This window comes from Pseudomonas sp. Irchel 3E19 (assembly GCF_900187585.1).
GTDB lineage: Bacteria > Pseudomonadota > Gammaproteobacteria > Pseudomonadales > Pseudomonadaceae > Aquipseudomonas > Aquipseudomonas baetica.
Genome location: NZ_FYDT01000005.1, coordinates 1 through 55,612 on the forward strand (window position 1 = coordinate 1; position 55,612 = coordinate 55,612).

A 55,612-nucleotide genomic window follows, 5' to 3' on the forward strand; every position below is an offset into this window, starting at 1 on the left:
TTGCTCGGCAGATCGGCTTGCAGCCGGTGACCACACCAGTGCGTAGCCCGCAGAGTAATGGCATGGCCGAGAGCTTCGTGAAGACGATCAAGCGTGACTACGTGGCGCACATGCCCAAGCCGGATCGAGAAACGGCGTTGCGTAACCTGGCAATTGCCTTCGAACATTACAACGAGCAGCATCCGCACAGCGCCTTGAACTACCGTTCACCGAGGGAGTTCAGGCGCTTGGCAGCTGCATCAATTTAACGGAGAGTTGGTGTCCGGTTTTGTAGGGGCAAGTCCAGATTGTAAACACGTCGAATTGTCGCTCTTGGCCGAAAGCGGTCTATTGAGAGGTTCTATACTGGCAATCGCTAGGCTTGCCGGTCACTACACGAAACCTTTTGTTTGACCCTATCTAGCTCTGCTGGACGGGGACGATTCATCTAATTGCGGCCCGCAAATGACGGCAGAGAGCGGCCCCGACCTCTGTAGCATCAAGATAACAGGGCCAGGTACTCGGTCACATGTTGCGTATCGCATCGTTCTCATCGAGCACAAACTCTAGTCCAATACCCACTTCCTTTAGCACCTCCGCAGCGCGGTCAATGAAAAACTCGCCTTGCTCTGGCAGCTCATACAAGCCGTTGATGCGAATGATGGGGTGCTTCCCAAGTGCATTGGGGATCTCGGTGTAGATCTCGCCGCTCTCGATGAATGCAACGTAGGTATTGAGCTTGTCTTGAAGCAGCTGCAGGTGTTCGCCTTGCTCAGCTTTGTCGCCCCATTCAAGGTGGTCAGAGATATACAGCACCACATTGTCAGGTTCCCATGTCGGGATTGCCCAGATATCAATTACCTGTGGATTTGTGATGGACATGTCTGCTCCCTCAGGGTTTTGGTTGAACAATTTCGACTTTGGTTGGTGGGATTACGGTGCCCCCGGGAAAGCCGGGTTTCCCTTTACCTACAACGATTGCACCGCTTTCTTCGATCTCTGGATACGCAAGTTTTTGGTTGCGAGTGAGTGGTGCTATTTCCGACGATTTGCATTCGATGCAGGAAATGTTGCCTTCAGCATCCCGCCCTAGCATATCGAACCTAGTGCGTACTCCGCTTTTGGTCTTGGCGGTCACTTCTCGGCCCACTTCGGGTGTGTTTTCCCGTAGCTCGCGTTCCTTTTGGTCCTCGAAGGCCTTTCCCTTTTCCTTGTTCTTCTCCAACTGCGTACTGAGCACAATGTAGATTGGCTCGATCCCAGAGTCAGGGAACCAGATGATTGCATCTTCGAACTCGGGAGGATGTGCAGGGTTCGCCAGCACCGTGTCAGATTGTGCAGTCGGCGGATACACCCAGACGGGTGGCAACTGTGGGGCGCCTTCCAGTGCAGGAATACCCAGTACACCGTTAACATCTGCCGCTGGCGTCCAAGTGAGGCCAATCCCGTTGCCGATGTCAGCAACAAATTTCTCGCCGACTTTCTCGCCCTTGATGACGGGGACATTTTCCCATTCCGCTTTACTGCCGGTGTAGAAGCCGTAAGCGTTGACGGAGCCGTCTGGCAATGTCTTCACGTTGACACGGACACGGGTGCGGCCAGTCTCAAGCGTTGCGTACTGGTCCTTCGTGTAGAAAGCGCTGTCGGGGGAAAATACTGGTGTTCGGTATCAGCATCCCAACGATACCCGTTACAAAGCCAGCAGCCACAACACCAGATCCTTCGAGTAGACCCAGTGACAGCGATCCGCCGAGACGTTGAGCAATTGCACTGCCAGTAGCAGACCCGCCCACCAGTTGCAGTGGAGTGCCTTCGGCGGTAATCGCTGCCCCGGTGCCAAGCACTGCCCACAGTCCGTAGTCGGCCAGTTTCTCAACAGGCACAAATCCGGCTGGGTTCTTGTGATTGATTACGCCGTCAGGGAGGTTACAGCTCTTGGCGAACACACAGCCCATTGTGTCGGGCTTGTCTTCTGGCTTCGGTGCAAGGTCTTTGTATTCCGCCCAGTGCTGAGCGTGAGTATCAACAGGTTCTACGCCGCTGTTGCGGTAGCCCTTGGGCGGGTTTGGTACGTATCCGCTCACGTTGAGCTTCCTTTTCGTCCTTGGGGATTCCCGGCCTGAGGCTAGGGCAGAATGACGTTACCGGGAAGTTCACGCGCTGGCTTTAGGACAATCCTGTTAGCCGTGCTGATTTCCCTGTTCCATGTCATCGCAGAAAGCGGATGGTAACCGCACTAGCATGAGGGTTTGAATGGTGGCATTTTGCGCGCCCGCGCCATCGTTACGACAGTTGGCTTTTAGCTAATTGCAATCGTCATTGCGGGCTGGGCAGGGGGAGTGGCAAATGGTGACAGGAACTGGGAACCCTCAGCTTTGGGGAGGGCTGTTCTGATGCGGCTGGCTGATGTTTAGGTTTATTGCTAAGGGGGGCGTTAAAACGCTGGTGTCTATTTCGATTCGTTCGGAGTCTTAGAAAAACAGAAACAGACACCTAGTTGAAGCGGGTAAGGCTGGACGCCTTGAAAATAGTGGAGCGGGTGAAGGGAATCGAACCCTCGTTATCAGCTTGGGAAGCTGGAGTAATGCCATTATACGACACCCGCTCAGAGCGGCTGACTTTGTACCAGACTCGGCCACGGATTTGAAGTTTTCTTTTGCTCGCATAACGTTACAGCGCTGAAATCGGTCAATCGCGGGCAAGCGCTGCGGGCCTTGTAAACAACGTACTCAGCCCGGCAGCCTTGCTCGCGACGACGCTTTTTCAAATGGCCAGTGCATGGTGATCCTGAACAAACGAGTAACGCGTTCGGCTAGCCTGCGGTGCCGGTTTCAGAAAGCCGAGCAGGGCGTTCTGGCTATCGCGGCAGGCAGCCTTGTGCTCCATGTCGAGAAAGTGCCCGGTGGCTTGCACGGTGGTGAAGGTGCTCTGTGCCACGTGGTTGCCGAACAAACGCGCATCTTCGGCGGCGGTGTATTCGTCCCATTCGCCGTTGAGAAACAGCACCGGCACGTTGATTTTCTTCGCGGCGTTTAAGTAGCACTGGCGATCGCTGTGCAGTACGTCGCTGATGTGGAAGTGCATCTGCCCGTATTCGTGCTCGGCCAGGCTGCTGACGTGGCGGTAGTTGAAGCGTTTGAACAACGACGGCAAGTGTTTGCCGATGGTGCTGTTGACCAGTTCGCCGACCCGGTCGCCGTCGCGCTGGCCGAGGTAGTCGACGCCACGCTCCAGGTAGTCGAGCATGTGCGCGTTGATCACCGGTGAGAACGAGCTGATCACCGCTTTTTCGATGCGCCGTGGCTGGTGCGCGAGGGCAACCAGGGTTGCGGCACCGCCCCAGGAGAACGACAACACGTGCTCGGCGGCGAAGTGGTCGATCAGCTCCAGCAGGATCATCCCTTCGACGTCTTTCGTCAGATGTTTCTCATGGCGGTTGTGGGCTTTTGACCGGCCCGCGTAGGGCTGGTCGTAGCAGACCACGTTGAATTGCGGGTGCAGGTTTTTCACGGTTTGTGCAAACGACGCAGTCGTGGCCATCGAGCCGTTGACCAGGATGATGGTCTTTTCTGCGGCGTCTGCGCGATAGAACTCCGTGTAAACCCGATACTGACCCTGTATATCCAGCACAGCGATTTCTGGCCTCATGTCATAAGACTCCTGGCAAGCAAGCGGGTATGCGCGCAAATAGAGATTGCACGAGCTTTGTGACAGGTAGGCATACGCCTGGAATTTGCAGGCCCATGTCGATCCATGACTACGGTCGACGGGTATTGTTATTGGCGGGCAGTTTGCCGGGGCAAGGCGGAACCTGAGGGCTCTCTACCGGCAAAAAGTTTCTTGGATGTATGTTGTGACTAATCGGTCACAATCTGGCCGACGTCCTGATTCAAGCAGGGGTGGGGGGATCGCGCAAGTGCCGTTGGTAAATTGTTCGACAACTTCTGCTGAGCGGTCGGCTGCTTAGAACAAATGAATCTCTTCGGTGCGCAAAGCGCGGTACTCGCCCGGTTTTAGCGCGTTATCGAGCAGCAGCGGGCCCATGGATTCGCGGTGCAGGCGCAGGACTTTGTTGTTGAAGAAACCAAACATGCGCTTCACCTGATGGTAGCGACCCTCGACGATGCTCAGGCGCGCCGACCTTGAGCCGAGCAACTCCAGTTGTGCGGGCTGCGTGGTCAGATCCTCGAAGGCGAAGTAGATCCCCTCGGCAAACTTGAGCGCATATTCCGCACTGATGTCCTGCTCGGTTTCGACGTAATAAACCTTTGGCAGTTTGGTTTGTGGCTGGGTCAGGCGCCGCGACCAGGTGCCGTCGTTGGTGATCAGCATCAGCCCGGTGGTGTTGAAGTCCAGGCGTCCGGCGATGTGCAGGTCGCCCTTGTCCGGCTCATCCATCAGGTCAAGCACGGTCGGGTGTTGCGGATCGCGGGTGGCGCTGACGCAGCCGGGCGTTTTGTGCAGCATGAAGTAGCGCGTGGGTTTGCCGAGTTGCAGTACTTCCTCATCGACTTCAACACGGCTGAATTGCAGCACTTCGCTGTGCGGGTCAATGACGACTTTTCCGTCAACCCGCACGCGCTTTTCCACCAGCAACAGGCGAACCTGCTGACGGTTGTAGCGGGGCAGGTTGCTGAGGAAACGGTCGACGCGCATGTTCAGAATTCGATGGATAAAGGGGCGCGCATCTTACGGGATCGCCGGTTTGGCCGCTTGCAGTTGCGCCTCGACCTGGGCGCAGCGCGGGCACAGGCAGGATTTGTCGCGTAACGCTGGCGGCAAGGCTTCAAGCACTGCCGGGTCGATGCTCACGCCATAGCACCAGCATTCGCGGTCGGCAGTGCGCGGGTCGGCCAGGCTGCAGTCGTTACGAGCGCCGCAGGCCGGGCAGTGGTCGGGTTTAACGTCGGAATCAGGCATAAGTCGAGTGGGGCATTTCCACGCAAGTGCGGTTACGGCCGGTTTGTTTGGCTCGGTACATTGCATGATCGGCCCGCGACAGCAGGCTGTGCAAGGTGTCATCGCGTTGCAGGGTGGTCGCACCGATGCTCACCGTCAGATTCATGCTGTGGCCGTTGTAGGCATATTCGTGTTGCTCGACGTGCTGGCGGATCTTCTCGGCAATTTTCTGACCCGTTTCGCCGTCGGTGTCCTTCAGCAAAACGATGAATTCCTCACCGCCCCAGCGGCAGACGATGTCGGCATGGCGCAGGCAACTTTGCAAATCGCGGGCAAAACCGATCAACACCTGATCGCCGGCCATGTGGCCGTAGGTGTCGTTCAATGCCTTGAAGTGATCGAGATCCAGCAACAACGCGGTCAGTGGTTTGGTTTCCCGTTGCGCTTCGTGCAGGGCTTGTACGGCGAGCAGATCGAAGCCGCGGCGGTTCGGTAGCTTAGTGAGGCTGTCGAGCGTGGCCTGGGCCTGGATCTTCGCCTGAAAACGTTTAATCACTCGATTGAGCAGCGCCAGCACGATCAGTGTGACCAGCAGGCAGATCAACAGATTGAGGTACAGCGATTGACGAATTTCACTCAGCGCGCCGTCCTCGCGTTTATCGACGAACAGGTACCAGTTCAGCTCCGGAATAAACCGCACGTTGAGAAAATGCCCTTGGCCATGGGCGGAATATTCGTAGCTGCCGCTGTGCGGCTTGGGCAACTGGCTGACCAGGCTTTTCATGCTCTCAAGTTCACCGAGGCTTTGCCCGATATGCGCACCTTCTGGGCCGCCCTCGGCGCCAGTCAGCACCCGTCGGCCAAAGGTGTCGACGAAATACACGCTGCGTTGATAACGCTGTTGATACTTGTCGATCAGTTTGATCACCGCATCCACCGTCAGACCGACGCCGGCCGCGCCGATGAAGCGGTTGTGGTAGTCGTAGACCTTGTAGTTGATGAAGAACGTCTGGTTGTCCTTGTTGGCCAGATCCGGGTCGACGTTGATCTCGTATGGGTCTTTCATGTCGCGCACGCGGAAGTACCAGGCATCGCGTGGTTCATCGACTTTGACTTGCTTGAGCACACCCTTGGCGTGGTAGTAGGTGAGGGTGCTGTTGGAGACGAAGAACGCGGTGTAGGCACCGTAATGGGTCATGACCTCGTCGAGGTAGCGGGTCATCTGCTCGGGATTCTGCTCACCGTTCACCACCCAGTCGCGCATGAAAGTCTCGCGGGACATCATCGAGGAAATCAGGATCGGTCTTACAAGGTCTTTCTGGATTTCCGAATAGACCGTGTCGGAAGTCAGCGGCAGTTCGGTGTTGACGATGTTGTCGCGGATCGACGCGCGCGAAGCGTAGTAGCTGAGCAGCGAGGTGGCGAGGAAGCCAGCGCCGAGCAGGGCGATCAGCGTCAGTACCAGCGAACGTTGGGAGTACAGCGGAGAACGAAGCGGCATGGCAGATCCGTTGGCAGTGGCCTGATGGCAGCATTCTAATGGGGCTGCGGGGGAAATAGCTGCTCCATGTGCGGCGCGAATGGTCGGTTCTGTCTTTACCTTTCGCTACGTCGATCCCTGTAGGAGTGAGCCTGCTCGCGATAGCGGTGTGGCATTCACAGATAATATGTCTGACACACCGCTATCGCGAGCAGGCTCACTCCTACAAGAATTTGCTTTGCTAGCGACGCTGCTGATCTGAAGATAAGTCAGGTTTGTGGCTACGGACGGGGTTATCACGGCCGCGGATATCACGGTGGCCACCACTAATCAGCCGCTGAATGACGGCGTTTGGCGGATGAACAAGGTTTCATAAATCACTTGTTTCAACTTGTTGCAGAAACGCACCAGATTCCGAAAACGCTGTCTGATCTTTCGTCAGTCACCGAATAAACGACTGACGCCTGCCAGCGTCGCTGGTGTGGCTACCCGCGGTCCAGGAGGCCGCCATGTATCGCCGAATCCTACTGCTTGCCGTGATGTTTTTTTCCATTGGCGGATGTGTCCCTTATTCATACGGAGACAGCTATTACAGGTCAGAGGTCTACTCATCACCCGCGCCGGCGTACTACAGCGGCGGCACGTACTACACGCAGCCGCGCTACTACCAGCCAGCACCGCGTTACTACCAGCAACCGCGCTATTACCAGGCGGCGCCACGCTACTACCAGCCGGCCCCGCGTTATTACGAAAGCCGTCGCTGGCACGGCAATGATCGCGGACGCTGGGATGGCCACCGCCGCGGCGGTTGGGACAACGACCACCGCGGTCGCGGCAACTACGACCGCCACAGCGGACGCGGCGACCACAATGGACGTGGCAACCGCTGGTAACTCACCGCAAACAAAAAGCGGCGCATTGAGCGCCGCTTTTTTTGTGCCTGTCTTTTTACAAGAAGACTAATACTGCGTCAGATCCGCCAACGGATGCCGCCCCTCCCAAACCTTGTGAAAATGCGCCTCGACCACCGCATCCGGCACACTGCCGACGTCCGGCCAGTGCCAGTGCGGCTTCTGATCCTTGTCGATCAAGCGCGCCCGCACCCCTTCGCTGAACTCCGGATGCCGGCAGCAGTTGAGGCTCAGGGTGTATTCCATCTGAAAGACTTCGGCGAGGGACATGTGCCGCGCGCGGATGATCTGTTCCCAGACCAGATGAGCGGTCAGCGGTGAACCTTCGCTCAGCGTCTTGGCCGCTCGGGCGATGAGCGGATCGCTGCTGTCACGCTGCAGACTGATGGCTTTCCAGGCGCAAGCCACATCGCTGACGTCGAGCAGTTCGTCGATCTGCTGACGACGCGGTAACCACTGCGCTTCGGGCAGTTGCGCCACGGCTTCCTGCTGCAACGCCTTGAGCAGGCTGTTGAGCTGCATCGGCGTCTGTTCCTGCCAGTTCAGTTGCAGCAGGCCTTCGATCAGTTCCGGTTGTTGTTCGTCGAGGAGGAAACGGTCGGCCAGATCCAGATCAATCGCATCGCGCCCGTTGATGTGCGCGCCAGTCAGGCCCAGAAACAAACCGAGCTTGCCGGGCAGCCGCGACAGGAACCAACTGGCGCCAACGTCCGGATACAGGCCAATGGTGATTTCCGGCATCGCCAAACGGCTGCTCGGCGTGACGATCCGCGTGCTCGCGCCTTGCAACAGTCCCATGCCGCCGCCCAGCACGTAACCGTGACCCCAGCAGATCAACGGTTTCGGGTAGGTGTGCAGGCTGTAATCCAGGCGATATTCCGCAGCGAAAAACTGTGCGGCCAGTGGCGGCACTTCGCCGGGATGGGCGCGACAGGCTTCCACCAGGCTGCGCACTTCACCGCCGGCGCAGAAAGCTTTGGCGCCATTGCCGCGCAGTAAGACGCAGACGATTTGGGGATCTTTGGCCCAGGCGTTCAACTTGTCGCTCAGCGCATTGATCATCGGCAAGGACAGCGCGTTGAGCGATTTTTCAGCGTCCAGGCTGGCGATACCGAGGCGGGCGCCGTCGGTGCCGGTGAGTTCTTCGAAGTGCAGATTCATCGTGACCTCGATCGGGAATTTGAACGATCAGTATGATCGCTGTGTGGGAAAGTGCCGGATCTGCGTCAGATCAATTGACAAGCGTGGTCGGCTTTCCTAGGGTTCGCCCCATTGTTTTTGCCGGGTATGACCATGACTGCTGACGACCGTATCAAACTCGAACCGAGCTGGAAGGAGGCACTGCGTGCTGAATTCGACCAGCCCTACATGGCAGAGTTGCGCAATTTTCTGCAGCAGGAGCGGGCGGCCGGCAAGGAGATCTATCCGCCGGGGCGGCTGATTTTCAATGCGCTGAATTCGACACCGCTGGATAAAGTCAAAGTGGTGATCCTCGGCCAGGACCCGTATCACGGCCCGGGCCAGGCCCATGGCTTGTGCTTCTCGGTGCAACCGGGCGTGCCGGCGCCGCCGTCGCTGGTCAACATCTATAAAGAGTTGAAACGCGATCTGAACATCGACATCCCCAATCACGGTTACTTGCAGAGTTGGGCCGATCAGGGCGTCTTGATGCTCAACACCACCATGACGGTGGAACGCGCCAACGCCAATGCGCACAAAGACAAGGGCTGGCAGTTTTTCACTGACCGGATCATCGAACTGGTCAGCGAACAGCAGCCGCATCTGGTGTTTATGCTGTGGGGCGCCCATGCGCAGAGCAAACAGAAGTTGATCGATGCGACCAAGCACCTGGTGCTGACATCGGTGCATCCGTCACCGTTGTCGGCGTATCGCGGCTTTCTCGGTTGCGGGCACTTCAGCCGGACCAACAAGTTTCTTGAGCAGAATGGCGAGACGCCGATCGAGTGGCGGTTGCCGCCGGTTTGATGGCTTGACCGGGTTGGCCCCTTCGCGAGCAAGCCCGCTCCCACAAAGGATGTGTAGTGTTCACATAATGTGTGGCAACCACAGAGCCCATGTGGGAGCGGGCTTGCTCGCGAAGCAGGCAACTCGGTCTGTCAGTTGTTACTCGGGATTACGATTCCAGTACTTGAACAACGGCTCAGCCAGAAACAGCACAAACAACAGCCGCATCACCTGCATCGCCGTCACCAGCGGCACCGACAGTTGTAGCGTCTCCGCCGTCAGGCTCATCTCGGCAATCCCGCCGGGCATCATGCCCAAGGTCAGCGAGCGCAGATCCAGATGGGTCAGCGCACTCAAACCCAACGCCGCCAATGTCGCTATCAACATGGTCAGCGCCGTGCCGATCAGTGTGCGGCCCATGAACGACGGCGCACGCCGGAAGAACTGTCGGTTGAAGTGGCAGCCCAAACCGCTGCCGATCAGCCACTGGCCAATCTGACTGCCGCCATTGGGCAAACCGATGTGCAGATCCCAACCGATGCTCACTGCCGCACTTACCAGCAACGGCCCGAACAGCCACGGATTGGGTTGGCGCAGCCGCTCCCAGATCCACGCGGCCAAGGCGCCCGCCGGGAACAGAATTGCCAGCCAGCGCCAATCGACGCTGCCGGCATGAGAAATCGGCGTGCCGTCGCCAAGCAGATATTTGAACGCCCCCGGCACACACAAAACCACCACCAACACCCGCAGACTCTGCCCCGCCGCAACATGGCTGAGCATCGCGCCATTGCGCGCGCCGAGGTTGACCATCTCTCCGGAACCACCGGGCATGCTGGAGAAAAACGCGGTGGCGCGATCCTCACCCGTGCGGCGCATCAACCACACGCCCACCACCGCCGACAGGCTGGTGACCAGTGCGCCAAAAAAGATCAAACCGAAATGACTCAGCACCTGCTCCATCACCACCGGGGTGAAGTGCAGGCCGATGCCGATCCCGACAATCCACTGGCCGCATTTGCGCCCGCCAGGGATTTCCGTGAGTTGCCACGGGGTCAGGCAGCGCACCAGGATGATCGCCAGCAACGAGCCGACCATCCACGGCAGCGGCCAGCCGATCTGGCTGGCGACAAAGCCGCCAAGCAGACCGACCAGCGGGGTTCCCCACCAGGTTTTGAAGGACCGATCAGACATCGGCAACGGCGCGACGGGCGACCGAGCGTTTGCGCCAGATACGCAGCAGCGGCATGAACAGCATGATCGCCGTCAGCACCCAGACACCGAAGGTGATCGGGCTCGACCAGAGGATCTCCAGCGCACCGTTGGAAATCGACAGCGCACGACGCAGGTTCTGCTCCATCAAACCGCCGAGGATGAAACCCAGCAGCACGGGCGACAACGGGAAGTCGAGCTTGCGCAGGATGTAGCCGAAGATGCCGATGCCGACCATCAGGAACAGGTCGAACGTGGTGGCGTGCACCGCGTAGACGCCAATCCCGGTGATGATCGCGATCACCGGCACCAGTGCCCAGTTCGGCACGGCGAGGATGCGGGTGAAGATGCGGATCATCGGGATGTTGAGGATCACCAGCATGATGTTGGCGATGAACAACGAGGCGATCAGGCCCCAGACGATGTCCGGTTGTTGTTGGAACAGCAGCGGCCCCGGGGTGATGTTGTACAGCGACAAGGCGCCGATCATCACCGCCGTGGTGCCCGAACCCGGAACGCCCAGCGTCAGCATCGGCACCAGTGCGCCACAGGCCGAAGCACCGATGGCGGTTTCCGGAGCAGCAAGACCACGGGCGTCGCCCTCACCGAATTTGCCACTGGCACCGGCGATGCGTTTTTCGGTCATGTAGGCCACGGCGCTGGCCAGCGTCGCGCCGGCACCCGGCAGCACGCCCATGATGAAACCGAGCAGGCCGCAACGGATGTTCACCACGAACACCGACGATGCTTCCTTGAAGTTGAACATCATCCGCCCGGTGGCTTTCACCGCTTCCTGACCGCGATGGGTTTTCTCCAGCAGCAACAGGATTTCGCTGATCGAGAACAGACCCAGCACCAGCACCACGAATTGAATGCCGTCAGTCAGGTGAATGTTGTCGCCAGTGAAGCGGTACACGCCGCTGTTGGCGTCGATGCCGACGCTCGACAGGAACAGACCGATTAGCGCCGCAATAAACGTCTTCAACGGTCGGTCACCGGCCATGCCGCCCAGGCAGACAATCGCAAACACCATCAACACGAAGTATTCCGCCGGGCCGAAGGCAATCGCCCATTTAGCCAGCAGCGGGGCGAACAGCACCATGCCACAAGTGGCGATGAATGCGCCGATGAACGAGCTCCATGCCGACAGCGACAACGCCACACCGGCCAAGCCTTTGCGGGCCATCGGATAGCCGTCGAGGGTGGTCATTACGGTGGACGCTTCGCCCGGAATGTTCAGCAGAATCGAACTGATCCGACCGCCGTATTCGCAACCCAGATACACCGCTGCCAGCAGGATCAGTGCCGACTCCGGTGGCAGACCCAGGGCAAACGCGATCGGGATCAACAGTGCCACGCCGTTGATCGGGCCAAGGCCCGGCAACAGGCCGACGACGGTGCCGATCAGGGTGCCGCACAGCGCGGTCACGAGGTTATAGGGACTCAGCGCGACGCCGAAACCCTGACCCAAATAGCCAAGCGTATCCATATCAGTTCTCCAGAACGTCGAGCAGGCCGAGGGGCAGCGGAACGTCCATCAGACGGTCGAACAGCAGGTACAGACCGATCGCCATCAGCGTGGTGACCACGATGCTTGGCATCCAGCGACCGCCATACAGGCGCGCCATCGGAATACCGATCAGGATGCTGCTGAGGATGAAACCCAACGGTTCGAAGAGACCGGCGAACACCAGCAACAGCGCGACGCAAATGCCGATCTTGGTCAGGGTTTCGCGATCCAGTGGCGGCTCGTCTTCACTGTGTTTGATCGGGGCCGGGCGGAACACCATGTACAGCAGCGCCGCGCCCATCAGGCCGAGCATCAGCAGGGGAAAGGCTCGCGGGCCCACCGGTTCGTAGGAAAAAGCCGCTTGATACGGCCACGCCATCAGGGCCAGGCCGGCACAGGCCAGCAACAGTATCGAGGCGAAAATGCGTTGAATAAGCATGGGAGCTCCTGTGCCGCGTCCCCGTCATAGGGAACGCAGCCGCTAGACAGAGGCGATCACTGGATCAGGCCGAACTCTTTGGCCAGCACTTTGTAGTCAGCGACCTGCTTCTTCACGTAGGTGTCGAGTTCCGCGCCGGTCATGGCGAACGGGAACAGTTCACGCTGATCGCGCAGCTTGGCGAACTCGTCGGAGGCCAGCAGTTTGTCGAACGCGTCTTTCCACCAGGCGTAGTCTTCGTCGCTGACTTTTGGCCCCAGGTAGAAGCCACGCACCACAGGCCAGACGATGTCGTAGCCTTGTTCCTTGGCGGTCGGGATGTCTTTCATTTCCGGCTCGTCGAGACGCTTCTCGGAGAACACCGCGAGCAGACGCATGTCACCGCTCTGGATGTGCGGCATGGAGTCGGAGATGTCGGTGCTACCGACCTGAATGTGCCCGCCGAGCAGCGCGGTGGCAATTTCGCCGCCACCTTCGAGGGCAACGTAACGCAGGTCACGCGGGTTGATCCCGGCAGCCTTGGCGATCAGCGCGGTCTGCATCCAGTCCTGACTGCCGACGGTGCCGCCGGAACCAATCACCACGGAGCCTGGATCTTTCTTCAGCGCCTGCACGAGATCGTCGAGGGTCTTGTAGGGCGAATCGCTTTTCACGGCGATGGCACCGTAGCTGGTGCCGACCGCTGCCAACCAACGCACGTTGGTCTCATCGAAACGACCGAACTTGCCTTGGGCCAGGTTCAGCAGCGAACCGCTGGACCACGCCACCAGCGTGCCGGCGTCGGCCGGCCGTTGCGCAACCACGGCGTTGTACGCCACCGCGCCGACACCGCCGGGCATGTAGGTGACGCGCATCGGTTTGCTCAGCAGTTTTTCGTTGACCAGCGCGCTCTGCGCCAGTTTGCAGGTCAGGTCAAAACCACCGCCGGGGGAGGCCGGGGCGATGCATTCCGGGCGTTTCGGTTCGGCCATGAGTTGGCCGGCAAACAGCATGACGCCAGCGGCTAGAGCAACTTTACGCAGTGACAAATTCATTGGTTTCTCCACGGTCTTGTTGTTGTAAGGGCTTCATGTAGGAGCTGCCGCAGGCTGCGATCTTTTGATCTTTTGATCACAGCGCCCGGCGTTTCAATCAATCACCAAAGGGCAACGCTATAGCTCACCAACAACCGCACTTCATCAGCATCGCGAGCGGAGTAATTGGAGCGATAAGTGGCATTACGCAAACGCACGGCGACATCCTTCAAGGCGCCGCTTTGTACTACATATTTGATCTCGGTGTTGCGCTCCCACTCTTTGCCTTCTTCACCGTTCTTGAGCTTGATGTTGTCACCGCTCAAGTAGCGGCTCATGAAGGACAGGCCGGGAATCCCGAGTTTGGCGAAGTCAAAGTCGTAGCGTGCTTGCCACGAGCGCTCTTCGGCGCCAGCGAAATCGTTGATCTGCACGAAGTTGACCAGATACGGGTCGCTGCCATCGACATACGGGAAGGCGCTGTCGCCGGACATGTGCTGATAACCGGCGCTGAACTTGTGGCCGCTCAGGGCGTAGCTGACCAGACCGTTGAGCGAGCGGTTGTCGATCTTGCCGCCACGGGCCGCGCCCTGATCGTCACTGACCGCGAAGCGCAGGTCGGTGGCGAAGGTGCCGGGGCCCATCGGCCGCGAGGCGACCAGGCCGAAGAAGTGCTGGTTGTAGACTTCGTCGAGTTGCGCGAAGTGGTAGCTGCCGGTGATCTTGTCGGTGAACTTGTAGTCCACGCCGCCAAAATCGAAGTGCTTGCCGGCAGCGGTGCCGGCGAAGCGGCTGTTCTTGTTGTTGAGGGCGATGTCCTCGAAATCGGTGCTGTCGCGATCCTTGGCTTTCTCCAGGCGGCCGCCGGTGAAAGTCAGGTTTTTGATTTCCCTTGAGGTCAGCAGGCCGCCTTCAAAGGTCTGCGGCAGGATGCGTCCGTCGTTGGGTTTGAGGATCGGCAGTTCGGGAATCAGGCTGCCGATTTTCAGTTCCGTGGCGGAGATTTTTACTTTGCCGGTCAGGCCGACTTTCGAATATTCATCCGCTGCGCGCCCGTCGTCGTGGGTTGGCAACAGGCCGGTGCCGGTGCGATCCGGACTCGAATCGAGTTTTACGCCAAGCATGCCCAATGCATCGACACCGAACCCCACGGTGCCATCGGTGTAGCCCGATTGCAGATTGAGCATGAAGCCCTGGGCCCACTCGTCGCGCTTGGATTGCTGGGCACTGGTGCCATCGCGAAAGTCACGGTTGAAATACATGTTGCGGGTTTCGAACGTGGCGCTGCTGTCTTCGATGAAGTCAGCAAAACTCAACGGCGAAAAACCGGCGAGGGCGGCGGCACTGGCGAGAGCGGTATGGCTGAAACGGGAAGGGCGAACAGGCATAAGAGCCCGAGGCTGCATGGACGGCATGCGGGTGTACTCCGTTTATTGTTCTTATTGGTCGAAAACGCTTCGTGGCGTTTTTCGTAACGCTGTGTGGCAGCAGCGACGGCAGTCGAAACTGTCCGTAAACCGACTCTAACGGCCCAACCTTTCGCTAACCTTTCAGCAGGCTTTCACGGTTTTCGGGCTTCACAGCGGCGGTTGCGGCTGTAAACTCCGCGGCAAAGCGTGGCGCCGGCCATCCCTGAACGAGGTAAAAACCCATGCGTGTCCTGCTCGTCGAAGACCATCTGCAACTGGCCGAAAGTGTCGCCCAGGCGCTCAAGAGCACCGGTCTGACCGTGGATGTGTTGCACGATGGCGTGGCCGCCGACCTGGCGCTCGGCAGTGAGGAATACGCCGTGGCGATCCTTGATGTAGGGCTGCCGCGCATGGATGGTTTTGAGGTGCTGGCACGGTTGCGTGCGCGGGGCAAAAATCTGCCGGTGCTGATGCTGACCGCGCGCAGTGACGTGAAAGACCGGGTGCACGGCCTCAATCTTGGCGCTGACGATTACCTCGCCAAACCTTTCGAACTGACTGAACTGGAGGCGCGGGTCAAAGCCCTGTTGCGCCGCAGTGTGCTGGGCGGCGAGCGCCAGCAGCGCTGCGGCGTGCTGGCCTATGATCTCGACACCCGGCGTTTCACCCTCGGCGAAGAATTGCTGACGCTGACGTCCCGCGAGCAAGCCGTGCTCGAAGCGCTGATCGCCCGGCCGGGACGGGTGATGAGCAAGGAGCAACTGGCCGCGCAGGTATTCGGCCTCGACGAAGAAGCCAGCCCCGACGCCATCGAGATCTACGTCCACCGCTTGCGCAAGAAACTCGACGGCCAACCGGTGGCCATCGTGACCTTCCGTGGCCTCGGCTATCTGCTGGAAAGCCGCGATGCATAAGCCCAGCAGCCTGCGCTGGCGGTTGCTGTGGAACCTCGCGCTGTTGTTGGTGGTGCTGATGCTCGCCAGCGGCTTGAGCGCTTACTGGAATGGCCGCGAAGCGGCGGACACCGCGTATGACCGCACCTTGCTGGCCTCGGCGCGCACAATTGCTGCCGGCCTGTCGCAACGTGACGGCACGCTCAGCGCCGACGTGCCTTACGTGGCCCTCGACACGTTCGCCTACGACAGCGCCGGGCGCATTTATTATCAGGTCAACGACATTCACCAGAAGCTGATTTCCGGCTACGAAAACCTGCCCGGTCCACCGCCCGGTACGCCTAGAACAGACGACTATCCGGCGCTGGCGCGTTTCTACAACGCCACTTACAACGGCCAGAATGTGCGGGTGGTGAGCCTGCTCAAAGCCGTGACTGAACCGAACATGAACGGCATGGCGGAAATTCGCGTCGCCGAAACCGACGAGGCCCGGGTCAGCATGGCCCGCAGTCTGGCCGCCGACACCTTGTTGCGTTTGGGCATGCTGGCGATTGGCGCGTTGCTGTTGGTCTGGTTCGCCGTCAGCGCGGCATTGCGACCGCTGGAGCGTTTGCGCACGGCGGTGGAAGAACGCCAGCCCGACGACTTGCGGCCCTTGCCGCTGGTGGAAGTGCAGCATGAGCTTTGGCCGCTGGTGCGCGGGCTCAACCATTTCACCGAGCGCCTGCGCGGCCAGTTCGAGCGGCAGGCGCAGTTCATCGCCGATGCGGCGCATGAGTTGCGTACGCCATTGGCGGCGTTGAAGGCGCGTCTGGAATTGGGCCTGCGCTCCAGCGAGCCGCAAATGTGGCGCACGACCCTGGAATCATCCGCGCAAAGCACGGACCGCCTGACCCATCTGGCCAATCAGTTGCTATCGCTGGCCCGCGTCGAAAACGGCGCCCGGGCGATTGCCGAGGGCGGTGCGCAGTTACTCGATTTGAGTCAGTTGGCTCGGGAACTGGGCATGGCCATGGCGCCGCTGGCGCACAAACGCGGCGTGGCGCTGGCGCTTGAGGCGGACGAGCCGGTGTGGCTGCGCGGGGAGCCGACGCTGCTCAATGAGTTGCTGAGCAATCTGGTGGACAACGCGCTGGCGCACACGCCACCGGGCGGCAATGTGATCTTGCGCGTGACGGCGCCGGCGGTGCTTGAGGTTGAAGACGACGGGCCGGGCATTCCACTGGAAGAGCGCGATCGGGTGTTTGAACGGTTCTACCGGCGTAATCAGCAGGTGGCCGGTTCCGGGTTAGGCCTGGCGATTGTCGGCGAGATCTGCCGGGCGCATCTGGCGCAGATCAGTTTGCATGATGGTGAGCGGGCGGGGTTGAAGGTGCGGGTCAGTTTTATCGCCGGGTGATTCTGCGGTGTTCTTGCCGGCATCTTCGCGAGCAGGGGGAATGCATTCCAATGTGGGAGCGAGCCTGCTCGCGAAGGGCGCGCCGCGGTTCTCGATCAGTAAAACATCGTCCGCGATTCTTCCAGATCCTCGCACATCGCCTTGTTCTCCGGATCGATTCCAAGCTTCCTGAATGCCGGAACGCTGAGCGGATCAATGCGCGCGAATGGATGATCGGTGCCCTTGTGGCAATACAGGCTCGCCACCTGCACCAGATCGACGTAGTCGATCTCTTTCGAGTCGCGTTTGAAGTCCTGATAGCGCCCCGGCAATTCCACCAGTCGCTCCGGAAACTCCCAGACCCGCAACAGTTTGTCGCCGAGCAGCGGATGAATACGGTCGATCACATGGTTGAGACTGACCGGATCCGACAGCAGTTCGTAGTGGTCTTCGGCGTAGGTCAGAATCGGCAGCACGCCGATCTGATGCACCAGTCCACCCAGCGCCGCCTGATCAGGTTTGAGCTGGGTGTAGCGGCGACACAACGCGTAGCTGGCTCCGGCGATTTCCAGGCTCTTGCGCCAGACGTCGCGCATTTTCTGTTCGACCACCTCGGAACTGGCGTGGAAAATCTGCTCCATCACCAGGCCGATCGCCAGGTTGCTACTGTAGTTGATGCCCAGTCGGGTGATGGCGGTGTGCAGGTCGGTGACTTCCTGCGCCGCACGCAGCAGGGGGCTGTTGACCACTTTGATCAGCCGTGCCGAAAGCGCGGTGTCTCGGCCGATCACTTTGCTCAGGTCGCTGACGCTGATTTCCGGATCTTCTGCAGCCTTGCGAATTTGCAGGGCCACCTCCGGCAACGTAGGCAGAACGAGGTCATCGTTATTGATGGCCTCAACCAAATCCTGTTGGACCTTATCCGCCAGTTCGCTCATTTAGACTCTCTAGGGTGTTGCAACAAAGGCTACGATCAGCGCTGGATTTCGCGGTCGCGATCCAGTTCGTAGGGCAAATCGAGCAAATGCAGCGCGGGCCCTTCAAGGGTGCCCAGATGCAGATCGCCCGCTTCGGCAGCTTCGGCCTGCAACACTGCCAGGAGTTCAATGTTTTGCCCGGCGTTGGCCGCCATAACGACTTCGCCGATCGAACTGTTGTGGCTCGGCGCAAACAACTGGGTGCCGGGTTCCGGCAATTGCCCGGTGTCCAGGCTCAAGCGATACAGACGGCGCTTGAGTTTGCCCAGGTATTGCATGCGCGCGACGATTTCCTGGCCGGTGTAGCAGCCTTTCTTGAAACTCACGCCGCCGACGGCTTGCAGGTTGAGCATCTGCGGGATGAACAGCTCGCGGGTGGTCGGCATGACCTGGCCGATACCGGCGCGGATCTGGCCGAGCAGCCACTGATTCAGCTCACCTTCTGGCAGGGTTGCGGCCAACTTGCCTTTGATGGTTTCGGCTTGGTCGGCTGGCACCCAGAGTTCGGCGCGATCCGGTGAGACGCGAATAGCGATCAGGCCTGCGTTGCGCACGATGCTGTCGGTTTCGGCCGGCAAATCGAGGCCGAGGTTGCTAAGCGCTATATCGCCTGACCTCAGGCCAAAGCGCATCCAGGCAGCACTTTCGTCAGTCAGCTTGGATTTGGAGAACACCGCGTACTTTTTCAGGTCCGCCAGTTGCGGTTCGAGCAGTTCGCTGGCCATCGCCAGCAGCACGCCGTCACCTTCCAGCAGAATGCGGAAACTCGACTGCATCCGGCCTTTCTGCGTGCAGCGCGCGCCAAGGCTGGCCTGGGTATCGCTCAGGTAATTGATATTGCAGGTCAGCTGGCCTTGCAGGAATTTTCCGGCATCCGCGCCGCGAACCGCGAGAACGCCTTCATGAGACAGGGTGCAGAAAAAAGCAGAATCGGCCATGGGTCATCGCAGGGTAAATAGACTGGGGCACATCATAAGGGGGTGCTGTTGAAATGGGTAGTTGATAAAGGATCAGTGGTGCCCGACCAAAGCCGACTGTGCGAGCCGCTTCGGGGCTGTATACTTGCCGCCAAATTTGAGGAGGGCTCCATGGTCGAACAAGTTGAACTCAATCGCCTCTTTTGGCACAGCCGTCGCGGCATGCTTGAACTTGACGTGTTGCTGGTGCCGTTCGTGAAAGAGGTTTATGCAGACCTGAATCAGGTGGATCGCGATTTGTACGTGCGCCTGCTGGAGTGCGAGGATCAAGACATGTTCGGCTGGTTCATGGAGCGCAGCGAGTCTGAAGATCCCGAGCTGCAGCGCATGGTTCGCATGATCCTGGATCGTGTCCAGCCCAAGTAATACGTTCGAATGCCGCTGGCATGCCTCACGGCAGTTGCTGGCGGCGTATCTGTTGGCCCAGGCGTTCGCGCTGGGTTCGTTGTTTCTGCTTTCGATTCCTCTCTGGGCGAGCCTGCTCGGTGCTTTCGGCTGCTTGCTGCACGGTTTTTGGGTGTTGCCACGGCAGGTTCTGTTGAGCCATCCCCAGGCTTTTTGCGGCTTGCGTCGCGATGCTGATGGCTGGCAACTGTGGAATCAGGCGGATGGCTGGCAAGCCGTGCAGCTGCGACCAGACAGCCTGGCGCTGCCGCTGATCGTGGTGCTGCGTTTTCGCATGCACGGAGAATGGCGGGTCAGATCGATCTGCGTACCCCACGACTCGCAGGCGGCGGACTTGCACCGACGCCTGCGAGTGCGGCTCAAGTTCAGCCGACGTAGGTGGGCGGCACCAGAATAGTGTCGAGTGCCTCGGGCAGCAGATCCGGATAGTCGAGGGTGTAATGCAGGCCACGACTTTCCTTGCGCTCCATGGCTGAGCAAATCATCAGCTCAGCGACCTGGGCGAGATTGCGCAGCTCGATCAGATCGCGGCTGACTTTGTAGTTGCTGTAGAACTCGTCGATCTCGTCCAGGAGCAGGCGCACGCGATGTTGCGCCCGCTGCAGGCGCTTGTTGGTGCGCACGATGCCGACGTAGTCCCACATGAATCGGCGAAGCTCGTCCCAGTTGTGCGCAATGATCACGTCTTCGTCGGAGTCGGTGACTTGGCTGGCGTCCCAGACGGGCAGGGCGCTTGGCACTGTTACAACATCGAGTTGCGCCAGAATGTCCGCCGCGGCCGAGCGTGCGTAAACGAAACATTCCAGCAGCGAGTTGCTGGCCATGCGGTTGGCACCGTGCAGGCCGGTGAAACTGGTTTCGCCGATGGCATATAAACCCGGCACATCGGTGCGGCCGTTTTGGTCGACCATCACGCCGCCGCAGGTGTAATGCGCCGCCGGTACGACCGGAATTGGCTGTTTGGTGATGTCGATGCCGAAACCGAGGCAGCGCTCATAGACCGTCGGGAAGTGCGTTTTAATGAACGCTTCTGGCTTGTGGCTGATGTCGAGATAGACGCAGTCGACGCCAAGACGCTTCATTTCATGGTCAATCGCCCGGGCGACGATGTCGCGCGGGGCCAGTTCGGCGCGCTTGTCGAAGCGATACATGAAGCGTTCGCCGTTCGGCAGTTTCAAGTGCGCGCCTTCGCCACGCAGGGCTTCGGTGATCAGGAAGCTCTTGGCCTGCGGGTGATACAGGCAAGTGGGGTGGAACTGATTGAATTCGAGATTCGCCACCCGGCAGCCCGAGCGCCAGGCCATGGCGATGCCATCACCGCAGGCGCCGTCGGGGTTGCTGGTATAGAGGTAGACCTTGGCTGCGCCGCCCGAGGCCAGAATTACAAAGCGTGCGCCGTAGGTGTCGACTTCGCCGGTGGCGCGGTTCAGCACATAGGCGCCGAGGCAGCGCTCGCCGTCCAGGCCCAGGCGCCGTTCGGTTATCAGATCGACGGCAACCCGCTGTTCGAGCAGCTCGATGTTCGAACGTTCTTTGGCTTGGGCGAGCAAGGTTTTGAAGATCGCGGCGCCGGTGGCATCGGCCGCATGGATGATGCGCCGATGGCTGTGGCCACCTTCGCGGGTCAGGTGGAATTCGAAACCGCCATCTTCGGTGCCGGATTGTTCGTCGCGGGTGAACGGTACGCCTTGATCGATCAGCCATTGGATCGCTTCGCGGCTGTGCTCGACGGTGAAGCGTACGGCGTCTTCGTGGCACAGACCGCCGCCCGCGTTCAAGGTGTCATCGACGTGGGATTCGACAGTATCGGTGTCGTCCAGAACCGCAGCGACACCACCCTGAGCCCAGAACGTCGAACCGTTGGCGAGATCGCCCTTGCTCAATACGGCAATGCGCAAATGACCCGGCAGGGTCAGCGCAAGACTCAAACCGGCAGCACCGCTGCCAATGACCAGAACATCGTGTTGGAACTGTTGGCTCATTTCAGGATTCCGCTCAAAGCGACCCGGATCGGGGTTGGCGCAAGACAGCTGGTTCGGCGAGTCAAGACAGCCACACAGCCCACTAGTATATAGAGGGGTGGGGCGGCACAATAGCCGGGCCCAGATGGCATTGTGAAACTACCGTGACGGAAAAAACCGGGTGCTTCGTCGGAAGTTTTTTTCCAGGGTTCTGGGAAAAGGCGACTGTATCGGCACTGAAACAGGTTTTTTCACCCCAGGGTTGCCCAATGTCGGGTGGATACGGCTATAAATAATTGGAACTTTTGCCAAAGGCCCAAGATCAATAGTCGGTGCCAGAAACAAGGGACAGTGTCGGCTTCAGTGCGGAATCTGCGGTTGGGTTCCTGTCGGCGAAACCGATGACAAGATTATTCGCGCAGCCGGTTTATCCCGAGCTGCGTTTTTCGTGCGTGTCAAATCAGAGCCCGCAGGAAACTTGCTTGGAGGGGGAGAACTTTTGCGAAAAGCCCGAGTCTATGTTTGCAAGTCTGGTCGTTTAGTTGTGCAAGTCTCCTTCGGGCTTATCGAGGAGTGTTCATGCTAACCCAGGAAGAGGATCAGCAGCTGGTCGAACGCGTTCAGCGTGGCGACAAGCGAGCTTTCGATCTGCTGGTGCTGAAATATCAGCACAAAATTCTCGGGTTGATCGTGCGTTTCGTGCACGACACCCATGAAGCCCAGGACGTGGCTCAAGAAGCCTTTATCAAGGCGTATCGAGCACTTGGAAACTTTCGCGGCGACAGTGCGTTTTATACGTGGCTATACCGTATTGCCATTAACACGGCAAAGAATTACCTCGTTTCCCGTGGCCGTAGGCCGCCGGATAGCGATGTAAGTTCTGAAGATGCAGAGTTCTACGACGGCGATCATGGCCTCAAGGATCTCGAGTCACCAGAACGTGCACTGCTGCGGGATGAGATTGAAGGCACCGTCCATCGAACCATTCAGCAACTGCCAGAGGATTTGCGTACAGCTTTAACTTTACGTGAATTCGATGGTCTGAGTTACGAGGACATTGCGAGCGTCATGCAATGTCCGGTGGGTACCGTGCGCTCCCGGATTTTCCGCGCTCGGGAGGCCATCGATAAAGCCCTGCAGCCGTTGCTGCAGGAAAACTGAGACAGCGGCGACAGCCAAGAGAGGAACGCCATGAGTCGTGAAGCCCTGCAGGAATCGCTGTCCGCAGTGATGGATAACGAAGCGGACGAACTGGAATTACGTCGGGTGATTAATGCACTGGACGACGTAGAAACCCGTGAGACCTGGGCCCGTTACCAGATCGCTCGGGCAGCCATGCACAAGGATCTGCTGCTTCCGCGTCTGGATATCGCTGCGGCAGTGTCTGCTGCTCTCGAAGACGAAACGGCCCCGGCCAAAGTATCCCGTAGCCCATGGCGTAACCTTGGTCGTCTGGCTGTTGCAGCCTCGGTGACGGTTGCCGTTCTGGCGGGTGTTCGCCTTTACAATCAGGACGAAATTGCTGGTGTCGAATTGGCGCAGCAATCCAATCAGCCAACTTTGGCTACACCACAAGTCAAAGGCCCGGCTGTTCTGGCAGGCTACAGTGAGAGCTCGGAAGCCACTGGCCCGATGGCCAACGGCGTATTGCAAGGTCAGCCTGGGTGGCATGATCAGCGTCTGCCAGGTTACCTGCGTCAGCACGCTCAGCAGGCTGCACTCAAAGGTACTGAAAGCGCCCTGCCATATGCGCGTGCAGCAAGCCTGGAAAACCGTTAAGGAGGATCATGCGCGCCATACCTCTACTTTCGCTTCTGCTCAGTGGCTGGTTCATTGTTCCAGCCCACGCCGATGAGGCCCAGGACTGGTTGACCCGTCTGGGCCAGGCCGAGCAGCAGCAAAGCTTTCACGGTACTTTCGTTTACGAACGTAACGGTAGTTTTTCTACTCACAGTATCTGGCATCGTGTCCAGAACGGTCAGGTCCGCGAGCGTTTACTTCAGCTCGACGGTTCGGCGCAGGAAGTCGTGCGCATTGATGGACATACTCAATGCGTCAGCGGCACCCTGATTGCCGGTTTGGGAGATTCTCCCAACACGGCCGCTCGTCCTCTCGATCCTCAAAAGCTTAAGAGCTGGTATGACCTTGCCGTGATTGGCAAGTCGCGCGTGGCTGGACGAGACGCAGTAATCGTCTCGCTGACGCCTCGTGATCAGCATCGTTACGGGTTTGAGTTACATCTGGACAAGAAGACCGGGCTGCCACTGAAGTCGTTGTTGTTGAACGACAAGGGGCAGTTACTTGAGCGGTTCCAGTTCACCAGTCTTGATACTGACAATGTGCCTTCGGATAAAGATTTGCTGGCCGACGCCGACTGCAAGCCGATTACGATCGACAGCGACAAGGCCTCTGCCGTGAAAACGACTCAGGACTGGCACTCCGACTGGCTGCCGCCGGGCTTTGAGCTCACCAGCAGCACCTCGCACAAAGACCCGGAAACCAAGGCTCAGGTCAACAGCCTGATGTACGACGATGGCTTGGCCCGCTTCTCGGTTTTTCTTGAACCTTTGAATGGCGCTACCGTCACCGACACCCGGACTCAACTTGGCCCGACGGTGGCAGTATCCCGGCGCCTGACCACGCCGGAAGGCGAAATGATGGTGACGGTGGTCGGTGAAATTCCGATCGGCACCGCTGAACGAATCGCGCTGTCGATGCGAAAGAAAGATGGCACTGCAACCAGCAAGCAGTGAGCTGATTCCAGTCATACCCACTTCGTCGTCGAGACGTAGAAATGTTTGCTGAGCATTTTCATTTGCAAATCACCTGAAAGTTTTTTATAGGTCAGAGCCTCACGGCTCTGGCCTTGTTTGTCGTTCCTGGAATAAAACGGCTCGCCTGTGGTTTTCGGTGTCCCTTGTTCCATATCGCTTAAACCTGCTCGTCGTAACGGGAGCTGTATGTCGATACCTAGCTTGAAATCTTATCTCTCCATCTTCGCCACTGTGCTGCTGCTTGGGCAGGCTGTACCTGCCGCCCAAGCGGCCGATCTGCCTGATTTCACCCAACTGGTCGAACAAGCTTCGCCTGCCGTGGTGAACATCAGCACCACGCAGAAACTGCCGGATCGTAAAGTGAACCAGCAGATGCCTGACCTCGAAGGCCTGCCGCCAATGCTGCGCGAGTTCTTCGAACGCGGCATGCCGCCTCAGCAGCGTTCGCCGGGTGGTGGTCGCCAGCGTGAAGCGCAATCGCTGGGTTCGGGCTTCATCATCTCTTCGGATGGCTACATCCTGACCAACAACCATGTGATTGCCGATGCTGACGAAATCCTCGTCCGTCTGGCCGATCGCAGTGAAATGAAAGCCAAGCTGATCGGTACTGACCCGCGCTCCGACGTGGCCCTGCTGAAAATCGAAGGCAAGGATCTGCCGGTGCTCAAGCTCGGCAAATCCCAGGATTTGAAGGCCGGCCAATGGGTGGTGGCAATCGGTTCGCCATTCGGCTTTGACCACACTGTGACCCAAGGCATCGTCAGTGCCGTGGGCCGTAGCCTGCCGAACGAGAACTATGTGCCGTTCATCCAGACCGACGTGCCAATCAACCCGGGTAACTCCGGTGGCCCACTGTTCAACCTGAACGGTGAAGTGGTCGGGATCAACTCGCAGATCTACACCCGCTCCGGTGGCTTCATGGGTGTGTCGTTCGCGATTCCTATCGATGTGGCAATGGATGTTTCCAATCAACTGAAGAACGGTGGCAAAGTCAGTCGTGGCTGGTTGGGTGTGGTCATCCAGGAAGTGAACAAGGATCTGGCCGAGTCGTTCGGTCTGGAGAAACCGGCCGGTGCGCTGGTTGCCCAGATTCAGGACGACGGCCCGGCAGCCAAGGGCGGTCTGCAAGTGGGTGACGTGATCCTCAGCATGAATGGCCAGCCGATTGTCATGTCTGCTGACCTGCCACACTTGGTCGGCGCTTTGAAGGCTGGCGCGAAAGCCAATCTGGAAGTGATTCGTGAAGGCAAACGCAAAAACGTCGAGCTGACGGTTGGCGCGATCCCGGACGAAGACAAAGAGCTGGGTGCATTGCCGAAGTCCGGTGCGGAAACCAACAGCAATCGTCTTGGTGTTTCGGTGGGCGAATTGACCGCCGAGCAGAAGAAAACCTACGACCTTAAAGGCGGTGTGGTGATCAAGGAGGTGCAGGACGGTCCTGCGGCCCTGATCGGTCTGCAGCCAGGCGATGTCATCACGCACCTGAACAACCAGGCCATCGGTTCCTCCAAGGAGTTCGCCGAGATCGCCAAGGCACTGCCGAAGAATCGCTCGGTGTCGATGCGGGTTCTGCGCCAAGGTCGCGCGAGTTTCATCACCTTCAAGCTGGCTGAATAACCGCTGGTAAATAAAAAGAAACCGCCTCGAAAGAGGCGGTTTTTTTATGTTTGAGGTTTTGTGTCGTAAAGAAGGCTCAGCCCATCATGTCCTTGACCATCCGCTCCTGCTCCATCAGCTCGCGTTGACGGGCGTCGATCCGTGAGGAAAGCGGGAAGTTGCTGCCCGCCTTGCGCTTGGCAAAGTCGAGCTGCTGGATCGCCTGACGATAATCGCCAACCAGGGCAAAGTATTCGGCGCGCGCCTGGTGCAGGCCGATGATGTTGCCCGACAGGCCGCGGGTTTCGGCAACCTGATACCAGACGTCCGGATCATCCGGACGTGACTTGAGCAGGTTTTCCAGCGCCTTCTCGGCATCGGCGGCACGGTTCTGCTTGAGCAGAAGATCGACCCGAACCTGATTCAGCGGGTAGTTGCCGGGATATTGCGTGAGCATCCGGTCAACCCGCGACTGCGCATCGGGCAGGCGATTATTGGTGATGTCCAGATCAACCTGGGCGAGGTTGTAGATGATCTCGTTCGGCGCGGTGACCAACAGTTGCTTGAGATTTTCCCGTGCTTCATTCAATTGGCCGCCCTTGATCTGGGCGATGGCCAGACCGTAGCGCGCCACATCGTTTTTCGGATTCTCGTCCAGTTGTGCGCGGAACCGCTTGGCGCCCAGCCCGGGAGTTTCTTCGTAGATCAGTTGCACGCGTGCGCGAATCAGTTGATAACGCTTGGTGTCTTCGATGCCGCCCGATTTGGCCTGTTCGGCGCGGTTGCGGGTGTCGGCGATCCGCGATTCGGTGACCGGGTGAGTCAGCAGAAACTCCGGTGGCTTGGCGTCGAAGCGATACTGGCGCATCAGACGCTCGAACATGGTTGGCATCGAGCGCGGGTCGTACCCGGCTTTTTCCAGATTGAGGATGCCGATGCGGTCGGCTTCTTGTTCGTTCTGACGGGAGAAGGTCCGTTGCGACTGAATCGCCGCCGCCTGAGTACCGGCGATCGTCGCAATCCCGGCGTCACCGCCGCCGGCCGCGGCAATCACGATCCCGGCCAGCAGGGCAGCCATCATCGGCACCTGCATCCGCTGTGATGCTTCGACGCCGCGCGCAAAGTGGCGTTGCGACAAGTGAGCCAGTTCGTGCGCCAGTACCGAAGCGTATTCGCCTTCGGTCTGCGCATTGAGGAACAGACCACCGTTGACCCCGACCACGCCGCCAGGCGCCGCGAAGGCGTTGAGTTGCGGGCTGTTGATCAGAATGAATTCGAGGCGCCGGTCAGTGACCTGGCTGGTCTCCACCAGTTTGTAAACGCTGGACTCGACGTAGTCCTTGAGTTGCGGATCGTTGAGTTGTGAAACCTGGCTGCGCAACATGGCCAGCCAGGCGCGACCGAGCTGGTATTCCTGTTGCGGCGAGACAATGGCAGAACTGGCGTCGCCGAGTGACGGCAGATCGTCGGCAAAGCCCGGTGAGGCGAGCAGGCAAGCGAGCGTCAGCAGGGTAGGGCGCAGAAAAGTCATGCACAAAGCCTTCGAAGACAAAGACCTTACTGTAGCCGGACACCAAGCCTGCGACCAGATATTCTAGGCAGCTCAAACCACCCGACCCGGAGTAACGCAATGACTGATGCTGTAGCCCATGACGTGGAACTCGACGCCAGTGGCCTGAACTGTCCGTTGCCGTTGCTCAAGGCAAAAATGGAACTGAACAAGCTCGCCAGCGGTGCTGTACTCAAGGTAATCGCCACCGATGCTGGCTCGCAGCGCGATTTCCGCACCTTTGCCAAATTGGCCGGGCATACGCTGCTGCGCGAAGAAGACGAAGCGGGCGTCTACCGTTACTGGTTGAAAAAAGCCTGAAACCCACCGCGTAAAAAGACCTAGGGATTATTGATGTTCAAAGTGTTACGCGACTGGATTCAGCGCTACTTCTCCGATGAAGAAGCCGTGGTGCTGGCGGTACTGCTGTTTCTTGCCTTCACGGCCGTGCTCACCCTTGGCGGCATGCTGGCGCCCGTATTGGCCGGGATGGTGCTGGCGTATCTGATGCAAGGGCTGGTGGTTACGCTCGAACGTTTGCGCGTGCCGGGAGGGGCCGCGGTGGGGCTGGTGTTTGCGCTGTTCATGGGCGTGCTGATGCTCTTCATCGTCGTGGCGTTGCCACTGCTATGGCATCAGTTGATCACGCTGTTCAATGAGTTGCCGGGCATGCTTGCGAAATGGCAATCGCTGCTGTTGCTCCTGCCAGAGCGCTATCCGCATCTGGTCTCCGACGAGCAGGTGTTGCAGGCAATCGAGGCGGCGCGGGGCGAGATCGGCAAGTTTGGCCAGTGGGCGTTGACCTTCTCGCTGTCGAGTCTGCCGTTGTTGGTGAACATCATGATCTATCTGGTGCTGGTGCCGATCCTGGTGTTCTTCTTCCTCAAGGATCGGGCGATGATCGGCGAGTGGGTGCGCGGCTATCTGCCGCGTGAACGGGCACTGATCACCCGGGTTGCGCAGGAAATGAACCGGCAGATCGCCAACTACATTCGCGGCAAGGTCATCGAGATCGTGATTTGCGGCGGCGTGACCTACATCGCCTTCGTCGCACTTGGCCTCAACTATGCCGCGCTGCTGGCGTTGCTGGTCGGGGTGTCGGTGGTGGTGCCTTATGTCGGCGCGGTAGTGGTGACCGTGCCGGTGCTGCTGATTGCGCTGTTCCAGTGGGGCTGGAGCGATCAGTTCATCTATCTGATGGCGGTCTACGGGATCATCCAGACGCTTGACGGCAATGTGCTGGTGCCGTTGCTGTTTTCCGAGGCAGTGAATTTGCACCCGGTAGCCATTATCTGTGCGGTGTTGTTGTTTGGCGGATTGTGGGGGTTCTGGGGAGTGTTCTTCGCGATTCCCTTGGCGACGCTGTTCAAGGCGGTACTGGATGCATGGCCGCGCAAGGAGCCGGTGGTGGCGCCGCTGCTTTAGTGGCTGATTTAGATTGTTTGGTGGGGGGGGGAGGGCCTCTTCGCGAGCAAGCCCGCTCACACATTGGATTTGTGAACGCCACAGATCCAATGTGGGAGCGGGCTTGCTCGCGAAGGCGTCAGTGAAGACGCCAGAGAAACATCAGGCCTTGTGCAGTTCCTGAGCCGCAGCCAGAACCGCATCCACATGCCCAGGCACTTTCACACCGCGCCATTCGTGACGCAGCACACCGTCCTTATCGATCAGGAAAGTGCTGCGATCAACGCCCAGGTATTCCTTGCCGTACAGCTTCTTCAGCTTGATCACGTCGAACAGCTGGCAGACGGCTTCGTCCTTGTCGCTGATCAGCTCGAACGGAAACTCCTGCTTGCACTTGAAGTTCTCGTGGGACTTCAGGCTGTCGCGCGAGATACCGAAGATCTCCGTGTTGGCAGCCTTGAACGCCGCGTACTGGTCACGAAAGCCCTGGCCTTCGGTGGTGCAGCCCGGGGTGCTGTCCTTCGGATAGAAGTAGATCACCACTTGCTTGCCCTTCAGCGCAGACAGGCTGACGGTTTGCCCGCTGGTGGCAGGGGCTTCGAAATCCGCAACGGGTTGGTCGATGACAACGGCCATGAAAGCTTCCTTACATTGGGTTTTGTGGACGCCAAGGCTCGATCAGTGCATCCAGATTCATCGCGTCAGCGAAGTCCAGGAACTGGTCGCGCAGCCAACTGATCTGGGTGCCGGCCGGCAGCGTCACGGTGAAGGTGGCGTTGAGCATGGTGCCGCCGGTCTGTGGCGCCTGATACGTATCGCACGTCAGGTTTTCCAGCTCGACGTTGTGATCCATGAAGAACTGGCACAGCTCATTGATGATGTCCGGGCGATACGCCGAACTGACGTAAGCCACGTACGGCAGCGCTTGCGGTCGATTTTCCAGCGGCGCGCTGCGCACTACATTGACGGTGAAGGCGTGCTTCTTGGCGAGACCCGACAGGCTGCCTTCCAGACGCGCGAGGGCGTCCCAGCTGCCAGAGATCTCGAGGATCAGCGCGCTGCACTCGCCGTGGCGGGTCAGGCGGGAAGTAACCACGGCGCAGCGATTTTCATGGCTGGCGCGGCACAGGACGTTAGTCAGCTCCATGGGGTTGGCGCCGAGGGCACTGATGACAAGGAATTGTTCGCGAACTGTGGGGGTGGACATGCAGCATTCCTAAAGCGATGAGCGGTCGGTAGGTTTACGGGCATTGGCCGCCGGGCGTGTGCCTGTGCCCATTCAGGCTGTCCGTTCAAATAGCCCCGGCAAGCGCTCGCGGCTCGCTCCACTATAGCGGGAGCGCGTCGATGCGACGCAGGAACGGGGGCTGGGAGGCCGAAAAGGGAGGCTGGAACCCGGCGTACAAGCTGATCAGTACCGATCAAAGTCTGAAGGGTAGCGAAAAGCGACGCCAAGGGGAATGGCGGCGGCGCAGTACTTCGCTTGTGCAAGCATCTTGGCGCCAGTACCATTACCGCTCTCTTTTTCCGGCAGGAGCGGTTTCATGATTGCGGGCAGTATGGTGGCACTGGTCACTCCCATGGATGCACAAGGGCGTCTTGACTGGGACAGCCTCAGCAAACTCGTGGACTTCCATCTCAAGAACGGCACCCATGCCATTGTCGCGGTCGGAACTACCGGCGAGTCGGCAACCCTTGATGTAGAAGAACACATCGCCGTGATCAAAGCCGTGGTCAAACAGGTTGCCGGGCGTATCCCGGTTATCGCTGGCACCGGCGCCAACTCGACCCGCGAAGCCGTCGAACTGACCCGCAATGCCAAAGAAGCCGGCGCCGATGCCTGCCTGCTGGTGGTTCCGTACTACAACAAGCCGACTCAGGAAGGCCTGTACCAGCACTTCAAGCACATCGCTGAATCGGTCGACATCCCGCAGATTCTCTACAACGTTCCTGGCCGCACGTCTTGCGACATGCAGGCCGAGACCGTGATTCGCCTGTCCACCGTGCCGAACATCATCGGTATCAAGGAAGCCACCGGCGACCTCAAGCGTGCCAAAGCGATCATCGACGGCGTGAGCAAGGACTTCATCGTGCTGTCCGGCGATGATCCGACCGCCGTCGAGCTGATCCTGCTGGGTGGCAAAGGCAACATCTCTGTTACCGCCAACGTCGCTCCGCGCGAAATGGCGGATCTGTGCGAGGCCGCGCTCAAGGGCGACGCCGACACCGCACGGGCGATCAACGAAAAACTGATGCCGTTGCACAAGGACCTGTTCATCGAAGCCAACCCGATTCCGGTGAAGTGGGCTTTGGTTGAAATGGGCCTGATGCACGAAGGCATCCGCCTGCCGCTGACCTGGCTGAGCGCACCTTGTCATGAAACGCTTCGCACGGCCCTGCGCCAGTGCAGCGTCCTGGTTTAATTGAGGAAGTACAACGCATGAAGCGAATGGCCGGACTTTCCGCACTTGCCTTGATTATCTCCAGCACCAGTGGCTGCGGATGGGTCTGGGGCCCGGAAGGTTATTTCCGTGACCGTGGTAGCGATTACCTGGAAGCGCAACAGACTGCACCGATGCAACTACCACCGGATGTCAACACCTCCAAGCGTCTGGATCCGCTGTTGCCGATCCCACGCAACGTGGCTGACGACACCGCCAAGGGCGAGTACGTGGTTCCACGTCCTCAACCGCTGTCGGCGATCGCCGATGCCAATGACTACTCGCTGCAGAAGAGTGGCGATTCGCGTTGGGTCATGGCCCAGCATCCACCGGCCGAAGTCTGGCCAGTGGCTGTGCAGTTCTTCCAGGACAACGGTTTCCGTCTGGATGAACAGCGCCCGCAAACCGGCGAGTTCACCACCACCTGGCAGCATTCCGACGAACTGTCCGCCGCCATGGCCAAGCGCCTGAGCGCGGCCGGTATCGCCAGCGACAGCGAAACCCGCGTTCGCGTGCGAATCGAGCCGGGCGTGCAGCGCAACACCAGTGAAATCTACGTAGTCAGCGCCGAGCGTCCTGCCGGCAGCACGGCCGACGTGGCCTTCACCAACCGTTCGGTCAACACTGGCCTGGACGCGGCACTGGTCGACGACATGCTCGCGAGCATGAGCCGTATTGCCGAGAAGGGCGGTTCGGTGTCGATGCTGGCTTCGCGTGATTTCGATACCCCAAGCCGTGTCAGCCTCAGCGAAGACGGCAGTGGTAACCCGGTGTTGAACGTCGGTACCGATCTGGACCGCGCCTGGTCGAGTGTAGGCCGTGCGCTGGAACAGGGCGAATGGCGCGTTGAAGACATCAACCGCAGCCTGGGCCTGTACTACATCAACCTGGCCGAAAAAGCCGAAAAGAAAGACGACAAGCCTGGTTTCTTCAGCAGCCTGTTCGGCAGTGCGCCGAGCAAGGAAGAAGTTGAAGCCCGTGCCGAGCGTTATCAGGTTCGCCTGAGCAAGGTTGGCGAGAACATCCAGGTCACCGTCGAGAAAAACATCAACACCGTCGCGCCGGCTGAAGTGGCGCGCAAAGTGTTGAGCGTGATTCAGGACAACCTGGGCTGATCAACCATGCGTTTTGCCGTTCTCGGCAGCGGTAGCCAAGGGAACGGCACGCTGATCGCCAGTGCTGATACGTATGTGCTGGTGGATTGTGGTTTTTCCCTGCGGGAAACCGAAAAACGCCTGTTGCGCCTGGGTGTAAGCCCGGCGCAACTGAGCGCGATACTCGTGACCCACGAACATGCCGACCACGTGCATGGCGTGGGTTTGCTGTCTCGGCGCTACAATCTACCGGTCTACCTCAGTCGCGGCACACTGCGCGGGATGCGCAAACCGATCGAGCCTGCGGGCTTTCTGGCCGGCGGTGAGCAACTGCAGATCGGTGCACTGAACATCGGGGTCATTGCCGTGGCCCATGATGCGCAGGAACCGACCCAGTATGTCTTCAGTGACAACGAGCAGCGGCGTTTTGGCCTGCTGACCGACCTGGGTTCCTACTGCGAGCGGGTGCTGGACGGTTATCGGGATCTCGATGCGTTGATGATCGAATCCAACCATTGTCGCGACATGCTGGCACGTGGTCATTACCCGTACTTTCTCAAGCAGCGGGTGGGCGGCGAGCTGGGACATTTGAACAACCATCAGGCGGCATTCCTGGTGTCCGAGTTGGGCTGGCAGGGTCTGCAACACCTGGTCCTTGCCCATCTGAGCAGCAAGAACAACATGCCGCAGCTGGCCCGGCAGTGTTTTGTCGACACCCTCGGGTGCGACCCGGACTGGCTGCAACTGGCCGATCAAGATTCAGGGCTCGACTGGCGCCACATCGCCTAGCCCACCTACTTAGCAAGCGGAGCCCATCATGGAAAAACGTGAAGAACTCTACCGCGGCAAAGCCAAATCGGTTTACAAGACCGACGACGCTGACCGCTTGATCCTGCTGTTTCGCAACGACACCTCGGCGTTCGACGGCAAGCGCATCGAGCAGCTCGACCGCAAAGGCATGGTGAACAACAAGTTCAACGCCTTCATCATGCAGAAACTCGAAGCGGCCGGCATTCCGACCCAGTTCGACAAACTGCTGGGCGACAACGAGTGCCTGGTGAAGAAGCTCGACATGATTCCGGTCGAGTGTGTTGTGCGTAACTATGCCGCTGGCAGCCTGGTCAAACGTCTGGGCGTCGAAGAGGGCATGAAGCTCAACCCGTACACCTTCGAGCTGTTCCTGAAGGACGACGCCAAGGGCGACCCGTTCATCAACGAATCCCACGTCGTGGCCTTCGGTTGGGGCACCGCCGAGCAACTGGTTCGCATGAAAGAACTGTCGCTCAAGGTCAACGAAGTCCTGACCAAGCTGTTCGACGACGCCGGCCTGCTGCTGGTCGACTTCAAGCTTGAATTCGGCGTGTTCAGCGATGGCTCCATCGTCCTCGGTGACGAGTTCAGCCCGGACGGCTGCCGTCTGTGGGACAAGGACACCAAGAAGAAGATGGACAAGGACCGCTTCCGTCAGGGCCTCGGTGACGTCATCGAAGCCTACGAAGAAGTTGCCAATCGTCTGGGCGTACCGCTTTAATCGACGCAAGCATCTGATAGCACGAAGAAAATTTCGAAAGAGGGTTTGCTTTCGGTAAAAGTGTTGTTATGATGCGCGCCGTTGGAGAGATGCCAGAGTGGCCGAATGGGACGGATTCGAAATCCGTTGTACCTTCACCGGTACCTAGGGTTCGAATCCCTATCTCTCCGCCATTATTGAACAAGACGAAGCCCCCGTAATCATTGATGATTACGGGGGCTTTTTCGTTTCTGCGAATCTGCTTTTTCGTCGCCGTAGCGAAGGCACTGAAGCGCACCGCGCCCACGGTTGACTCATTGGGAGTTAAGCAATTTTTAAGTAAACTCCGCCTCTGCCGACATTAGAGGTACGGTGATTACAGGGCTCGCCAACAAATTCAACGCCGCGTTCGCAGAGCCGGGTGCTGTCATTGTGGGTCTGCGATCAGCAGCCAGAGCACGCCTGTGGTCAATTATTCTCTGCCAGACCATGAGGTCAGCGCTCTCATTAAAGCGGATGCTTGCGATCGCCTCGGACGCAAAAGGCGTCTTCAGCGAGATCTATCTTCGCCCCCTATTTAAATTGGTTTGAACATGACAATTCCACCTTCAGCCCCAGATGCTTACCTGACGTCTAAAACTCAACCCGTCAATGCAGGCCACAGCGCAGGCCTGGTGGTCGAGGGGTGCGAAGTGCTGGTTGCACAGCAGCCGGCATTCGAAGATGGCGAGCCGCCAGTGGGCGTGGTTATCCATGCGTATTTTCCCGAAGTGCTGCCAGATATTTTGTCCCGTCTGCTTAAACTGCCTGAGCGCCTGCATCTATACGTCACCTGCGTGGCCGGACGTGACGATGAGGTAGGTGCTCAACTGGCGGCCTGTGGATTGGGTTATTCGCTGTATCGGGTGCCCAACCACGGCAGGGACGTTTTGCCGTTTCTGCGGATGCTGCCGTTCTTGCGTGCCGATAACATCCGCACGCTGGTCAAGCTGCACACCAAGCGTTCATTGCATTTGGGGGCGGAAAACGGCTGGGGTCTTGAACTATTTGATGACCTGCTGGACCCGGTACGTTTTCGTCGAGCGCTGGAGCAGCTTGCCGATCCGGTGCACGTTCCAACGCTGGGGCCTCAGCAATACCTGTTGCCCGTGACCAGACACCTCAGTGAAAGCAACCGCACGACGCTTGTCACTCTGGCCGAGCGCGCGGGCATTGACCCCCAAGGCATCAACGAGGCGGATTTCTTTGCCGGCACCATGTTCATTGCACGCACCGACGTGTTCGCCCCCGTGGAACGGATGCAACTGACGGACAATGATTTCGAAGTTGAGAGCGGCCAGCTTGACGGCACCCTGGCACATGTTCTGAAGCGTTTTTTCGGCATTCTGGCGAATGTTGGCCGACAGCAGCGCAGTATTGACCTTTACCAGCGCTGGCTGGCTAACCGGCAATTGACTGCCGCAGAGGCTGAAGGTTTGCCCGCGCGACTTGCGAGCTGGCCTGGGCAACCGAACGTGTTGCTGGTGTTGACCGACACCACGGGTGACATTGGGTTGCTGCGCTCCACCCTGAAAAGCATCGACCGCCAGCTTTACGAGGCGGCGGCCATCGTGGTGCTTTCCAATGCTGAACCTGTAGAGGTGACGCCGGCCGCCAATCTGCTCTGGCTACCGCTGGCTGAATCCTGGCCAAGCCAGCTCAACGAGCTGCTGCAAGGCATCGAGGTTGACTGGTGGTACCTGCTGCGGGGTGGCGACGAACTGGATCCCCATGCGCTGCTTTTACTCGCCGAGGGCATCGCCCTGAATCCCGGCGTCAGTGCTTGCTACAGCGATGAAGACTCACTGACCGACTGCGGTTGCCAGAACCCGGTATTCAAGCCCGATTTGAACCTGGATATGTTGCGCAGTCTTCCGTATGTCGGCCGTGCACTGGCTTTCAGTCGCGAGGCCGCGCTGGCGGCTGATGGCTTCGATCCGGCCTTCAGCGAACTGGCGCCTCATGATTTGCTTTTCCGGCTGATTGAAACTCATGGACTGGGCACTGTCGGGCACCTCGCCGATGTGCTGGTGCATCAGGCAATCAACTTCTCCCAATGGCTCGGTGAGCCCCAGGTTATCGCGAACTCGGCGGCCATCGTCGAGGCGCACTTGCAGCGCCTGGGCGTGGCTCATGAGCTGCAGGCCGGACCTTTGCCAATGGCTAACCGTGTGGTCTACCAACACGCCGATCAGCCGTTGGTGTCCATCATTATTCCTACCAAGGATTGCCTGGCGATGCTGCTTCGCTGCATCGAAAGCATCATGGAGAAAACCCGCTATACAAATTACGAACTGATCATCGTCGACAACAACAGCGAAACCGACGAGGCCCGTGATTGGTTCAACGGTATGGAGCACTTGAATAACCCCAAAGTGCGCATCCTGCGTTACCCGCACCCGTTCAACTATTCGGCGATTAATAACTTTGCCGCCAGCCATGCCCGTGGCGAATACCTGGTGCTGCTCAACAATGACACCGTGATCATTGATGGCGACTGGATGGGGGCGATGCTCCATCACGCTCAGCGGCCAGAAGTGGGGGTAGTCGGTGCCAAACTGTTTTTCCTCGACGGGACCGTTCAGCATGCAGGCGTGGTACTCGGTTTGCGTGGCGTTGCAGACCACCCGTTTATCGGCGATTCAATGCAGTCCAACGGCTACCTTCACCGCTTGCATCTTGATCAGAACTACAGCGCGGTAACCGCCGCCTGTCTGATGATCAGCACCGAGCTGTACCATCAAGTGGGGGGTATGGACGAGGTCGGGCTGGCCGTTTCCTACAACGACGTGGATCTGTGCCTGAAAGTCGGCCAGGCAGGACATTTGATTGTCTGGACGCCGTACGCGGTGCTTGTTCACGAAGCCAGCGTGAGCCAGAACAATGTCGACACGACCAAACAGGAAGCCAAGCGCATACGGTTCAAGGGCGAACAGTCGGTGATGTACCAGCGTTGGCTTGGACAAATCGCCAACGATCCGGCCTACAACCGCAACCTGACCCTGGAGGGGAGTGGCTTCTCCTCCAAATACCGCACCGATACGGACTGGCACCCTTTCGCCAGTCGTGAGTTGCCGCACGTGCTGTGTCACCCCCTCGATTCTTTCGGCAGTGGACATTATCGGGTGCGTCAGCCCTTCGCTGCCCTGAAGGCCGCGCAACTGATCGGCGGGTCGCTGAGCGACGAGGGGCTTCAACCGACAGAGCTGGAGCGCATGGCACCAGACACGATCATTTTCCAGGGGCAACACACAACGCCTCATCTGGAATACATGCAGGACACCCAGGCATTCTCCAAGGCCTTCAAGGTTTACGAGCTGGATGACTACATTCTTGACGTGCCCGCCGCCAACCTGACCCATGACTTGCTCCCCAAAGACATCGCAAGGCGCGTGAAGAAAGCCGCAGAGCTGTGCGATCGGCTGGTGGTGTCGACCCAGCCGCTGGCCAATGCGCTGAAGGGTTTCAGTACCGACATCCGGGTGATCGAAAACCGTCTGCCAAGCCATTGGTGGAGCGGCTTGACCGGCCAGCGTCAACAAGGCAGCAAGCCTCGAGTCGGCTGGGCAGGCGGTTCGAGTCACAGCGGCGACCTGCAAGTCATTGCCGAAGTGGTTCGTGAGCTGGCAGGGGAAGTGGAATGGGTGTTCATGGGCATGTGTCCACCGGCACTGCGTCCCTATGTCCATGAGTACCACAGAGGTGTGAGTATCGAAAAATACCCGCAAAGGCTGGCCGGTTTGAACCTGGACCTGGCTTTGGCGCCGCTGCAAGATAACTTTTTCAACACCTGCAAAAGCAATTTGCGCTTGCTGGAATACGGTGCCTGCGGCTTCCCGGTGATCTGCTCGGACATCCTCTGTTACAGCGGTGACTTCCCTGTGACGAGGGTCAGGAACACAGCGCAAGACTGGATTTGCGCCATTCGCGAACATCTCGCTGAAGCTGATGCCAGCGCCAGGGCCGGAGAAGCGTTGCGCCGCGTGGTACTCGATAACTGGATGCTCAAGGACGAACATCTGTTGGCGTGGCGAAGCGCCTGGCTGGCGGATTGAGCAAGAAGCCAGCATTGCGTGCTGGCCTGTTGCATGCGACCCGGAAAGCGCTCAAGCAGGTTCGATACCGATCCGAAAAAAAGCCTCACAGCATTAAAACTGTGGGGCTTTTCCCTTTCCGCAGGATCTGCAACGTTCTGCACACGCTCACTCGGGGCTGCGAGGCGCCAACTGACGATTGATCAGCTCATGAGCGTCCTTGTGCGTCGGTCGTGCAGAGCGGCTAAATCTCCTTGACCGGTGTCTCCCCCTGCACAGCCTTGATCAACTCGATCACGTGCAAACAATCGGCCTTGTTCACATACGATTCGCCACTGGCGATGGTCTCGTGATTGCCCGCTCGCAGCCTCCAGCGCCATTGCCCTTTGCCGGTGCTCGGGGTGCCTCTGGATTGCCTGTAAATCTCGAAATACATTCAGTTCGCTCCATGCGATTTTTACGTGCGACAGCCTGTGTGGCGCATCGACGCAAGCCTAGCGCAGGAGGTTTTTTTGGCTATCGGACATTTGTTTCCAATCGTTCGCGGATGTTTCTGAAGCGTGCGGGCCAGATCGGGGTGTCGTCACACGACCCTGCAAAGGTTGATGGACGCCGCCCCCATAGCCTTTCTACACTGCCCTCCAGTTTGGGGATGGGGGGCAATGGATGAACCGCAACGAATTACGCAAGGCCGACATCAACCTGATGGTGGTGTTCGAAACCTTGATGCTTGAGCGCAACGTGACCCGGGCGGCGGAGAAGCTGTTTCTCGGCCAGCCGACCATCAGCTCTGCACTCAACCGCTTGCGCACGATGCTCAACGATCCGTTGTTCATTCGTGTCGGTCATCGCATGGAGCCGACGGCGCGGGCCGAGGATATCTTCCGCCACCTCAAACCTGCGCTGGATTCGTTGTCAGTGGCATTGAGCCTGACCCGCGATTTTGATCCGGCGGTCAGCACCATGACCTTCCGAATCGGTTTGTCCGATGATGTCGAGTTCGGCCTGTTGCCGCCCCTGTTGCGCGCGTTGCGTCAGGAAGCGCCGAACGTGGTGTTTGTCGTGCAACACGTTGACTACTGGCGGATTCCCGACCTGCTGGCCGCCGGCGACATCACCGTCGGCATCAGCCAGACTCGCGGCCTGCCGGCCAATGCCAAGCGCAAACTGCTGCGGCACATTCAGCCGAGCATCCTGCGTGCCGATGCCTCGCCGACACCGCTGACCCTTGATGAATATTGCGCGCGCCCGCACGTGCTGGTATCCCACACGGCCAACGTCAGCGGTTTCGCCGATGAGTGGCTGGCAGAGCTGGGGCGTACCCGTCAGGTCGTGCTGTCGGTGCCGCAATACAGCGCATTGCCGGCGCTGTTGGCCGGCACGGATCTGATCGCCAGCCTGCCGGATTACACCGCCGCAGCCATGGCTACCTCCGGATTGCTGTTCAAGGAGCCGTTCCCATTCAAGACGCCGACGCTGGATCTGTCGATGGTCTGGCTCACCCACGTCGACAGCGACCCGGCCGAGCGCTGGTTGCGTTCACGGCTTGAAGCGTTCATGAGCGAGCGGCCGATCACACCGCCCTGAGCCGGCGCTGTGTTATATGTACGCCCTTTCTGCCGACTGACTGGAGCAACCCAATGCCACACCTGCATATGGAATACACCGCCAACCTGCCGCAGTTGAACGCCGACGTCGCGTTGATCCGGCTCAACAACACCTTGGTGGGGTCCGGTCAGTTCGCGGCAGAGTTCGATATCAAGAGCCGCGCGGTGAAGGTCGAAACGTTCAAGGTCGGCACCGCCATGAGCGAACGGGCTTTCGTCCATGTGAAGCTGGCGCTGCTCAGCGGTCGCTCAGCGGAAATTAAAAGGCAGCTCTCGCAGAGCCTGTTGGCGGTGCTGCAGGAGTTGTGCGAATGGCCAGAGGGCCTCGAAGTGCAGCTGTGCGTCGAGCTTGTCGACATTGATCGAGAGTCCTACAGCAAGACCGCTATCGGCGTGTAGGACTCAGGCCGCTTCCAACTCACTGCACACTTTAATCACCTGCTCGCGCAGCCAGACGTTGGCGCTGTCTTGATCAACCTGCTGGCTCCATTGCATGTCGAGGGTAAACCCCGGCAAGCCGTTCGGCGCCTCACAGTGATTGAACACCGCTTCGTTTGTCAGCAATCGCTGGATGCGCCGGGGCAGGGTGAGGATGAAGTCTGTGCCGGTGATCATCTTCAACGCCGCGCTGTAACTGTTCGAGCGCGCGACGATCTGGCGCTTCTGTGCCTGTCGCGCCAACCAGCCATCGACCATATTGGTTGTCGAGGTCCAGGGCGTCGGGAACACATGCCGCCGTTCGGTAAAGGCTTGCAGGCTCAGGCGAGGTTCTAGCGGCGTGGCACGTTTATCGAAGACGCAGACCAGGTCATCTTCCAGCAGCATGCGCGACTTTAGATCCGTGTGATGACGGTGGAAATTCGGGCCGAAACTGATCACCAGATCAAGACTGCCGTCGCGCAGTTCTTCAGCCGGCACGTCGGTTTCAAACTTGTGCATGTTGACCATCACCGGCAGGTCATCGAAGTCGAAGCGCTTCAGCAGACGTGGCAGGACCAGTTGCTCGAAGTACTCCGGGGCGCAGATGTTGAACGTGACCGCTTGTTGAGTCGGGTCAAACACCGAGGCGCCGGCGTGACACAGGTTGATGCTTTCGAGAATCTTCTGCACATGGCCATACATGCTGCTGGCCTTGTAGGTCGGACGCATGCCGGTGCGTGTGTTGATGAACAGTTCGTCTTCGAAACTGGTGCGCAGTTTTTTCAGGCAGTAACTGACGGTGGACTGGCTGACAAACAGCGCCTCCGAGACATCGGTGACGCTGCTTTGCTCATAAACGGCGATAAACACCATGAGATCCTGCATGTCGAGCTTTCGAAGCAAGTTACTGTTCAGCATCCGTTCCGTCTCGCTGTGCTCCTTGCGCTGAATCCGCGCAAACGTGTGCGAACGATCCTAACGGAACGATGGTGCTAGGAGAAAGTCTTGTAGGATATTTCACGGTCAGTTGTGGGACAGAAAGTTTTAGGAATACGACGTCCCTCGGTAATCTGCGAAAAGCTGGCCAGAGGCCTCTAGCCCAAGCGCGTCAGCAATTACTGGATATGCCGCGCGTATTGCCGCGGATCGAAGCGCTGCACCATGAGCAGCATGCCCACCATCACTGCCGTCAGCGACCACCAGGCCCATTCAAAGCTGCCCAGTTGATCGCGAACCATCCCGGCCAGCAGCGGCGATAGACCGGCAATCAAATAACCAACGCCCTGTACGAAGGCGGTTAGTCCACCGGCGCGCTGCGGGTTGTCGAGGTGATCGAGCGAAACGATCAGGCTCATCGGAAACAATCCGCCAATGCCCAAGCCCAACAGGCACGGCCAGAGCAGGCTGAGGTGTTGCGGGCTGAGGATCAGTCCGCAGAAACCGGCAATGATCAGCATCAGCAGCGTCGCCAGCAATGCGCGCCGGTCATGGCTGCGATTGGCGATGGCCGGAACCACCAGGCCGGAAATCACCTCCATGGCCGTCAGAAAACCCAACACCAGGCCGGCATTTTGTTCGCTCCAGCCTTTTTCGACGTAGTACGGCGCCAGCCAGGCGAGCACACAGGTGTAGGACGCCGTGCCCAAGCCGAAGAAGGTCGCGAGTAACCAGGCGCGGGGATTGCTGAAAAACGCTTGTTTCTTCGCCACACCGGTCGCGACGGTCGGCGATTGCCTGCGTTGCAACCACCAGAACACCAACGCCAGCAGCGCCAGCGCTGCCCAGATGGCCAAACCGAGGCGCCAGCTACCGGTTTGTCCCATCACCAGCGGGGCGAAGGAGGCCGCAATCGCTGCACCACCCATGATCGAGGTTACGTATAAACCCATGCACAGCGCGACGTTGTCGGGGAAGCGCGATTTGATCAGCGCCGGCATCAAGGCCTGAATCAACGCGATGCCGATACCTGCCAGCACGGCGCTGGCGATCAATTGCGCCGCCGAATCGACGAACAGCCGCGACAGGGTCGCCAGACCAATTATCAACAGCGATAGCAGCACCGTGCGCCGTTCACCCAGTCGCTGGCTGATGCCAATGCCGAAAAACATCGCCAGCCCCATGGCCATCACCGGCAACATGGTCAGCAACGACGCGAGGCTGAAGCTCAACGGGATGTCGCCGCGAATCGTCGAAAGCAGGGGGCCGATGGCCGCCATCGACGGTCGCAGATTCAGCGCGACCAGAATGATAGCGAGCATTAGCCAGAGGGCGGGGCGGGCAGTGGTGCGGACGTTTTCCATCTTCAAACCTTGGATACCGGGACCGAGGATTAGGCGCGCGATCCCGTCCGAGGGGCAAACCAGAAAGTCCATGGCGCCACCGAAAAATCAAATACCCCCGATTTCCAAGGAGCTGCCGCAGGCTGCGATCTTTTGATTCTTTAAAAACAAGATCAAAAGATCGCAGCCTGCGGCAGCTCCTACAGGGGGCACGTATTGTTCGCTGAACCAGAGCTGAATCATTCTCAAATACGTCGCCAGTTTTAACTTATCACCCAATGCCAACTAATCGTTGGCGTCTTTTTCACAAAAAATTGATGGTTACCTGCCTAAAGTTTGTCATGACTTGGTTAATGAACTTTTCACAGTTGGCCAAGGCTTTTCTATTCAGGAATTGCCCACCTCTATGTTCAAGTTAAAAGCCGTGCGCCCGGAATGGGTGACGTTGATCGCCAGCGCCTTTCTTTTGCTGGGTTTCAATTTTGTGCTCTGGCAGCACCTGTTCGAGATCACCGCCGGGGACGGCAAAGGCATCGCCATGCGCGTGGCTTTCGGGGTGATGATCTTCGCGGCGTTCAACATTGTGCTGACGTGTTTGGCCTTCCGTTCGCTGCTTAAACCGGTGCTGACGCTGATGTTTCTGATCAGCGCCGGTGTGGCTTATTTCATGAGCCAATATGGCGTGATGATTGACGCGGGCATGTTGCGCAACTTTGCCGAAACCAATGTCACGGAAGTGCGTGATCTGCTGTCTCTGAAGTTGTTTTCTTATATATTCCTGCTCGGCGTTATACCGTCCTGGTTGTTGTGGAAAGTTCCGGTAAACTATCGCCGCTGGCATCGCGAGTTGTTCAGCAAAGTTATTGTCAGTGTGGCGTCGGTTGCGGTTATCGGTGGTGTGGCGCTGGCGAACTATCAGGGCTTGTCGTCGCTGTTTCGCAATCATCATGAACTGCGTTTGATGCTGGTGCCGAGCAACTACATTGGTGCGTCGGCCGGTTACTTGCGTGAGCAGGTCGTCTCGGCTCGCCAGCCGTTCATCAAGGTCGGCGAGGACGCGCAACGCAACCCGAGTGTGAACATTCAGCCGCGTAAATCCCTGACCGTACTGGTGGTGGGTGAAAGTGCGCGTGCCGAGAACTTCGGCATTCTCGGTTATAACCGTGACACCACGCCGGAACTGGACAAGGAAGCGGGGCTGATCGCCTTCACCGACGTGCATTCCTGCGGCACTGAAACCGCCGTCTCGGTGCCGTGCATGTTCTCCAACATGGGCCGCAAGGATTACGACGCCAGTAAAGCGAAGAACGAAGAAGGCCTGCTCGATGTGCTCAAGCGTGCCGGTATCGACGTGATCTGGCGCGATAACCAGTCCGGCTGCAAGGGCACTTGTGATCGTGTCACCTTGCAGGATGTCAGCAATTTGAAAGACCCGACGCTGTGCGCCAATAGTGAATGCCGCGATGAAATCCTCCTGCAAGGTCTGCAGAGCTTTATTGATCATCTGGATAAGGACACCGTGTTGGTCCTGCATCAGATGGGCAGTCACGGCCCGGAGTACTTCAAGCGTTATCCAAAGGAATATGAGCACTTCACGCCCGTCTGTGAAAGTAACGCGCTGAACAATTGCAGCCGCGAAAGTATCGTCAACGGTTACGACAACACGCTGGTCTACACCGACCATGTGCTGTCGAGCCTGATCGATGTCTTGCGTGCCAACCAGGACAAAGTCGATACCGCCATGCTGTATCTGTCGGACCACGGCGAGTCGTTGGGCGAGTACAACCTGTTCCTGCACGGCACGCCTTACCTGCTGGCGCCGGAGCAACAGAAACATGTGGCGATGCTGGCGTGGTTCTCCGACAACTATCAGAAAGCCTATTCGGTCGACACTCATTGCCTGCAAATGAGCCGCGACAAACCGCTGAGCCAGGACAACCTGTTCCACTCGATGCTTGGCCTGCTGGAGGTGCGCAGCAAGGTGTATCAGCCGGGGCTGGATATGTTCGCCGGTTGCCGGGGTGCGGTGATCGACGGCGTGCTGGCCAAGGACTGAGCGGGTTTTCACCGGTCACCTCTGTAGGAGCTGCCGCAGGCTGCGATCTTTTGATCTTCAAAAACAAGATCAAAAGATCGCAGCCTGCGGCAGCTCTACGTTACGGGCCTGTCTGTTTCCTCTGTCAGACTATTCTTGCTCTTTGGCAGGACATTTCGTTACAGCTCTTGCCCTTCGCAGGCGCGTAAATCGCCAGTAGCGATATATACTGCGCGCCATTCTTCAAGGGAGAGCCGTGTGGCCATCGATATTCACTGGATTCGCGACAACGAAAGCCTCGCGCAATTTTGCGCCGAGTGGCAGCAGCTGCCTTTCGTGGCCCTCGACACCGAATTCATGCGGGTCGACACCTTCTATCCCATTGCCGGTCTGCTGCAGATCGGCGACGGCAAACGCGCCTACCTGATCGATCCGCTGACCATCAACGCCTGGCAACCGCTGGCGGCATTGCTGGAAAACCCGGCGGTGCTCAAAGTCCTGCATGCCTGCAGCGAAGACCTCGAAGTCCTGTTGCGCCTGACCGGCAGCCTGCCGGCACCGATGTTCGACACCCAACTGGGCGCCGCTTATCTGAACCTCGGTTTCTCGATGGGGTACTCGCGGTTGGTGCAGGCCGTGCTCGGCATCGAACTGCCGAAGGGCGAGACTCGTTCCGACTGGTTGCAGCGCCCGTTGTCCGACACGCAAATCAGCTACGCCGCCGAAGATGCTGTGCATCTGGCGGAGGTTTTCGTACAGCTTCGGCCGAAACTGTCTGACGAAAAATTCGCCTGGGTGCTGGAGGACGGCGCCGAACTGGTCGCCAATCTGCGTCGGGAAACCGATCCGTATGAGGTCTATCGCGAGGCCAAACTGGCGTGGAAACTGTCCCGTGCACAACTGGCCGTGCTGCGTGAGCTGTGCGCCTGGCGCGAACGCGAGGCCCGTGCCCGTGACCTGCCACGCAACCGCATTGTCCGTGAGCATTCGCTGTGGCCGCTGGCCCGCACGCAACCGGACTCCCTCAGTGCGCTGGGCAAGATCGAAGACATGCACCCGCGTACCGTGCGTCAGGACGGCGAATTTCTGCTTGATCTGATCAAGCGCTCTGGCAGTGTGGGGCCTGACCAATGGCCGCCCGCTGTGCCGGAGCCGTTGCCGATCGAAGCGGCTGCATTGATCAAACAACTGCGCGCCCTGGGTCAGGCCGAGGCCGAGCGTCTGGACATCGCGCCAGAGCTGATGCTGCGCAAGAAAACCCTCGAGGCGCTGGTCAAAAGCGGCTTCCCCGAGGGCCCTTACCAATTGCCTGAGTCGCTGCGTGGCTGGCGCCGCGAACTCATGGGTCAGAAGCTGCTCGACAGCCTGGCCACCGCCGGAGAACAGCCTTGAAACGTATTTGCTCCATTTACCAAAGCTCGAAACGTAGCGGCATGTACCTTTACGTGCTTAAAAGTGATGCCCTCGAGCGCGTGCCGGAAGCACTGATGCTGGCCTTCGGCAAACCGAAACACTCGTTCGATCTGGTGCTTTCGCCGGAGCGCAAACTGGCCAGCGAGGACATCGTCGTGGTTCTGGAAAACCTCGACAAGCAGGGCTATCACCTGCAAATGCCACCGGCCGAGGACGAGTACATCGAGCACTTGCCCGAAGAGTTGCTGCGACGCAACGACCCGGTCTGATCGACGAGGCCCTGTTCTGGGCCTCTGCTAACCCTGGAACTGTTTTTACCGCGATGGCCGCCCTCAATCCGGCGGCTGTCTGCACGGTTTGCGAAAGGTTTGAAGATGCGCGTTCTGATTGCTGAACACGACCACGCGATATACGCCCGGCTGCTGCAACAGGCAGCGCCCGAACTCGACGTGCTGACCAGCGGCGACTCCGCTGAGCTGGCTCGTCAGGCCGCCGATTGCCCCGTATGGCTGGGTCAGCCTGATCTGCTGGCGACCCTGTTGCGTCAGGGCCATCAACCGCAATGGCTGCAATCGACCTGGGCCGGCATCACGCCGTTGCTTGCCGGCGGCTTGTGCCGGGATTACCGCTTGACCCGCGCGGTGGGAATTTTCGGCCAGGTGATGGCTGAATACGTGCTGACTTACATGCTTGGGCACGAACGCGAAGTGCTGGCGCGACTGGTCAGCCAGGTTGAGCGCAAGTGGGACAACCGCACCGGGCAGAGTCTGGTCGGACGCAAAGTATTGATCGTCGGCACCGGTGACATCGGTCAGAGCGTGGCGCAGTTTCTACTGCCGTTCGGCGTCGAGTTGTACGGCATTGCCAGCAGCGCCCGCGAGCAGGCACCGTTTGTCGAAGTCGGTTCGATGGCCGATCTGCCACGGCTGGTGGGCGAGGTGGATTACGTGGTCAATCTGCTGCCGAACACGGCGCAGACCCACGATATTTATGATGCGGCGTTGTTCAAGCAATTCAAGCCGACCGGGTTGTTCATCAACGTCGGGCGCGGCGTGGCGGTAGTTGATGCGGATCTGGTGGACGCCCTGAAGGAAGGGCATCTGGCGGGTGCGGTGATCGACGTCTGCCGTCAGGAACCGTTGCCGCAGCGTCATCCGTTCTGGACGGCGTGGGGCTTGCTGCTGACCGGGCACAGCTCGGCGCCGACTTCACCAGCGTTGATGGTGCAGTTGTTTGTCGACAACCTGAAGGCGTATCAGGCGGGCGAGGCGTTGCGCGGGGAAGTGGATTTCAACCGCGGTTATTGAGTGTTCCCCGGTCAAAAGGTGGGAGCGAGCCTGCTCGCGAAGAGAGTGTGTCAGCCAACATCATTGTTGTCTGACACACCGCTTTCGCGAGCAGGCTCGCTCCCACTTTGTTTTTGTGCAGGCTTCTATAGGGTGAAATCGCCTTCAGCCGCCAGTTCGCTCAGCGGACGACGCGGGCTCGGCTCTTCACGGGCTTGCAGGTATTCAGCCAGCGTTGCCTTGTCTCCGAGTTTGCCAACGGCCACCGCCGCATGCAGCGCATAACCCTCAGGAATATTCAGCTCCTTGCGCGTCAGCTCCTGATCGAAGCCGGCCATGCCGTGGGTGTGCCAGCCGCTGATGCTTGCTTGCAGTGCCAGATGGCCCCATGCCGAACCGGTGTCGAACGTGCTCCACAACGCCGGGGTTTCTTCAGTGGCACCCGGCACGGCGAAGGTGGTTTTCGACATCACGATCACCAGTGCCGAAGCGTGCTGCGCCCAGCTGCGGTTGAACTCGTTGAGCAGGCCCAGATAACGCTCCCAGTTCGGCGTATCGCGACGCGCGTAGAGAAAACGCCACGGCTGCGAGTTGTAGGCCGATGGTGCCCAGCGCGCGGCTTCGAAGAAGCTCAGCAGGGTTTCTTCCGGGATCGCTTCGCCGGTGAAGGCGCGCGGCGACCAGCGATCGGTGAACTGTGGGTGGATGGCGTAATCGGCAACGCGAGGGTTGGCACTCATCGAAGATTCCTTGCTGTGTTTGAGTCATGAATTCGTGGCAAAACCCTACTGGGCGGCGATTCGGCTGACAAGCACGATTTACCGGCAGTCGCCAGCGCTTGGCCCGCAAGGCCTTGGGCACTAGACTGGCGGCCTTTTCACCACCTGATGTTGATGCTTGAGCCATGGCCGCCAAAGTCGAACCGTTCTGGAAACGCAAAACCCTCGATCAACTGGATCACGAGGAGTGGGAATCGCTGTGCGACGGCTGCGGTCTGTGCTGCCTGCAAAAACTCGAAGATGAAGAAGACAACAGCGTCTATTACACGCGCATCGCCTGCAAACTGCTGGATCTGAAAACCTGCCAGTGCAGCGATTACCCGAATCGCATCAAGTTTGTCCCGGACTGTATCCAGCTCACTCCAGGTCAGGCCGAAGAATTCAAATGGCTGCCGCCGACCTGCGGTTATCGACTCGTCAGCGAGGGCAAGGATCTGCCGCTTTGGCACCACTTGGTGTGCGGCGACCGCGATGCGGTGCACCACGAGCGTATTTCCCAGTCCGGACGCATGCTCGCCGAGGGCAGCGTGGCGGAGGATGACTGGGAAGATCACCTGATTTTCCGGGCGGGTTAAACGCCCACAGATTCATGTTTCAACAAGGAGTGTGTATGGCTGTGGGATTGCGGCGGGTGGTGATTGCCGGGCTGCTGGTGCTGAGTGCGCCGGTGTGGGCGGCGAAGAAAGTCGATCTGGATTATCACGTGCGCCTGTTGCCGCAGAGCGATCAGGCCGAAGTGCGCCTGACCCTGGCCAAAGGCGAGGCGGTGCGCAGTCTCGATTTCGACCTCGGCGACGGCAGTCACTACAGCGACTTCAAGACCGACGGCCAATGGCTGCTGACACCGGGCAAGCAGACACGCGGCGTCTGGCGTCCGGCCAACAACCCGTCCAGCCTGACCTATCGCGTGCGCATCAGCCACGGCCGCAAGAACGGCAGCTTCGACACCCGCATGACGCCGAGCTGGGCGCTGCTGCGCGGTGATGATCTGGTGCCAGCGGCCAAACTCGATCAGCAGGACGGCACCGAACTGGTCTCGCGTCTGCAATTCGAATTGCCCGACGGCTGGAAAAGCATCGAAACCGCCTGGCCGCGCATCGGCAAAAACAAATTCCGCATCGACAACCCCACGCGCCTGTTCGACCGCCCGACCGGATGGATGCTCGCCGGGCACTTGGGCAGCCGTCGCACGCGTCTGGGCGAAACCGAAGTCACCGTGGCCTCGCCGCAAGGGCAGGGCATGCGCCGCATGGACGTACTGACCTTGCTGACGTTTGTCTGGCCGCAAGTGCAGGCGTTGTATCCACGCCATCCGACGAAACTGTTGATCGTCGGCGCCAACGATCCGATGTGGCGCGGCAGTGTGGGTGCGCACGAATCGATCTACCTCAACACGCGGTTGCCGTTGGTCAGCGAAAGCGGCAGCAGTGCGCTGGTGCGCGAGTTGGCGCAGGTGTTCGGGCGGATCAATGACGAGCAGCGCAGCGACTGGATCAGCGAAGGGTTTGCCGAGTATTACGCGATCGAGCTGGTGCGCCGGGCGGGCGGCATGAGTGATGAGCGTTATCAGGCTTTGCAGGCGAAACTGGCCAAGGATGGCGCAAAGGTCACGACGCTGCGCGGCGGGCAGATCAGCCCGGCACAGGTCTCAAGAGCGGTGGCGATGTTGCAGGAGCTGGATGGCGAGATCCGCTTGAAGACCCACAACAAGCGCTCGCTGGATGACGTGTTGCGTGGGGCGATGCATCTGGGGACGGTGAGTACCAAGGCGTTTGTGCAACTGGCCGAGAGTGTTCTGGGCGAGTCCTCCAAAGTGCTTGATAGCGCGTTGCTTCAGTAACATCCCCATTCGCGAGCAGGCTCGCTCCCACACTGGTTTTGTGTTCGACACAGATCAAATGTGGGAGCGAGCCTGCTCGCGAAGAGGCCACAGACCTCACAACAAATTCAGGATCAAACCCCGGCTTTCGGCGATTTCACCGAATCATTGCCGGTCACCGTCGCCGTGCTCGTCGCCGCCTCGGCATTGGCTTTGAGCTTGCTCAGTTCTTCGCCAGCGCGCTCAATCTTGGCCCGCACGTTATTCATGTCCTGACGGCTTTTCTCGAACAGGCTTTTCACCGAACTGTGCCCGGTAATCCCGCGAGCCATGGCCACACCGCCAATCGCCACCTGAATCAAACCGAACACCCCGCCACGGCGCAAGCCCTTGCCGACCATGATCACGCCGCCGGCCAGCGAGCCGATACGCTCCCAGCCCTGTACGTTCTGATCGGTTGGGGACTGAAACGGGGTGGATTCGATACGCTCGACGCGTTTGAGCTCGGTCATGATCTTTCTCCAGGCAATGAGTAATGGATACACAAGCTGACTGCCGGAGCGGTCAGCTTGTTCCATCGGATGTGCGACGCTTCAGCGGAATTTCGGCCCGGAGCGGGTGTTCAGGCCCTTGGCCATGCGGTCGTAGAGCACGACGTTGACCGTGGCGGCGAGGTTCATACAACCGGTGGTCGGGATGTACACGACGTCTTCGCACCAGTCGCGGATCTCTTTATCGAGCGAGCCGTCTTCGGGGCCGAAGATGTACAAAGCGCGATCCGGGTGGGTGTATTCCGGCAGCGGGCGGGCGCCGTCGACCAGTTCCACGGCAACCGGTACGCAGTTGAGCGGGAGGATTTTTTTCAGATCGTCGATGCCGATCAGCGGGATGTCGTAGTGCACGCGCTTGGTGTCGGTGACGAAGTCGGCGGCTCGTTCATAACGCTTGCCGGTGTAGAACACCGACGCCACGCCGTAACAGCCGGCGGCGCGCATCACCGAACCGACGTTCTCCGGTGATTTGGGGTTGTACAAACCAATGCAGCTGTAACGTTTGTCTGCCACGAGCGGGGTGCCTTCGGGAAAAAGAGCGCGATTATACGGGGATTGGGCAGTTGTAGTCAGATCACGGATTACCGGTGTCTGATCGACCGCTTTCGCGAGCAAGCCCGCTCCCACAGGTGAACGCATTCCAACGGTGGGAGCGGGCTTGGTCGCGAAAGGGCCGGGTCAGGCACTGAAAATATTCAGTCTTCTTTCTTCATCAACCCGGCCAGGGCGGCAAACGGGTTATGCGTGGCCTTGGCAATCTTCGGCGTGCTCAGCGAGCCTTCGCTGAAGTATTGCTGGTCGGTGTAGCGCGAGTGTTCGTTGTCGTGGCAATACAGGCACAGCAACTCCCAGTTCGAGCCATCCTGCGGATTGTTGTCGTGGTTGTGGTCGCGGTGATGCACGGTCAGTTCGCTCAGGCGCTTGCCGGAAAACTCACGGGTGCAGCGGCCACAGACGTGCGGGTACATCTTCAGGGCCTTGTCGCGGTAGCCCATTTCCTTGTCGCGCTGGTTGTCGGCGAGGATGCGATCCAGCTTCGACGTGTTGGTTGGGGTGGACGAACTCATGGGTTCACCTTTGTAGAAGACTAATGACGGTTATGTGCAGAGTTTAGCTCAGCCCTTGAGCTTCTCGGCAATCCAGATCGTGTGGCGCGTGCCCTTGTTGCCGTGGGCGAACACCTGGACTTCTTCCGCCTTGAAGCCGGCCTTCTTCAATTTGTCGGAAAACAGCCGGTCGGCGCTGGCCGACCAAACCGCCAGCACACCCTTCGGGCGCAGGGCTTTGGCGCAGGCATTCAGACCAGCGGCGGAGTACAGCCAGCTGTTGGCCTTCTGGGTCAGGCCTTCGGGGCCGTTATCGACGTCGAGCATGATCGCGTCGAAGCCGTTTGGCTCGCTTTGCAGCACGTTAGCCACGTCGTCCTGACGGATCACCGTGCGCGGATCAAGCAGCGGCCGACCGGACTTTTCACCGAGCGGGCCACGGTTCCACTCGACCACGCCCGGCACCAGTTCGGCGACCACCACTTCAGCGCTTTTGCCCAGATGCTTGAGCGCCGAAGCGAGGGTGAAGCCCATGCCCAGGCCGCCGATCAACACCCGCGAATCCGGCCGGCCAGCGACCTTGCGGCAGGGAATCTCGGCCAGCGCATCTTCGGAACCGTGCATGCGTGTGTTCATCAACTGCCCTCCGTCGCCGCCCTGGATCTTGATGACGAAGTCCTCGCCATACTCGAACAGGCACAGGGCACCGCCGCTTTCAGGGATCGGGGTGGTGTCGAGCAGAACGAAACGTTTCATGGAAATCTCTACAAGGGGGAAGGCAAGCAGGCGCGTTGGGAGTAGCCTGAGCACAGACTAAGGCCAACGGAGCCCTTGATGAAGCGCACCATTCTAACGGTCATTGCCCTGGCCGCGCTCTCGATTACTGCAGTGCAGGCGCAGCAGACCATTCCGGTGAGTCCGGCGCCACAGCCAGGCTCGCCCGGCACCGCAACCCCCACGCCGTATCCGCAGATCACGCCGATCAACATCCCCAAGTCTGGCGCTGGCAGTGGCAGTCCGCCGCTGGTGCCGATCGAAATGCCCAGCCCGCCAATCAAGGATCAGCCGGTGCCGGGTATTGAACCGAGCGGTACCAAGGCCAAATCCCCGGGCGGTTAAACCTGTTGCGCTGCCAGTTGGCCGTCGGCCATGCGCAGGCGTCTGGACAGGGAGACAGCGAGGGCGCGGATGATCTTGGCGGCGATTTTTGGCGCGTCGTTGAGCATTTTCTCCAGCGAGTCCTTGCCTAGATTGAGCAACTGGCAATGGCTCGCGGCAATGCACGTGGCCGAACGCCGTTCACCGTCGAGCACGGCCATTTCTCCGAAGGCCCGACCGCTGCGCAGCGTCGCCATTGTGATCACCTGGCCGTCGGGCCCGGTTTTCTGTACCGCGACCTGGCCACTGTGGAGGATGCACATGAAGCTGCCGGCATCGCCTTCGCGGAAAATCGCTTCGCCTTCAGCCACGGTGCTGATGCTGAAGTAGCCCGAGGCCGCGGCGAAGTCGGCCAGTTGCAATTGATCGAACAGGCCACAGTCCATCAGCCAGTCGCGGATTTCGTTGTTCAGTAAGGTGGGTTCGGACATGTCGTTGCGGTCTTTTTGTTTTCACATTTTCAAGGCTGTACATTGCCCCAGTGGGAGCGAGCCTGCTCGCGAAAGCGTAGTGTCAGTCACCGACGATGTGGATGACAGGTCGCATTCGCGAGCAGGCTCGCTCCCACAGGGTTTTGTGTGTTATCGACCACCGGAGTCTTGAGTTAAGACCCAAGTGACCGGCGGAGTTCCTCAGGCCAGGCCCAAAACCTTGAACACAAATGCATATTCGAGGGCTACGTCACGTAATCCCTGATAGCGCCCGCTCATCCCGCCATGCCCGGCGCCCAGTTCGGTCTTGAGCAGCAGCAGATTGTCGTCGGTTTTTGTCGCACGTAATTTCGCCACCCACTTCGCCGCTTCCCAGTACTGCACGCGGCTGTCGTTGTAACCGGCGATCACCAGCGTCGCGGGATAAGCCTGCGCTGTGACATTTTCGTAAGGCGCGTAGGCCTTGATTCGCTCATAGACGTCCGGTTCTTCAGGATTGCCCCACTCGTCGTATTCGGTAACGGTCAATGGCAGATCCGGGTCGAGCATGGTGTTGAGCACATCGACGAACGGCACTTCGGCAATCGCCACGCCGAACAGATCCGGACGCTGGTTGAGCACTGCACCGATGAGCAAACCACCCGCGCTGCCGCCGCTGATTGCCAGCTTTTCAGGTGTGGTGATGCCGTTGAAGATCAAGAACTCGGCGCAGGCGATGAAGTCGCTGAAGGTGTTGTGCTTGTGTTCCTGCTTGCCGGCGCGATACCAGGCTTCGCCCAACTCGCCGCCGCCGCGCACGTGAGCAATGGCGAAGGCCATGCCACGATCCAAAAGGCTCAGGCGGGCGTGAGAGAACCACGGATCAAGGCTCGAACCGTAAGCGCCATAGCCATAGAGATACAGCGGCACCGCTTTACCAACCATTTCGCGCTTCATCACCAGGCTGATCGGCACCTGCGTGCCGTCCGGCGCGGTGGCCCAAAGGCGCTGGCTGACGTAAGCGTCGGCGTCGAACGGGCCGAGTACCGGGGTCTCTTTCAGCACGGTCTGTTCGCCGCTGGCCAGCATCAGTTGGCGCACTTGGGCCGGGCGATTCAGCGCCTCATAGCGCAGACGAATGCGATCGCTTTCAAACTCCAGGCTGTTTTGCACGTAGAGGCTGTAGGCCGCGTCCGGCAATTGCACGCGATAAGACGCCAGACCGTGTGGGTGAACTTCGATGACTGGCAGGCCGCCTTCGCGCAGACTCAGGGTCATGGCCTCGGTGTTCAGGCTGACGCCATCGAGCATCACCGTGTCGCTGTGCGGGATCAGGTTCAGCCAATCGGCTTCTGTCGGCGTGATGCCAGTGTCCGGGGCCTGATACAGGGCGTAGTTGATGCCGTCGCGGTTGGTGCGGATAAACCATGTCCACACGCCATCGAGCACGCCGTGATCGACGTCGTATTCGTGATCCTCGACGCGCGGTGCCAGGCAGGTGAAGGGCAGGTGTGGCTGATTGGCGTCCAGTGCCCAGACTTCGCTGGTGGTCTTGCTGCCCAGCGACAGCAGCAATTGCTGTTCGGAGCTTGCGCGGTAGCAATGCAGGAAGAAGCGCCCATCCGGCTCGTGGAAGACTTCTTCGGCAGCGGTGCCGTCGAGGCGATAACGGAACAGTTTGTGTGGTCGATGGGTGTCGTCGAGCACGCCGAAGAACAGCGTCAGGCTGTCGTTGGCCCAGGTCATGCTGCCGTCGCAGTCCTCGAATTCCAGTTCGCTGACCTTGTCGTTGGCCAGTTCCTTGACGAACAGCGTGTAAATCTCATCGCCCGAAGCATCGACGCTGTAGGCCAGACGCTGGTGATCGGGGCTGATGCTGAACGCGCCCAGCGAGAAGAAGCCGCCATTGGCCAGAACGTTCGGGTCGAGCAGCAGTTGTTCGCGGCTTTCGTCGAGGGTCAGACTGTCGTCCGTCGGACGTGGGCAACGATAGTGGCGGGCATATTCGTCGCCAGCGGTGGTTCGGGTGTAATACAGGTACGGCCCCCAGGGGGAGGGCAGGGACAGATCGGTTTCCAGAATGCGGCCCTTGATCTCTTCGAACAGGGTTTCGCGCAGTTCGGCCTGATCGGCGGTTTGTGTTTCCTGGTAAGCGTTTTCAGCCTTGAGGTAGTCGAGCACCGCGTCGGTGTCGCGCTCCTGCAGCCAGGCATACGGGTCGGCGCCGGCCGCCTTGTGGGCAATCGGGGCGCTGGTGACGTTGGCGGATACGGGCATGGAAGGCTCTCGGACAATGTACGGAATAGGGGGTTTCGCAGCTCTGGTTACCAGCGCAAACCCTGTGGGAGCGAGCCTGCTCGCGAAAGCGGTGGGTCAGACAACAATGTTTCAACTGACAGTCCGTATTCGCGAGCTGGCTCGCTCCCACAGGTTGTGTGTCTATTGGGACAAGCCTGGCGGGCGAAAAGTCGTTACTATAAGCGCCTCTTTGCCTGCCTTGCCATGGACACCATGACCGAGAACGACTATCTGATCGCCTGGGGCCTCTACGCCTTTGCCGCTGTAGGCTGCCTGTTGGTATGGCTGCGCCTGACCACCTGGATGTGGCGCTGGCTGCGCGAGCCGTTGCGTGTGTTGATGGCGGTGTTGCTGTTCAGCCCGACCATCGTTGACCCGGTGAAGGAAAAGGTCGCCCCGGCCATCGCCATCACCGCGCTGGATCTGGCGTTCAAGGTCGGCAACAACGCCTGGCGCGCAGTCTCCGATCTGTTCATGTACGGCATGATCGCGTTCGGCATCTATCTGATTTACGTGCTGATCCGCTTCCCGATCGAACGGGCCTCCAAGGCTCGCCGTGAACAGGCCGAAGCGGCCAAAGCAGCAGCCCGCGCCGATGAGCGCGATGACGACCAACCGTTCGGTGGCGCCGGTGATGACCGTTACGGTCGCCCGCCAGTGCCGAA

Annotated in this window: 55 protein-coding genes, 2 tRNA genes and 1 pseudogene (1 of these 58 cut by a window edge); 29 read left to right on the top strand and 29 right to left on the bottom strand. The window is 59.2% G+C overall.

Features of this window, described 5'->3' with window-relative positions; all coding sequences use genetic code 11:
- On the top strand, positions 1–248 hold a 248-nt coding region (locus CKW18_RS04575), incomplete at its 5' end, for an integrase core domain-containing protein (protein WP_141233070.1).
- A gap of 256 nt (positions 249–504) precedes the next feature.
- On the opposite strand, the gene CKW18_RS04580 is transcribed toward CKW18_RS04575, so the two are convergent.
- The 7 genes and pseudogenes from CKW18_RS04580 to CKW18_RS04610 all read right to left on the bottom strand — a co-directional run bounded on the left by CKW18_RS04580 (position 505) and on the right by CKW18_RS04610 (position 6,379).
- Entirely contained in the window at positions 505–861 is a 357-nt protein-coding gene (locus CKW18_RS04580; protein WP_095187684.1) for a DUF6572 domain-containing protein, read from the bottom strand.
- Between the two features lie 10 nt (positions 862–871).
- Positions 872–2,063: pseudogene (locus tag CKW18_RS04585) on the bottom strand (S-type pyocin domain-containing protein).
- Between the two features lie 447 nt (positions 2,064–2,510).
- A tRNA-Gly gene (locus CKW18_RS04590) sits at positions 2,511–2,584 on the bottom strand.
- 158 nt (positions 2,585–2,742) lie between these two features.
- Positions 2,743–3,627: an alpha/beta fold hydrolase gene (locus CKW18_RS04595; RefSeq protein WP_095187685.1), complete on the bottom strand. Its 885-nt coding sequence runs from the start codon at positions 3,625–3,627 to the stop codon at positions 2,743–2,745.
- A 315-nt stretch (positions 3,628–3,942) separates the two neighbouring features.
- Positions 3,943–4,635, bottom strand: coding sequence for a pseudouridine synthase (locus CKW18_RS04600; protein WP_095187686.1), 693 nt, complete (start codon positions 4,633–4,635; stop codon positions 3,943–3,945).
- A gap of 33 nt (positions 4,636–4,668) precedes the next feature.
- Positions 4,669–4,899 carry a cysteine-rich CWC family protein gene (locus CKW18_RS04605; protein WP_095187687.1) on the bottom strand — a complete coding sequence of 77 codons (231 nt, stop codon included), beginning with the start codon at positions 4,897–4,899 and terminating at the stop codon, positions 4,669–4,671.
- Positions 4,892–6,379 (bottom strand): sensor domain-containing diguanylate cyclase, encoded by a 1,488-nt coding sequence (locus CKW18_RS04610; RefSeq protein WP_095187688.1) that lies wholly within the window; start codon positions 6,377–6,379, stop codon positions 4,892–4,894. Before CKW18_RS04610 ends, CKW18_RS04605 begins: the two co-directional genes overlap by 8 nt.
- 488 nt (positions 6,380–6,867) lie before the next feature.
- Between CKW18_RS04610 and CKW18_RS04615 the strand changes: the two genes are divergently transcribed.
- Positions 6,868–7,251, top strand: a complete 384-nt coding sequence (locus CKW18_RS04615) for a hypothetical protein (protein ID WP_095187689.1) — start codon at positions 6,868–6,870, stop codon at positions 7,249–7,251.
- Positions 7,252–7,317: 66 nt separating this feature from the next.
- Here CKW18_RS04615 and CKW18_RS04620 read toward each other — a convergent pair whose 3' ends face one another.
- Complete coding sequence (locus CKW18_RS04620; RefSeq protein WP_095187690.1) at positions 7,318–8,430, bottom strand: enoyl-CoA hydratase/isomerase family protein; 1,113 nt, start codon at positions 8,428–8,430, stop codon at positions 7,318–7,320.
- A 132-nt stretch (positions 8,431–8,562) separates the two neighbouring features.
- On the opposite strand from CKW18_RS04620, the gene ung reads away from it, so the two are divergent.
- The gene (gene ung, locus CKW18_RS04625) at positions 8,563–9,255 is read left to right on the top strand and encodes a uracil-DNA glycosylase (protein ID WP_095187840.1); all 693 of its coding nucleotides are present in this window, start codon (positions 8,563–8,565) and stop codon (positions 9,253–9,255) included.
- Positions 9,256–9,393: 138 nt separating this feature from the next.
- Here ung and CKW18_RS04630 read toward each other — a convergent pair whose 3' ends face one another.
- From CKW18_RS04630 to CKW18_RS04650, 5 genes are all read right to left on the bottom strand, one after another.
- Positions 9,394–10,425, bottom strand: coding sequence for an AbrB family transcriptional regulator (locus CKW18_RS04630; protein ID WP_095187691.1), 1,032 nt, complete (start codon positions 10,423–10,425; stop codon positions 9,394–9,396).
- Positions 10,418–11,932 carry a tripartite tricarboxylate transporter permease gene (locus tag CKW18_RS04635; protein ID WP_095187692.1) on the bottom strand — a complete coding sequence of 505 codons (1,515 nt, stop codon included), beginning with the start codon at positions 11,930–11,932 and terminating at the stop codon, positions 10,418–10,420. The genes CKW18_RS04630 and CKW18_RS04635 overlap by 8 nt, the downstream gene beginning before the upstream one ends.
- Position 11,933: 1 nt before the next feature.
- The gene (locus CKW18_RS04640; protein WP_095187693.1) at positions 11,934–12,392 is read right to left on the bottom strand and encodes a tripartite tricarboxylate transporter TctB family protein; all 459 of its coding nucleotides are present in this window, start codon (positions 12,390–12,392) and stop codon (positions 11,934–11,936) included.
- 56 nt (positions 12,393–12,448) lie between these two features.
- Complete coding sequence (locus CKW18_RS04645) at positions 12,449–13,426, bottom strand: tripartite tricarboxylate transporter substrate binding protein (RefSeq protein WP_095187694.1); 978 nt, start codon at positions 13,424–13,426, stop codon at positions 12,449–12,451.
- A gap of 101 nt (positions 13,427–13,527) precedes the next feature.
- Positions 13,528–14,820, bottom strand: coding sequence for an OprD family porin (locus CKW18_RS04650; RefSeq protein WP_095187695.1), 1,293 nt, complete (start codon positions 14,818–14,820; stop codon positions 13,528–13,530).
- Between the two features lie 236 nt (positions 14,821–15,056).
- Between CKW18_RS04650 and CKW18_RS04655 the strand changes: the two genes are divergently transcribed.
- Positions 15,057–15,728 carry a response regulator gene (locus CKW18_RS04655; protein WP_034153139.1) on the top strand — a complete coding sequence of 224 codons (672 nt, stop codon included), beginning with the start codon at positions 15,057–15,059 and terminating at the stop codon, positions 15,726–15,728.
- Positions 15,721–17,106 carry a sensor histidine kinase gene (locus CKW18_RS04660; protein WP_095187696.1) on the top strand — a complete coding sequence of 462 codons (1,386 nt, stop codon included), beginning with the start codon at positions 15,721–15,723 and terminating at the stop codon, positions 17,104–17,106. Before CKW18_RS04655 ends, CKW18_RS04660 begins: the two co-directional genes overlap by 8 nt.
- Positions 17,107–17,201: 95 nt before the next feature.
- On the opposite strand, the gene CKW18_RS04665 is transcribed toward CKW18_RS04660, so the two are convergent.
- Complete coding sequence (locus tag CKW18_RS04665; protein WP_095187697.1) at positions 17,202–18,023, bottom strand: HDOD domain-containing protein; 822 nt, start codon at positions 18,021–18,023, stop codon at positions 17,202–17,204.
- A gap of 35 nt (positions 18,024–18,058) precedes the next feature.
- Positions 18,059–19,000, bottom strand: coding sequence for a folate-binding protein YgfZ (locus tag CKW18_RS04670; RefSeq protein WP_095187698.1), 942 nt, complete (start codon positions 18,998–19,000; stop codon positions 18,059–18,061).
- Positions 19,001–19,150: 150 nt separating this feature from the next.
- On the opposite strand from CKW18_RS04670, the gene CKW18_RS04675 reads away from it, so the two are divergent.
- Entirely contained in the window at positions 19,151–19,405 is a 255-nt protein-coding gene (locus CKW18_RS04675; RefSeq protein ID WP_034153143.1) for a succinate dehydrogenase assembly factor 2, read from the top strand.
- The gene (locus tag CKW18_RS04680; protein WP_095187699.1) at positions 19,389–19,841 is read left to right on the top strand and encodes a protein YgfX; all 453 of its coding nucleotides are present in this window, start codon (positions 19,389–19,391) and stop codon (positions 19,839–19,841) included. Before CKW18_RS04675 ends, CKW18_RS04680 begins: the two co-directional genes overlap by 17 nt.
- On the opposite strand, the gene nadB is transcribed toward CKW18_RS04680, so the two are convergent.
- On the bottom strand, positions 19,810–21,426 hold the full coding sequence (nadB, locus tag CKW18_RS04685; protein ID WP_095187700.1) for an L-aspartate oxidase: 1,617 nt from the start codon (positions 21,424–21,426) through the stop codon (positions 19,810–19,812). The genes CKW18_RS04680 and nadB overlap by 32 nt on opposite strands.
- 558 nt (positions 21,427–21,984) lie before the next feature.
- Here nadB and rpoE point away from each other — a divergent pair.
- The 4 genes from rpoE to CKW18_RS04705 all read left to right on the top strand — a co-directional run bounded on the left by rpoE (position 21,985) and on the right by CKW18_RS04705 (position 25,796).
- The gene (rpoE, locus tag CKW18_RS04690; RefSeq protein ID WP_003172477.1) at positions 21,985–22,566 is read left to right on the top strand and encodes an RNA polymerase sigma factor RpoE; all 582 of its coding nucleotides are present in this window, start codon (positions 21,985–21,987) and stop codon (positions 22,564–22,566) included.
- Between the two features lie 30 nt (positions 22,567–22,596).
- Positions 22,597–23,184, top strand: coding sequence for a sigma-E factor negative regulatory protein (locus CKW18_RS04695; protein ID WP_064388462.1), 588 nt, complete (start codon positions 22,597–22,599; stop codon positions 23,182–23,184).
- Between the two features lie 8 nt (positions 23,185–23,192).
- Entirely contained in the window at positions 23,193–24,158 is a 966-nt protein-coding gene (locus CKW18_RS04700; protein WP_095187701.1) for a MucB/RseB C-terminal domain-containing protein, read from the top strand.
- A gap of 207 nt (positions 24,159–24,365) precedes the next feature.
- Positions 24,366–25,796 (top strand): DegQ family serine endoprotease, encoded by a 1,431-nt coding sequence (locus CKW18_RS04705; RefSeq protein ID WP_095187702.1) that lies wholly within the window; start codon positions 24,366–24,368, stop codon positions 25,794–25,796.
- 76 nt (positions 25,797–25,872) lie between these two features.
- Here the strand turns inward: CKW18_RS04705 and CKW18_RS04710 are convergent, their stop codons facing one another.
- Entirely contained in the window at positions 25,873–27,306 is a 1,434-nt protein-coding gene (locus CKW18_RS04710; protein WP_095187703.1) for a M48 family metalloprotease, read from the bottom strand.
- A gap of 99 nt (positions 27,307–27,405) precedes the next feature.
- On the opposite strand from CKW18_RS04710, the gene CKW18_RS04715 reads away from it, so the two are divergent.
- Together CKW18_RS04715 and CKW18_RS04720 are read left to right on the top strand one after the other, a co-directional pair.
- Entirely contained in the window at positions 27,406–27,645 is a 240-nt protein-coding gene (locus CKW18_RS04715; RefSeq protein ID WP_095187704.1) for a sulfurtransferase TusA family protein, read from the top strand.
- A gap of 33 nt (positions 27,646–27,678) precedes the next feature.
- The gene (locus CKW18_RS04720) at positions 27,679–28,749 is read left to right on the top strand and encodes an AI-2E family transporter (protein WP_095187705.1); all 1,071 of its coding nucleotides are present in this window, start codon (positions 27,679–27,681) and stop codon (positions 28,747–28,749) included.
- A gap of 141 nt (positions 28,750–28,890) precedes the next feature.
- Here the strand turns inward: CKW18_RS04720 and CKW18_RS04725 are convergent, their stop codons facing one another.
- On the bottom strand, positions 28,891–29,364 hold the full coding sequence (locus CKW18_RS04725) for a peroxiredoxin (RefSeq protein WP_095187706.1): 474 nt from the start codon (positions 29,362–29,364) through the stop codon (positions 28,891–28,893).
- 10 nt (positions 29,365–29,374) lie between these two features.
- Positions 29,375–29,935, bottom strand: a complete 561-nt coding sequence (locus tag CKW18_RS04730; RefSeq protein ID WP_095187707.1) for a glycine cleavage system protein R — start codon at positions 29,933–29,935, stop codon at positions 29,375–29,377.
- Positions 29,936–30,272: 337 nt separating this feature from the next.
- On the opposite strand from CKW18_RS04730, the gene dapA reads away from it, so the two are divergent.
- From dapA to CKW18_RS04770, 6 genes are all read left to right on the top strand, one after another.
- A complete protein-coding gene (gene dapA, locus CKW18_RS04740) occupies positions 30,273–31,151 on the top strand; it encodes a 4-hydroxy-tetrahydrodipicolinate synthase (protein ID WP_095187708.1) in 879 nt (292 codons plus the stop codon).
- A 17-nt stretch (positions 31,152–31,168) separates the two neighbouring features.
- Complete coding sequence (gene bamC / locus CKW18_RS04745; protein WP_095187709.1) at positions 31,169–32,284, top strand: outer membrane protein assembly factor BamC; 1,116 nt, start codon at positions 31,169–31,171, stop codon at positions 32,282–32,284.
- A gap of 6 nt (positions 32,285–32,290) precedes the next feature.
- The gene (locus tag CKW18_RS04750) at positions 32,291–33,052 is read left to right on the top strand and encodes an MBL fold metallo-hydrolase (protein ID WP_095187710.1); all 762 of its coding nucleotides are present in this window, start codon (positions 32,291–32,293) and stop codon (positions 33,050–33,052) included.
- A 28-nt stretch (positions 33,053–33,080) separates the two neighbouring features.
- Positions 33,081–33,794, top strand: coding sequence for a phosphoribosylaminoimidazolesuccinocarboxamide synthase (gene purC, locus CKW18_RS04755; protein ID WP_095187711.1), 714 nt, complete (start codon positions 33,081–33,083; stop codon positions 33,792–33,794).
- Positions 33,795–33,877: 83 nt separating this feature from the next.
- Positions 33,878–33,967: transfer RNA gene (locus tag CKW18_RS04760), tRNA-Ser, on the top strand.
- 498 nt (positions 33,968–34,465) lie between these two features.
- Positions 34,466–37,867 carry a glycosyltransferase gene (locus tag CKW18_RS04770; RefSeq protein WP_256586892.1) on the top strand — a complete coding sequence of 1,134 codons (3,402 nt, stop codon included), beginning with the start codon at positions 34,466–34,468 and terminating at the stop codon, positions 37,865–37,867.
- Positions 37,868–38,090: 223 nt separating this feature from the next.
- On the opposite strand, the gene CKW18_RS04775 is transcribed toward CKW18_RS04770, so the two are convergent.
- Positions 38,091–38,282 carry a DUF1508 domain-containing protein gene (locus CKW18_RS04775; protein WP_064119674.1) on the bottom strand — a complete coding sequence of 64 codons (192 nt, stop codon included), beginning with the start codon at positions 38,280–38,282 and terminating at the stop codon, positions 38,091–38,093.
- A gap of 230 nt (positions 38,283–38,512) precedes the next feature.
- Between CKW18_RS04775 and CKW18_RS04780 the strand changes: the two genes are divergently transcribed.
- Positions 38,513–39,433, top strand: coding sequence for a LysR substrate-binding domain-containing protein (locus CKW18_RS04780; protein ID WP_095187714.1), 921 nt, complete (start codon positions 38,513–38,515; stop codon positions 39,431–39,433).
- A gap of 53 nt (positions 39,434–39,486) precedes the next feature.
- Positions 39,487–39,852, top strand: coding sequence for a 5-carboxymethyl-2-hydroxymuconate Delta-isomerase (locus CKW18_RS04785; protein WP_095187715.1), 366 nt, complete (start codon positions 39,487–39,489; stop codon positions 39,850–39,852).
- A gap of 3 nt (positions 39,853–39,855) precedes the next feature.
- On the opposite strand, the gene CKW18_RS04790 is transcribed toward CKW18_RS04785, so the two are convergent.
- Together CKW18_RS04790 and CKW18_RS04795 are read right to left on the bottom strand one after the other, a co-directional pair.
- On the bottom strand, positions 39,856–40,791 hold the full coding sequence (locus CKW18_RS04790) for a LysR family transcriptional regulator (protein ID WP_095187716.1): 936 nt from the start codon (positions 40,789–40,791) through the stop codon (positions 39,856–39,858).
- A gap of 197 nt (positions 40,792–40,988) precedes the next feature.
- Positions 40,989–42,173 (bottom strand): cyanate transporter, encoded by a 1,185-nt coding sequence (locus CKW18_RS04795; protein ID WP_095187717.1) that lies wholly within the window; start codon positions 42,171–42,173, stop codon positions 40,989–40,991.
- A gap of 385 nt (positions 42,174–42,558) precedes the next feature.
- Between CKW18_RS04795 and CKW18_RS04800 the strand changes: the two genes are divergently transcribed.
- The 4 genes from CKW18_RS04800 to CKW18_RS04815 all read left to right on the top strand — a co-directional run bounded on the left by CKW18_RS04800 (position 42,559) and on the right by CKW18_RS04815 (position 46,907).
- Positions 42,559–44,208: a phosphoethanolamine transferase gene (locus CKW18_RS04800; RefSeq protein ID WP_095187718.1), complete on the top strand. Its 1,650-nt coding sequence runs from the start codon at positions 42,559–42,561 to the stop codon at positions 44,206–44,208.
- Between the two features lie 237 nt (positions 44,209–44,445).
- On the top strand, positions 44,446–45,579 hold the full coding sequence (gene rnd, locus CKW18_RS04805) for a ribonuclease D (protein WP_095187719.1): 1,134 nt from the start codon (positions 44,446–44,448) through the stop codon (positions 45,577–45,579).
- Positions 45,576–45,869, top strand: a complete 294-nt coding sequence (locus CKW18_RS04810; RefSeq protein WP_007911350.1) for a YcgL domain-containing protein — start codon at positions 45,576–45,578, stop codon at positions 45,867–45,869. Before rnd ends, CKW18_RS04810 begins: the two co-directional genes overlap by 4 nt.
- Positions 45,870–45,974: 105 nt before the next feature.
- The gene (locus CKW18_RS04815; RefSeq protein ID WP_095187720.1) at positions 45,975–46,907 is read left to right on the top strand and encodes a D-2-hydroxyacid dehydrogenase; all 933 of its coding nucleotides are present in this window, start codon (positions 45,975–45,977) and stop codon (positions 46,905–46,907) included.
- A 125-nt stretch (positions 46,908–47,032) separates the two neighbouring features.
- Here the strand turns inward: CKW18_RS04815 and CKW18_RS04820 are convergent, their stop codons facing one another.
- Complete coding sequence (locus tag CKW18_RS04820) at positions 47,033–47,626, bottom strand: nitroreductase family protein (protein WP_095187721.1); 594 nt, start codon at positions 47,624–47,626, stop codon at positions 47,033–47,035.
- A 164-nt stretch (positions 47,627–47,790) separates the two neighbouring features.
- Between CKW18_RS04820 and CKW18_RS04825 the strand changes: the two genes are divergently transcribed.
- The gene (locus CKW18_RS04825) at positions 47,791–48,240 is read left to right on the top strand and encodes a YcgN family cysteine cluster protein (RefSeq protein ID WP_095187722.1); all 450 of its coding nucleotides are present in this window, start codon (positions 47,791–47,793) and stop codon (positions 48,238–48,240) included.
- A gap of 35 nt (positions 48,241–48,275) precedes the next feature.
- The gene (locus tag CKW18_RS04830; RefSeq protein ID WP_095187723.1) at positions 48,276–49,505 is read left to right on the top strand and encodes a hypothetical protein; all 1,230 of its coding nucleotides are present in this window, start codon (positions 48,276–48,278) and stop codon (positions 49,503–49,505) included.
- Positions 49,506–49,618: 113 nt separating this feature from the next.
- On the opposite strand, the gene CKW18_RS04835 is transcribed toward CKW18_RS04830, so the two are convergent.
- The 4 genes from CKW18_RS04835 to CKW18_RS04850 form a co-directional block, all read right to left on the bottom strand.
- Positions 49,619–49,996, bottom strand: a complete 378-nt coding sequence (locus CKW18_RS04835; RefSeq protein ID WP_095187724.1) for a DUF2892 domain-containing protein — start codon at positions 49,994–49,996, stop codon at positions 49,619–49,621.
- 81 nt (positions 49,997–50,077) lie between these two features.
- Positions 50,078–50,548: an RNA methyltransferase gene (locus CKW18_RS04840; protein WP_046816778.1), complete on the bottom strand. Its 471-nt coding sequence runs from the start codon at positions 50,546–50,548 to the stop codon at positions 50,078–50,080.
- Between the two features lie 182 nt (positions 50,549–50,730).
- Complete coding sequence (locus CKW18_RS04845; protein ID WP_007911336.1) at positions 50,731–51,102, bottom strand: YajD family HNH nuclease; 372 nt, start codon at positions 51,100–51,102, stop codon at positions 50,731–50,733.
- A 48-nt stretch (positions 51,103–51,150) separates the two neighbouring features.
- Complete coding sequence (locus CKW18_RS04850) at positions 51,151–51,837, bottom strand: spermidine synthase (protein WP_095187725.1); 687 nt, start codon at positions 51,835–51,837, stop codon at positions 51,151–51,153.
- 78 nt (positions 51,838–51,915) lie between these two features.
- Between CKW18_RS04850 and CKW18_RS04855 the strand changes: the two genes are divergently transcribed.
- Positions 51,916–52,200 (top strand): hypothetical protein, encoded by a 285-nt coding sequence (locus tag CKW18_RS04855; protein ID WP_095187726.1) that lies wholly within the window; start codon positions 51,916–51,918, stop codon positions 52,198–52,200.
- Here the strand turns inward: CKW18_RS04855 and CKW18_RS04860 are convergent.
- The gene (locus tag CKW18_RS04860) at positions 52,197–52,670 is read right to left on the bottom strand and encodes a cyclic nucleotide-binding domain-containing protein (protein ID WP_095187727.1); all 474 of its coding nucleotides are present in this window, start codon (positions 52,668–52,670) and stop codon (positions 52,197–52,199) included. The two genes, CKW18_RS04855 and CKW18_RS04860, sit on opposite strands and share 4 nt — an antisense overlap.
- Positions 52,671–52,871: 201 nt before the next feature.
- Positions 52,872–54,926 carry a S9 family peptidase gene (locus tag CKW18_RS04865; RefSeq protein WP_095187728.1) on the bottom strand — a complete coding sequence of 685 codons (2,055 nt, stop codon included), beginning with the start codon at positions 54,924–54,926 and terminating at the stop codon, positions 52,872–52,874.
- A 225-nt stretch (positions 54,927–55,151) separates the two neighbouring features.
- Between CKW18_RS04865 and CKW18_RS04870 the strand changes: the two genes are divergently transcribed.
- Positions 55,152–55,612: the 5' portion of an MFS transporter gene (locus CKW18_RS04870; RefSeq protein ID WP_095187729.1), read on the top strand. The gene runs 37 nt beyond the window's last position; 461 of the gene's 498 nt are visible here — the first part of the coding sequence; the start codon lies at positions 55,152–55,154; its stop codon lies off the right edge, out of view.

Bases quoted from the DNA above. Each gene is read 5' to 3' on its own strand.
- CKW18_RS04580 (WP_095187684.1), bottom strand. From the start codon at position 861: ATGTCCATCACAAATCCACAGGTAATTGATATCTGGGCAATCCCGACA.
- CKW18_RS04595 (WP_095187685.1), bottom strand. From the start codon at position 3,627: ATGAGGCCAGAAATCGCTGTGCTGGATATACAGGGTCAGTATCGGGTT.
- CKW18_RS04600 (WP_095187686.1), bottom strand. From the start codon at position 4,635: ATGCGCGTCGACCGTTTCCTCAGCAACCTGCCCCGCTACAACCGTCAG.
- CKW18_RS04605 (WP_095187687.1), bottom strand. From the start codon at position 4,899: ATGCCTGATTCCGACGTTAAACCCGACCACTGCCCGGCCTGCGGCGCT.
- CKW18_RS04610 (WP_095187688.1), bottom strand. From the start codon at position 6,379: ATGCCGCTTCGTTCTCCGCTGTACTCCCAACGTTCGCTGGTACTGACG.
- CKW18_RS04615 (WP_095187689.1), top strand. From the start codon at position 6,868: ATGTATCGCCGAATCCTACTGCTTGCCGTGATGTTTTTTTCCATTGGC.
- CKW18_RS04620 (WP_095187690.1), bottom strand. From the start codon at position 8,430: ATGAATCTGCACTTCGAAGAACTCACCGGCACCGACGGCGCCCGCCTC.
- ung (WP_095187840.1), top strand. From the start codon at position 8,563: ATGACTGCTGACGACCGTATCAAACTCGAACCGAGCTGGAAGGAGGCA.
- CKW18_RS04630 (WP_095187691.1), bottom strand. From the start codon at position 10,425: ATGTCTGATCGGTCCTTCAAAACCTGGTGGGGAACCCCGCTGGTCGGT.
- CKW18_RS04635 (WP_095187692.1), bottom strand. From the start codon at position 11,932: ATGGATACGCTTGGCTATTTGGGTCAGGGTTTCGGCGTCGCGCTGAGT.
- CKW18_RS04640 (WP_095187693.1), bottom strand. From the start codon at position 12,392: ATGCTTATTCAACGCATTTTCGCCTCGATACTGTTGCTGGCCTGTGCC.
- CKW18_RS04645 (WP_095187694.1), bottom strand. From the start codon at position 13,426: ATGAATTTGTCACTGCGTAAAGTTGCTCTAGCCGCTGGCGTCATGCTG.
- CKW18_RS04650 (WP_095187695.1), bottom strand. From the start codon at position 14,820: ATGCCGTCCATGCAGCCTCGGGCTCTTATGCCTGTTCGCCCTTCCCGT.
- CKW18_RS04655 (WP_034153139.1), top strand. From the start codon at position 15,057: ATGCGTGTCCTGCTCGTCGAAGACCATCTGCAACTGGCCGAAAGTGTC.
- CKW18_RS04660 (WP_095187696.1), top strand. From the start codon at position 15,721: ATGCATAAGCCCAGCAGCCTGCGCTGGCGGTTGCTGTGGAACCTCGCG.
- CKW18_RS04665 (WP_095187697.1), bottom strand. From the start codon at position 18,023: ATGAGCGAACTGGCGGATAAGGTCCAACAGGATTTGGTTGAGGCCATC.
- CKW18_RS04670 (WP_095187698.1), bottom strand. From the start codon at position 19,000: ATGGCCGATTCTGCTTTTTTCTGCACCCTGTCTCATGAAGGCGTTCTC.
- CKW18_RS04675 (WP_034153143.1), top strand. From the start codon at position 19,151: ATGGTCGAACAAGTTGAACTCAATCGCCTCTTTTGGCACAGCCGTCGC.
- nadB (WP_095187700.1), bottom strand. From the start codon at position 21,426: ATGAGCCAACAGTTCCAACACGATGTTCTGGTCATTGGCAGCGGTGCT.
- rpoE (WP_003172477.1), top strand. From the start codon at position 21,985: ATGCTAACCCAGGAAGAGGATCAGCAGCTGGTCGAACGCGTTCAGCGT.
- CKW18_RS04695 (WP_064388462.1), top strand. From the start codon at position 22,597: ATGAGTCGTGAAGCCCTGCAGGAATCGCTGTCCGCAGTGATGGATAAC.
- CKW18_RS04700 (WP_095187701.1), top strand. From the start codon at position 23,193: ATGCGCGCCATACCTCTACTTTCGCTTCTGCTCAGTGGCTGGTTCATT.
- CKW18_RS04705 (WP_095187702.1), top strand. From the start codon at position 24,366: ATGTCGATACCTAGCTTGAAATCTTATCTCTCCATCTTCGCCACTGTG.
- CKW18_RS04710 (WP_095187703.1), bottom strand. From the start codon at position 27,306: ATGACTTTTCTGCGCCCTACCCTGCTGACGCTCGCTTGCCTGCTCGCC.
- CKW18_RS04715 (WP_095187704.1), top strand. From the start codon at position 27,406: ATGACTGATGCTGTAGCCCATGACGTGGAACTCGACGCCAGTGGCCTG.
- CKW18_RS04720 (WP_095187705.1), top strand. From the start codon at position 27,679: ATGTTCAAAGTGTTACGCGACTGGATTCAGCGCTACTTCTCCGATGAA.
- CKW18_RS04725 (WP_095187706.1), bottom strand. From the start codon at position 29,364: ATGGCCGTTGTCATCGACCAACCCGTTGCGGATTTCGAAGCCCCTGCC.
- CKW18_RS04730 (WP_095187707.1), bottom strand. From the start codon at position 29,935: ATGTCCACCCCCACAGTTCGCGAACAATTCCTTGTCATCAGTGCCCTC.
- dapA (WP_095187708.1), top strand. From the start codon at position 30,273: ATGATTGCGGGCAGTATGGTGGCACTGGTCACTCCCATGGATGCACAA.
- bamC (WP_095187709.1), top strand. From the start codon at position 31,169: ATGAAGCGAATGGCCGGACTTTCCGCACTTGCCTTGATTATCTCCAGC.
- CKW18_RS04750 (WP_095187710.1), top strand. From the start codon at position 32,291: ATGCGTTTTGCCGTTCTCGGCAGCGGTAGCCAAGGGAACGGCACGCTG.
- purC (WP_095187711.1), top strand. From the start codon at position 33,081: ATGGAAAAACGTGAAGAACTCTACCGCGGCAAAGCCAAATCGGTTTAC.
- CKW18_RS04775 (WP_064119674.1), bottom strand. From the start codon at position 38,282: ATGTATTTCGAGATTTACAGGCAATCCAGAGGCACCCCGAGCACCGGC.
- CKW18_RS04780 (WP_095187714.1), top strand. From the start codon at position 38,513: ATGAACCGCAACGAATTACGCAAGGCCGACATCAACCTGATGGTGGTG.
- CKW18_RS04785 (WP_095187715.1), top strand. From the start codon at position 39,487: ATGCCACACCTGCATATGGAATACACCGCCAACCTGCCGCAGTTGAAC.
- CKW18_RS04790 (WP_095187716.1), bottom strand. From the start codon at position 40,791: ATGCTGAACAGTAACTTGCTTCGAAAGCTCGACATGCAGGATCTCATG.
- CKW18_RS04795 (WP_095187717.1), bottom strand. From the start codon at position 42,173: ATGGAAAACGTCCGCACCACTGCCCGCCCCGCCCTCTGGCTAATGCTC.
- CKW18_RS04800 (WP_095187718.1), top strand. From the start codon at position 42,559: ATGTTCAAGTTAAAAGCCGTGCGCCCGGAATGGGTGACGTTGATCGCC.
- CKW18_RS04815 (WP_095187720.1), top strand. From the start codon at position 45,975: ATGCGCGTTCTGATTGCTGAACACGACCACGCGATATACGCCCGGCTG.
- CKW18_RS04820 (WP_095187721.1), bottom strand. From the start codon at position 47,626: ATGAGTGCCAACCCTCGCGTTGCCGATTACGCCATCCACCCACAGTTC.
- CKW18_RS04825 (WP_095187722.1), top strand. From the start codon at position 47,791: ATGGCCGCCAAAGTCGAACCGTTCTGGAAACGCAAAACCCTCGATCAA.
- CKW18_RS04830 (WP_095187723.1), top strand. From the start codon at position 48,276: ATGGCTGTGGGATTGCGGCGGGTGGTGATTGCCGGGCTGCTGGTGCTG.
- CKW18_RS04835 (WP_095187724.1), bottom strand. From the start codon at position 49,996: ATGACCGAGCTCAAACGCGTCGAGCGTATCGAATCCACCCCGTTTCAG.
- CKW18_RS04845 (WP_007911336.1), bottom strand. From the start codon at position 51,102: ATGAGTTCGTCCACCCCAACCAACACGTCGAAGCTGGATCGCATCCTC.
- CKW18_RS04850 (WP_095187725.1), bottom strand. From the start codon at position 51,837: ATGAAACGTTTCGTTCTGCTCGACACCACCCCGATCCCTGAAAGCGGC.
- CKW18_RS04855 (WP_095187726.1), top strand. From the start codon at position 51,916: ATGAAGCGCACCATTCTAACGGTCATTGCCCTGGCCGCGCTCTCGATT.
- CKW18_RS04860 (WP_095187727.1), bottom strand. From the start codon at position 52,670: ATGTCCGAACCCACCTTACTGAACAACGAAATCCGCGACTGGCTGATG.
- CKW18_RS04865 (WP_095187728.1), bottom strand. From the start codon at position 54,926: ATGCCCGTATCCGCCAACGTCACCAGCGCCCCGATTGCCCACAAGGCG.